38 protein-coding genes and 1 pseudogene (1 of these 39 running past the window's edge) are annotated in these 57,671 nt (G+C 69.1%); 16 read left to right on the plus strand and 23 right to left on the minus strand.

Going from position 1 to position 57,671, the window contains the following annotated elements; genetic code table 11:
- Positions 1–113: 113 nt before the first annotated feature.
- The 3 genes from QSK20_RS06635 to QSK20_RS06645 form a co-directional block, all read right to left on the minus strand.
- Positions 114–1,775, minus strand: coding sequence for a GIY-YIG nuclease family protein (locus QSK20_RS06635; protein WP_285787683.1), 1,662 nt, complete (start codon positions 1,773–1,775; stop codon positions 114–116).
- Positions 1,776–1,947: 172 nt separating this feature from the next.
- Positions 1,948–2,529, minus strand: coding sequence for a hypothetical protein (locus tag QSK20_RS06640; protein ID WP_285787684.1), 582 nt, complete (start codon positions 2,527–2,529; stop codon positions 1,948–1,950).
- A gap of 188 nt (positions 2,530–2,717) precedes the next feature.
- Positions 2,718–2,864, minus strand: a complete 147-nt coding sequence (locus QSK20_RS06645; RefSeq protein WP_285787685.1) for a hypothetical protein — start codon at positions 2,862–2,864, stop codon at positions 2,718–2,720.
- Positions 2,865–2,956: 92 nt separating this feature from the next.
- Between QSK20_RS06645 and QSK20_RS06650 the strand changes: the two genes are divergently transcribed.
- From QSK20_RS06650 to QSK20_RS06660, 3 genes and pseudogenes are all read left to right on the plus strand, one after another.
- Positions 2,957–3,484, plus strand: coding sequence for a helix-turn-helix transcriptional regulator (locus tag QSK20_RS06650; RefSeq protein ID WP_285787686.1), 528 nt, complete (start codon positions 2,957–2,959; stop codon positions 3,482–3,484).
- Positions 3,481–4,758 (plus strand): annotated as a pseudogene (locus tag QSK20_RS06655) (N-6 DNA methylase). Before QSK20_RS06650 ends, QSK20_RS06655 begins: the two are co-directional and overlap by 4 nt.
- Positions 4,683–5,054, plus strand: coding sequence for a restriction endonuclease subunit S domain-containing protein (locus QSK20_RS06660; RefSeq protein ID WP_285788074.1), 372 nt, complete (start codon positions 4,683–4,685; stop codon positions 5,052–5,054). Before QSK20_RS06655 ends, QSK20_RS06660 begins: the two are co-directional and overlap by 76 nt.
- Before the next feature lie 122 nt (positions 5,055–5,176).
- On the opposite strand, the gene QSK20_RS06665 is transcribed toward QSK20_RS06660, so the two are convergent.
- From QSK20_RS06665 to QSK20_RS06720, 12 genes are all read right to left on the minus strand, one after another.
- Complete coding sequence (locus QSK20_RS06665) at positions 5,177–8,902, minus strand: AAA family ATPase (protein WP_285787687.1); 3,726 nt, start codon at positions 8,900–8,902, stop codon at positions 5,177–5,179.
- Between the two features lie 93 nt (positions 8,903–8,995).
- Complete coding sequence (locus QSK20_RS06670) at positions 8,996–10,579, minus strand: serine/threonine-protein kinase (RefSeq protein WP_285787688.1); 1,584 nt, start codon at positions 10,577–10,579, stop codon at positions 8,996–8,998.
- 122 nt (positions 10,580–10,701) lie between these two features.
- Positions 10,702–11,484 carry a DISARM system phospholipase D-like protein DrmC gene (drmC, locus tag QSK20_RS06675; protein ID WP_285787689.1) on the minus strand — a complete coding sequence of 261 codons (783 nt, stop codon included), beginning with the start codon at positions 11,482–11,484 and terminating at the stop codon, positions 10,702–10,704.
- Complete coding sequence (gene drmB, locus QSK20_RS06680) at positions 11,481–13,379, minus strand: MrfA Zn-binding domain-containing protein (RefSeq protein WP_285787690.1); 1,899 nt, start codon at positions 13,377–13,379, stop codon at positions 11,481–11,483. Before drmB ends, drmC begins: the two co-directional genes overlap by 4 nt.
- Positions 13,379–17,209, minus strand: coding sequence for a DISARM system helicase DrmA (gene drmA / locus QSK20_RS06685; protein WP_285787691.1), 3,831 nt, complete (start codon positions 17,207–17,209; stop codon positions 13,379–13,381). Before drmA ends, drmB begins: the two co-directional genes overlap by 1 nt.
- A complete protein-coding gene (locus QSK20_RS06690) occupies positions 17,206–17,895 on the minus strand; it encodes a hypothetical protein (protein ID WP_285787692.1) in 690 nt (229 codons plus the stop codon). Before QSK20_RS06690 ends, drmA begins: the two co-directional genes overlap by 4 nt.
- The gene (locus tag QSK20_RS06695; RefSeq protein ID WP_285787693.1) at positions 17,892–19,076 is read right to left on the minus strand and encodes an AAA family ATPase; all 1,185 of its coding nucleotides are present in this window, start codon (positions 19,074–19,076) and stop codon (positions 17,892–17,894) included. The genes QSK20_RS06690 and QSK20_RS06695 overlap by 4 nt, the downstream gene beginning before the upstream one ends.
- A gap of 25 nt (positions 19,077–19,101) precedes the next feature.
- Positions 19,102–20,688, minus strand: a complete 1,587-nt coding sequence (locus QSK20_RS06700) for a 3'-5' exonuclease (protein WP_285787694.1) — start codon at positions 20,686–20,688, stop codon at positions 19,102–19,104.
- 31 nt (positions 20,689–20,719) lie between these two features.
- Positions 20,720–24,718: an Eco57I restriction-modification methylase domain-containing protein gene (locus QSK20_RS06705; protein WP_285787695.1), complete on the minus strand. Its 3,999-nt coding sequence runs from the start codon at positions 24,716–24,718 to the stop codon at positions 20,720–20,722.
- Positions 24,715–27,855 carry a DISARM system SNF2-like helicase DrmD gene (gene drmD, locus QSK20_RS06710; RefSeq protein WP_285787696.1) on the minus strand — a complete coding sequence of 1,047 codons (3,141 nt, stop codon included), beginning with the start codon at positions 27,853–27,855 and terminating at the stop codon, positions 24,715–24,717. The genes QSK20_RS06705 and drmD overlap by 4 nt, the downstream gene beginning before the upstream one ends.
- Positions 27,856–28,023: 168 nt before the next feature.
- The gene (locus tag QSK20_RS06715; RefSeq protein ID WP_285787697.1) at positions 28,024–28,911 is read right to left on the minus strand and encodes an 8-oxoguanine DNA glycosylase OGG fold protein; all 888 of its coding nucleotides are present in this window, start codon (positions 28,909–28,911) and stop codon (positions 28,024–28,026) included.
- The gene (locus tag QSK20_RS06720; protein WP_285787698.1) at positions 28,908–30,833 is read right to left on the minus strand and encodes an N-6 DNA methylase; all 1,926 of its coding nucleotides are present in this window, start codon (positions 30,831–30,833) and stop codon (positions 28,908–28,910) included. The genes QSK20_RS06715 and QSK20_RS06720 overlap by 4 nt, the downstream gene beginning before the upstream one ends.
- A gap of 98 nt (positions 30,834–30,931) precedes the next feature.
- Between QSK20_RS06720 and QSK20_RS06725 the strand changes: the two genes are divergently transcribed.
- The 6 genes from QSK20_RS06725 (at position 30,932) to QSK20_RS06750 (ending at position 40,019) form a co-directional block, all read left to right on the plus strand.
- Positions 30,932–31,450, plus strand: coding sequence for a DUF4352 domain-containing protein (locus QSK20_RS06725; RefSeq protein WP_285787699.1), 519 nt, complete (start codon positions 30,932–30,934; stop codon positions 31,448–31,450).
- A gap of 84 nt (positions 31,451–31,534) precedes the next feature.
- Entirely contained in the window at positions 31,535–32,092 is a 558-nt protein-coding gene (locus tag QSK20_RS06730; RefSeq protein WP_285787700.1) for a hypothetical protein, read from the plus strand.
- Positions 32,093–32,104: 12 nt separating this feature from the next.
- Entirely contained in the window at positions 32,105–32,923 is an 819-nt protein-coding gene (locus tag QSK20_RS06735) for a ribonuclease HI (protein ID WP_285787701.1), read from the plus strand.
- Between the two features lie 74 nt (positions 32,924–32,997).
- Entirely contained in the window at positions 32,998–34,110 is a 1,113-nt protein-coding gene (locus QSK20_RS06740; protein ID WP_285787702.1) for a pPIWI_RE_Y domain-containing protein, read from the plus strand.
- Positions 34,107–37,451 (plus strand): pPIWI_RE_Z domain-containing protein, encoded by a 3,345-nt coding sequence (locus tag QSK20_RS06745; protein WP_285787703.1) that lies wholly within the window; start codon positions 34,107–34,109, stop codon positions 37,449–37,451. The genes QSK20_RS06740 and QSK20_RS06745 overlap by 4 nt, the downstream gene beginning before the upstream one ends.
- The gene (locus QSK20_RS06750) at positions 37,452–40,019 is read left to right on the plus strand and encodes a pPIWI_RE module domain-containing protein (protein WP_285787704.1); all 2,568 of its coding nucleotides are present in this window, start codon (positions 37,452–37,454) and stop codon (positions 40,017–40,019) included.
- Between the two features lie 69 nt (positions 40,020–40,088).
- Here the strand turns inward: QSK20_RS06750 and QSK20_RS06755 are convergent, their stop codons facing one another.
- From QSK20_RS06755 to QSK20_RS06780, 6 genes are all read right to left on the minus strand, one after another.
- The gene (locus QSK20_RS06755; RefSeq protein ID WP_285787705.1) at positions 40,089–41,564 is read right to left on the minus strand and encodes a tyrosine-type recombinase/integrase; all 1,476 of its coding nucleotides are present in this window, start codon (positions 41,562–41,564) and stop codon (positions 40,089–40,091) included.
- On the minus strand, positions 41,561–41,962 hold the full coding sequence (locus QSK20_RS06760) for a hypothetical protein (protein WP_285787706.1): 402 nt from the start codon (positions 41,960–41,962) through the stop codon (positions 41,561–41,563). Before QSK20_RS06760 ends, QSK20_RS06755 begins: the two co-directional genes overlap by 4 nt.
- Entirely contained in the window at positions 41,959–42,867 is a 909-nt protein-coding gene (locus QSK20_RS06765; RefSeq protein WP_285788059.1) for a DUF2637 domain-containing protein, read from the minus strand. Before QSK20_RS06765 ends, QSK20_RS06760 begins: the two co-directional genes overlap by 4 nt.
- Before the next feature lie 384 nt (positions 42,868–43,251).
- Positions 43,252–44,139 (minus strand): replication-relaxation family protein, encoded by an 888-nt coding sequence (locus QSK20_RS06770; protein ID WP_285787707.1) that lies wholly within the window; start codon positions 44,137–44,139, stop codon positions 43,252–43,254.
- Between the two features lie 1,179 nt (positions 44,140–45,318).
- Positions 45,319–46,278, minus strand: coding sequence for an FAD-dependent oxidoreductase (locus QSK20_RS06775; protein WP_285787708.1), 960 nt, complete (start codon positions 46,276–46,278; stop codon positions 45,319–45,321).
- Positions 46,279–46,293: 15 nt separating this feature from the next.
- Positions 46,294–47,718 carry an NsdA family TPR-like regulatory protein gene (locus QSK20_RS06780; protein ID WP_285787709.1) on the minus strand — a complete coding sequence of 475 codons (1,425 nt, stop codon included), beginning with the start codon at positions 47,716–47,718 and terminating at the stop codon, positions 46,294–46,296.
- Between the two features lie 203 nt (positions 47,719–47,921).
- Here QSK20_RS06780 and QSK20_RS06785 point away from each other — a divergent pair, with 203 nt between their 5' ends.
- The 7 genes from QSK20_RS06785 to QSK20_RS06815 all read left to right on the plus strand — a co-directional run bounded on the left by QSK20_RS06785 (position 47,922) and on the right by QSK20_RS06815 (position 54,478).
- Entirely contained in the window at positions 47,922–48,836 is a 915-nt protein-coding gene (locus QSK20_RS06785; protein ID WP_285787710.1) for a radical SAM protein, read from the plus strand.
- A gap of 16 nt (positions 48,837–48,852) precedes the next feature.
- On the plus strand, positions 48,853–50,103 hold the full coding sequence (locus QSK20_RS06790) for a methionine adenosyltransferase (RefSeq protein ID WP_285787711.1): 1,251 nt from the start codon (positions 48,853–48,855) through the stop codon (positions 50,101–50,103).
- Complete coding sequence (locus QSK20_RS06795) at positions 50,100–50,759, plus strand: class I SAM-dependent methyltransferase (RefSeq protein WP_285787712.1); 660 nt, start codon at positions 50,100–50,102, stop codon at positions 50,757–50,759. The genes QSK20_RS06790 and QSK20_RS06795 overlap by 4 nt, the downstream gene beginning before the upstream one ends.
- Positions 50,756–51,514, plus strand: coding sequence for a phytanoyl-CoA dioxygenase family protein (locus tag QSK20_RS06800; RefSeq protein ID WP_285787713.1), 759 nt, complete (start codon positions 50,756–50,758; stop codon positions 51,512–51,514). Before QSK20_RS06795 ends, QSK20_RS06800 begins: the two co-directional genes overlap by 4 nt.
- A gap of 8 nt (positions 51,515–51,522) precedes the next feature.
- Complete coding sequence (locus QSK20_RS06805) at positions 51,523–52,494, plus strand: NAD-dependent epimerase/dehydratase family protein (RefSeq protein ID WP_352232283.1); 972 nt, start codon at positions 51,523–51,525, stop codon at positions 52,492–52,494.
- The gene (locus tag QSK20_RS06810; protein ID WP_285787715.1) at positions 52,491–53,156 is read left to right on the plus strand and encodes an FkbM family methyltransferase; all 666 of its coding nucleotides are present in this window, start codon (positions 52,491–52,493) and stop codon (positions 53,154–53,156) included. Before QSK20_RS06805 ends, QSK20_RS06810 begins: the two co-directional genes overlap by 4 nt.
- A gap of 323 nt (positions 53,157–53,479) precedes the next feature.
- The gene (locus QSK20_RS06815) at positions 53,480–54,478 is read left to right on the plus strand and encodes a hypothetical protein (RefSeq protein ID WP_285787716.1); all 999 of its coding nucleotides are present in this window, start codon (positions 53,480–53,482) and stop codon (positions 54,476–54,478) included.
- 36 nt (positions 54,479–54,514) lie between these two features.
- On the opposite strand, the gene argS is transcribed toward QSK20_RS06815, so the two are convergent.
- Together argS and gltX are read right to left on the minus strand one after the other, a co-directional pair.
- Entirely contained in the window at positions 54,515–56,233 is a 1,719-nt protein-coding gene (argS, locus tag QSK20_RS06820; RefSeq protein ID WP_285787717.1) for an arginine--tRNA ligase, read from the minus strand.
- A 125-nt stretch (positions 56,234–56,358) separates the two neighbouring features.
- Positions 56,359–57,671, minus strand: the 3' portion of a protein-coding gene (gene gltX, locus QSK20_RS06825; RefSeq protein WP_285787718.1) for a glutamate--tRNA ligase. The gene runs 91 nt beyond the window's last position; only the last 1,313 of its 1,404 coding nucleotides appear in the window; its start codon lies beyond the right edge, outside the window; it ends in the stop codon at positions 56,359–56,361.

A 57,671-nucleotide genomic window follows, 5' to 3' on the forward strand; every position in this document is an offset into this window, starting at 1 on the left:
CTCGATCACCGCCCACTGCCCGTCCGTCAGCGACGACTCGTACGCCGGTTTACAGACACAGCGACACAGACGTGATCTTCGCTGACACAGTCAGCGAAGATCACACCGAGGTATCACAACACTCTCTCAGGCAACCGCCGGGTGAAACCGATCTTGAGCATGTCAGGCATGGCGGGGTTCCGCTGCACGTAAACGAAGCCGCTCCCTGGCTCGGCGGATACCCTGGCCCGGCGCGGCCCCGCCAGCGGCGTCGGCGGATCGGTGGTCTCCAGCACGACCTTTCCGGCGGGTCCCGCCGACATGGCGACCAGCACCTCGCGCTCGGCCGGCCACTGGTCGAGGCGCGTGGCACCGTAAGCAGCCTGCCGCAGCACCTCACCGAGCGCCGAGACCCCATGGCCGTCGACATCCACCTTGGGAGCGCCGGGAAGCTCGGTGAGCGCCTTCGAGGCGATTTCGATCAGCATATGCGCCAGCTCGTCTCCGGCCGTGACCCGCAGCGTGCCCAGGTAGATGTCCTCCTCGATGTCGGACGCCTGGACCATGTCGACGCAGACCTCACCGCGCCTGCCGATGAGCAGGAGTTCGCCAGCGTGGGCCGGATTGGTGAGATCGAACGCGAAGTGGGCGCGCAGGCCAGGCGATCCAGTTCGCGGCCGGCGGCAGATCAGCTCCAACCGACCTGACGAGTCCGGGTCTCGGGTGAGACCGAGGAGTCGGGTCCCCTCCGCCAGGGTGGCGGTGGCCGCCTCTACCTGATCATCGCCGCGCACCCGGATTCGCCACCAGGGCAGCGGACCCCACAGGCCATGCGCCACATCCGGCCTGGCCGTCCAGGATCTGGCGATCGGGGCGTAAGACCATCGGAGCAACTCCGCGAGACATCCGTCCTGGAAGCGTTCCTCGTCAGTGCGACCGCGCAGCAGGTGCCGTTCCAGGGTGCTCAGGCCCTCGACCGCTTCAGCCACCCGCTCCCGCTGCCTCTCGATAATCTCCACGGCGTGGGACGCGATCTTCCTTAGGCCCGCGTCCGGCGCATCCTCAAGACGACGCAGGAACCGCAATGCCTGCCCGGCGTTCACCCGGTCCATTCCGATCATGAGCAGGTGCCGGGCCTTCGAGGTGTTTCCGACGAACGAGTCCACCCAGGTTTCGAGCGCGCGCTTACTCTGGGCGTCGCCGCGTAGCGCGATCGCGGCGCAGTTCCGTACCCGGACGTCCGGCTCGGCCTCGAGCACTTCCCAGATGCTCGTGTACGCCCTCAACGGACTCGGTGAGCGCGACAAGCATGCCTCAATCCATGCCGGGTCCCGAACACCCCAGTACCGGGTGAGCTCCCGCTTACCTCGGTCGCGCGTGACCGATTCGAGGCGCCGCGCCGACCAGAGCTCCAGCAGAAGCCGGTAGATGCTTTCTGGACTCCAGGCCGGCAACCCGCAGCCGAGCAACCAAGCCGATTCCCCCATCCCGACGTGGGCCATCTGCCACCGGACAGTTTCCACCAAACCGCTAAAACGCTCCGGCTCGACCCCCGGCCCAGCGAGAACACCACTGGCGGTCAGGAGCCGTGCGACGTCGGCGGTCGAGCGACCAGCGGAAACAAGAGCCGCAACACGCGCCACGACCAGGGCCTGAATCAGGTCGGGCTCACCTAACCCGGGGACGATCCTCGCCGGATCGAGCGCGGGACTCTCCACCGTCTGCCCGACCAACCCCGCGCAGACGGCCGTGATCCATTGCTCTCGATCCTTGGCGGGGTCATCTCTCATCGGCATGACGAGAGTGTCCATTGTGCTTTGAGGACAGATCGCGCTGGGGCCTGTGGCTCCGGCTCGAGTCTGTTGATCCATGCCGACTCGGGGAGGTCGAGGATCTTGGGTAGGAGTCGGGTCCTGCTGGACATTTCGACTGCACCCACAGCCTGGGCCGTCGAGCCGATCGCCGGGCTTAGCGCGGGGCAGCGGCCTCCGTCGCGGGGTCGGCGGCGTACACCAGGCGTGGATACCTGAGCGGCCGTGGCAGCAGCACCGCCTTCTGTTGCGGGAATCGTGTGCCCCCGTAGTGGAAGATCTGGGCGCAGTTCTGCCCGCGCGTTTCGGTTGCCAGGGCACGACCGGCCAGCCGCGAGTACATGCGGCTGTGTTTCAGCCAGGCAGCCTCTTCGCCGTGCCGGTCGAACCCACAACCGGTTGCTGCGTGTCCGAACACGTCGTGGACGGCGCGAAACATGTCGTTTTCCCCGTCGCTCAGGTACGGATGCGGATTGCCGGTGGCGGCGCTCGCCCAGACCTTCAGCCGGCGCTGCCGCACGTCGTCCATTAGCGAGGCCATGTCCGGGTACGGATCGGTGTCGACGATCCGCACGGATACGCCCAGGCCGCCGTACTCCTGCCGGCCCACCAGGTAGTGGTACTGCCGCACCGTCTCCCGGCAGAACGCGGCGTAGGCGGCGTAGGCCCGCTCGTCCCTTACGGGCGCGGCCATGTAGGCGTCAGCGACCGCCGCGCCGACGACGGGGTCAAGGCGCACTCGCGCGTACGCCAGGGCGGTTGGGCCTTCCATGCAACCGGCGCGGTACCGCTGCGCGCCACGCCAGACGTACTCGATTGGCCGAATCGTGGAGGCCGCAGAAGACAAAGGTACGAGCAAGGGGTTTCATGATCCTCCTTGGATAGTCAGGTTGGGGACGGCTTCGGTCAGCGCACTGACGAGTGCGCCTACAGCGGGGCCAGCGCGTTGGTCCCGGACCTGGCTTCCTGCTCGCTGCGCAGCAGTTCGCCGAGCATTCTGATCTCGGACGCCCGGCGCTCCTGAGCAAGCTTCGCGAACTTCCCGATGGTGGCACTGCGTCCTCGACGCGGCATCGTTCCTCCAGAGGCTGATGGCCCGTAACCGCCAACAAGATAGCGTCTGTGAACCGTGTACACAAGTAATTCGCTCATGCTAGCGTTCACGGGTGGGCATCGAACCAAGCAGGACCCCGAGCGAGGCCACCCTCACCTCCAGCGACATCGCACGACTTGCGAACGTCAGCCGGGCCGCCGTGAGCAACTGGCGTCGGCGGTACGCCGACTTCCCCGCGTCCGTGGGCGGCACCCCGACCAGCCCGGCCTTCGACGCACGTGACGTGGACCAGTGGCTACACCACCACAGTCGAATGCAGCACGTCGACACCGCGCGACAGGCATGGCGGCACATCGAGAGTTACCGCCCCGCAGCACAGATCAGCGACGTGCTCGGCATCGCTGGCGCGTTCCTGCTCGTACGCGCCGATCGGGCCGATCTCCCCACCGAGGGGCTACCCACTCCGGACCAGCTCATCAGCCATCTGTACACACTCGATGCCAGCTGGCCGAGTTGGTCGGTGCAGTGTTCCCGCACCAGTGGACCGCGCAGCTGTCCGCGCTGCTCCGCGCAGTCGACCAGCTCGGCGCAGAACAAAGCGCGGAGACCGCCTTCGAACACCTGCACCGCCAGTACGTGACCTCCGCCCGCTCGGCGCCCGGGCTTGCCGGCCCGCCAGACGTCGTCGCGGAAGTGATGCTGACTCTCGCCGGCTCCGGAGCCCGCACCTTCGACTTCACCACCGGCACCGGATCCCTCCTCCGGATGGCCGCCGACCGGGCCCTGCACAACGGCACCACCACCAGGTGCTACGCCCAGGAGAACAATCCGGGGTACGCGCTGATCACTCTGCTACGCCTGTGGTTCGTGCACCTACGCGCCCGACACGCCGGACACACGTCACCGCCGCCCGTGGTGCACGTCGGTGACAGCCTGCTCGCCGACGCCCTACCCGACCTACGGGCAGACGTCGTCGTCGCGAACTTCCCGTTCGGAATCCATGACTAGGGACACGATCGCCTCGCCGACGACCACCGCTGGACCTATGGTCCACCTCCACGCACCGAACCCGAACTCGCCTGGGTGCAACATGCCCTGGCGCACCTTTCCCCCGACGGTTCCGCCGTCGTGCTCATGCCCCCGGCAGCCGCATCACGCCCCGCAGGACGCCGCATCCGCGCGGAACTGATCCGCCGCGCCGCGCTACGCGCGGTCATCGCCCTCCCCGCCGGCTTGATGCCCCCAGCCGCCATCGGGCTACACCTCTGGGTCCTCACCCAGCCGAACCCGCACCACCCGCACGCCGGTGACGTGCTCATGGTCGACACCACCGCCGCCGTATCCGCCAACCAACCTCTCGTCCAGACCGTTGGGGCCGCGTGGCATGCCTACCGCTCCGGTCACTACGCCGAGGTGCCGGGCGTTCACCGCGCCGTACCCGCCATCGAGCTGCTAGACGACCGGGTCGACCTGACGCCGCAACGGCACCTGCCGAGAGCCGGCACATTCGTCGCCAACCCGGCCGAGATCATCGCTAGGATCAACGACTTCGACCGCCTCGTCGAGCGCGTGCGAAACGGCCTGCCCGTAGTCCGCGACACACCGCTGACGTCGCTCCGCGACGCACCCTGGGCCGAGGTCACCGACCTGATCCGGTCCGGCGCCGTCACCGTCCAACGCGCCCTGTCCCGCAGCCGGTCCGGCAGCACTGATGCCAGCACCGTCGTACTGACCCCAGCCGACGTCCGGTCCGGTGGTCCTGCCACGGGTTGCGTCGCCCGCTCCTTAGCGACGGACTGGGGCCGCAGGTCCACGTCGACGACATCCTTGTTCCGGTCATGGGCCACAGGGTCATTGCCCGGGTCGCGATGCCTGCACAGGTCGGAGCCGAGATCGGATCCGGCACCCAGTTGATCCGAGTCGACACCGGCCGCCTCGATCCCTGGTTCGTGGCCGGTGTTCTCTCCCGCACGGCCCACCTACGACTCACCGGGCACGCCGCCAACAACACCGGCACGCTACGCATCGGCATCCGGCGACTCACAATCCCCGTTCTACCGTTGGATCAGCAGCAGGCGTACGGACAAGCCTTCCGCCAACTCCTCGAGTTTCGCCACCTCCTGGACAGGGCCGCGGCGACCGGAGCCGTCCTGGCCCGCGAGGTCGGCGACGGCCTGACGGAAGGCAGGCTCGGCCCTTCCTCGTCGTAGGCCCGTATCGCCTCCGCGCCCTGTCACGCTAACCCTCGGTAAGCGCCGCGACCTCACATGCGCCAGCCGGGCATCGTTCAGGACCGGGACGGGAGGGTGCGCGCTGCGCACCCTCCCGTGCCTCACCGACCGGAGACCTCCTGTGCGAGCCTCCGCCAGGCAGGGAAGTCCACCCCATCGTGCTCCGCGGTCACGACCAGGGTGGCTTGCGATCCACCGCCCTCCTCGGCCGGAAGGACACCGTTCCTCGCGTACCAGGCCTTCTTCTGCTCCCACTTCCTGGCGTAACGGGGGTCCGACAGCATGCCGAGGTGTTCCCAGATCACCTTCTCTCCGAGATCCGTGTCGATGGTGAAGTCGGGCCGGACGGTCCGACCATCCTTGCCGGTGAACGGCACCTCGTAGTCGTAGGACAGGTCAAGCTCGTGCAACAGGTTGGCGATCAGCAGCTCGCTCTTGCTCCGTACCAACTCACCGCGGTCGGTACGGTGGACCAGCCCTCGATCGACCACGACGTCAGCTACCTGGATCGGATCGGACGGGGTGAAGAGGCTGGTCAGCCGGCGGGCGGTGTCGGAGTAGACGGCCGAGCCCCGGCGGGCGATCTCGTCGAGGTCGGCCTCGTGTAGCAGGATTACCCGGCCCTTCTGCCGGGTCAGGGCAGTGTAGAGGAGCTCCCTGCTCAGCCCGGCACCATCGGCGGGGAGCACGACGACGGTGATGCCGAACTCACTCCCCTGCGCCTTGTGGATCGTGATCGCCCACGCGAGTTCGAGCATCGGCGCGCGGTCGTCGTCGGACCAGTCGTAGAAGTCGTACTTGGCCTTCTCGCGGCCGCTGAACTCGATCTCGGTCTTGTTCGGTGGCCAGGTGACCCACTTGGAGCGGCTTTGCCCCACCACCACACCGAGTTCCCCGTTGGCAACGAACCGCTCGGCGTCCTTCGGGTAGATCCGGGAGAGCTTGAACTGATGGTTGCGGATGTTGATCACCTTGTCACCGACCACGATCCGCTCCGGGCCGATCGCCTTGGCGTGCCAGCGCTTCGGCCCGATCGCCTGCTCAAGCGCACGGGTGCCGAACGTGTCCTTCAACGCCCGGTTGATCTCGATGGTCCCCCAGCCTCGGCTACGGACCGGTGAGAGAATCTGCCAGGCATCGACACGGCCTCCCGAACCTCCTGGGAAGTAGAGATTGCCCTTACCCGACACGGCACCGCCGTAGCTGCGACCGAACGCGACCGCTAGCTCGTCGTCGGTGGCCTCCTTCAGCTCCGTGACTTCCTCCCGCAGGACGGCAACCAGGGTGGTGAACAGGTCAGCCGCTTTGTACCGCACCGCGCGCAGCGTCGCCATCCGCTCGCCCGCCCGCAGTCGTTCCCAGACGAGGTCGGCCGCCGGTGACAGCTCGCCATCAGCGAACCAACTGGCCAACACCAGATCATCGCGCTCTTGGCCGACCTGCCGCCGGGGAATGGTGAGTTCGGCGTACCCGGGTGCGCAGCGGATGGTTCGGGTGGCGATGTCGTCGGGAGCGAGCCGACGCGCGACATCGACGAAGGGTCGACCAGCACCGATCGGCGGCAGCTGTCGGGGGTCACCGACCAGGATCAGTCGCTGCACTCCGGTGACCGCGTCCAGTAGCGCGGCGAGTTGCTCCTCGGTGAGCATGGATGCCTCGTCAACCACCACCGTCTTGAAGTTCTTCGCGCGGGTCTGCACATCTCCCGTCACCAGGTACCGCTCGGTCCGCGGATCGTACCTTCGGGTAGCGATGAGGAACTGGGCCAGCGTGACCGCCTCGGCCCCGACCCGGTGCGCCAACTGCACCCGAGCCTTGCCGGTCGGAGCGACGAGGAGCACTCCCCCGGCGGCCACCGACTCGGTGTGCCGCAACACCCGGAGGAGCGTGGTCTTGCCGGTGCCGGCCGAACCGATGAGGACACTGATCCGCGAGGTGTAGAGGACGTCCAGGGCCGCGACCTTCTCGGCTCGGGCGCGGCTCTCGGCGTCGAGTTCGTCCTGCGGCAGGATGTGGTCCATCGGACCGAACAGCGTGTCGAGCCGACCGGTGAAGTCGGGCCCACCTGCGATCGGCGTCGCCCTCAACCGCCGCTCGACGTGGTCACGGATGACGACACCGACCCGGGCCAGCTCGGTGAGCTGCAGTGCGGGCGCTCCACCGGGCAGGGTGATCCCGGTCAGCGGGGCGTTCGGAGGCAGGGTACTCGCGGACAGCCCGTGCGCGTCGAGCACGTCCCCGGTGACGGGGCAGGGCACGCTGAGGGTGCGCTCGCGGATCCTGCTGACCAGTTCGGCCTGCGGTTGGAGTGTGTGGCCCGCCGCCTTCGCCCGGGTCAGCTCGTCGATGAGGAGTGCACCCACCCGGCGGGCGTCGAGACCGTCGTCCATGGCGCTGGGCCTGGGCAGTGGGAAGACGGCCGCGACCGCCTCGTCTGGGAAGCACCCACGGTCGATGATCGCGAATGGCACGGCGTACGGCTGGTCGCGGTCGGCCTCGTAGAGGCGGTACGGATTGGCGATGATGCCGGCGTCGGTGAGCGCGGGGTCACGCTGTTCGACGACGAAGAACCGCTCGGCCTGTTCCCTGGTCAGGGAGAAGCGGCTCAGCAGATGCAGCAGTTCCCGCCGTTCCGGCTTGAGTGCCTTCCACACGGCTCGGAGACTGGGGGTCAGGTGCCGCTCCGCGGTGATCCCGAGGCGGCCAGGGTCCGCCATCGCCGCTTCCAGCGTCGGCCACGGGTCAGCGCCGGGACCAGCGGCCGCCGCGACCATGTGGGCGAACGTCACATACTGCGGCACACCGAGAGCAGCCATGACGCTGGCCAGGCCGGGACGCGGCCCGCGTAGCTTCCACAGCCGGTTGAGCTGCCCTTCCAGCCAGTCGAGCCCCAACGGCCCCGCATTGTCACCGAGGATCCGTCGGGCAGCCCGTCCCGCAGCGAACAGCGATAGCAGTCCATCGATTGCCAGGTCGTGGCTGACATGTTCGGTGACGTACGAGAAAGCCTCCCAGCCGCCCTCCGGCGCGAAGGCCAGGGCATCGCTGACGTCAACGCCCCGACGGTCCCGGGCCTCGAGCAATGCCTGGTACGGCATGAGGAAGCCCTGCTGCTGGTCGGGACGGAGCGAGTGCCCGATGCTGGTTTCCCACATCTGGGCGGGGAACTGCTCTCCGCCGTTGCTCAGGTAGGCGCCGGTGGGAGTCACGTCGGTGACCAGGGCGACGCCGACCAGCAGGCGACGCGGATCATCGCTGAGTGGACTGTGCTTGGCATAGAAGAAGACGAGGCTATGTTGCGGCTGCACGGTGCTGAAGAAGGCGTCCAGCAGGGCACGCTGATTGTCCCCGTGCATCATCCACGACGAGTTGTCCCAGCCGGTGATGGAGTCGACCTGTTCCTCCAGCTCAGGAAGCAAGCCGATCCGACGCTCCTCGCTGACCGCCTGTGCTCCGACGCGTGACATCCACCGGAAGGGAACGGCCTGCGCGGAGTACGGGGGCATGGTCTGCGCCGTGGGCCGGAAGGTCGCGAACGCCGGTGATTTCTCGACGAAGGGGTGCTTCCGCTCGAACGGGATGACCCGGGGGGACATGAAGGTGGCGCGTTCGGCGACGCACGGTGGTGCCTCGTCCAGCGTCAGATCGGCGATCTCCCGGCCGGCATGGTGTTGCTCGTGCGCGTCACGCCGCCTCTGGCCGATGTTCTTGAGCAGCACACATGTGCCGTTGCCGTGCGGATCGGCGCAGACCGTTCCGCGCCAGCCGCTGTCGTGCCAGGGTACGCGGATCGAGATGTGCTCGATCGGGGTGGCGTTGACACCCATGACGCTCTCCTTAGTCGGCGCCGCCTCCCGGCGGCGGGTCACCTGCTCGGTCGGTGCGGTGGTGCGGTTGCCGATGGTCGGCGGGTTTCGTGGCTATCGGGTGCCGGGGCCGCGCAGCCCGGACAGCAGATCGGCGATCTCCCGGGCGCTGGGGTGGCTGGAGCTGTGCAGCCGGGTCACCTCGGCGAGGAGCCGGCTCAGTGTCTGCTCGGCCGCGCGTCGTTGACCCGCGCCGAGCTGGAGCAGGCCGATCTGACGACGCAGCTCCAGGGTGCGGGGGTCACCGGGGCCGAAGGCCTTTTCCTGATCAAGCACCAGGGCTTCGAGCTGCCGCAGCGCCTCGCTCGTCTCCCCGAACAGGGCCCGGCAGGTGGAACTGCGGAGGCGGCAGCGCAGCGCGAGTTCGGTCTGCGGCCCGTCCTCCCGCGCGATGTCTTCGGCGAGTTCCTCGTACACCGGGGCGGCCTGCCGGTAGTTACCTTCCTCGAACAACGCGTCGGCGAGTTCGAGCCTGACCCGCACCACGTCACCGTCGGTCCTGCCGAGCGCGTCGATCGCCGGCTGGATCGCGGCGGCGAGCAGTTTCGACGCCTGCCCGTACCGAGACGACCCAGCCAGGCGGTTCGCCTCCGCCCGTACGCGCCGCAGCTCTGAGCGGCCGATCTCCGACCGCGCCTCGTTACGCCGGTGCGGCGACGCCGACGGCTTGGGCAGCGGTGCGGATGGCATCGGCGGGCGGGCCGGCCCAGCGGGCGGCGGGCCGCCGAACACCCGTCCGAGCACCGCGCCGTACATGAGGATGGGGCTGATCGTCGATGGCGGGTGAAGGACACCCGGGAGCGGTCCGAGCTCGGTGGCGAAGGGCATCAGCCGGTCGTAGACGACTCGCGCACTCGCGGGCCGGTCCTCGGGCTTCTTCTGCAGCAGGTGCAGCAGCAGATCTTCCAACCCGGCGGGGACGTCGTCGCGTACACCGCGCACCGGCAGTGGTTCGTGACCAACCTGCTTGCTCCACACGTCGTACGACGTAGTACCGGTGAACAGCCGCTTCCCGGTGAGCATCTCGTGCAGGGTGCAGCCCAATGCGTACAGATCGGTGGCGGGGCCGCTCATGTTGGTCTGGATCTGCTCCGGTGCCATGTACTGGGGCGTGCCGGGCGGCAGGCCCGTCATGGTGATCTTCGAAAAGTCGGAGAGGGTCGGTGCCGCGGCGAGCCCGAAGTCGAGAACCTTGACGGCACCGTCCGGCTGGAGCATGAGGTTGCTCGGCTTCAGGTCCCGGTGCACGAGCGAAGCCTGATGTGCGGCGGTGAGCACCGCGCAGACCTGGGCGGCGATCGCCGCCGACCAGCCGACAGGAAGGGCCCCCTGCTCCGCCACCAGGTCAGCGACACTGATTCCGTTGATGCGCTGCATGACGAGGTAGGGACGGCCCTCGTGGGTGCCGACGTCATAGACGGCAGGGACGCCGGGATGTTCCAGCCGGGCGGTGATCCGGGACTCGCGCACGAACCGTCGGATGTAGTCCCGGTCCGGCTCACCGCCCGGTGAGCGGATGAACTTGACCGCTACCGGCCGGTCCAGTTTGGTGTCGTGGCCGAACCACACCTCGCCCATACCACCGCGACCGACCGGCAGCTCATCCAGTTCATACCGGTCGTTGACCAGCGTCCCCACGGCGCCAAACCTTCCATTCTCGATTCACCAGAATCCACGCCATTCCGCACCACCGCACCGGTACATCTGCTCCGGCCACCTCATTGACGGCCGTCGCCGCACCGTCACGAAGCCGGGCATGCTCACCGCCCCTGCTCGGACGTCGGAAGCGGGACCAGTACGCCTCGGCTCTGCAGCTCGGCGATGTGCTCGGCGGCCCGCTGCGGCGCGGTTCCGCCCCGTACCAGCAGTCCGGCTTCGATGTTGCGGTTGACACCCGACTGGGTGAGATTGGCACTGGACAGCAACAGCACCCGGCGATCGGCCACCGCAATCTTCGCGTGCATCCGCGCGTGCGCCTCGGCCCGCCGCTCGACCGGCCAGTGCCACAGCCGGACACCAGGCAGGTCGGCGAAAGCCGCAGCGGGCTCCGCCCCGTTCAACGCCCCCCGCGCACCGGCCAGCGTCTCGACCACGACCGTCACGCTCACCCCCCGGGCGACCGCCGCTGTCAGGGCCGACAGCAGGGGCGGGTAGGGCCTGGCGGAGTACGTCATCAGCAACAGCTCGGCCTGTGCCTCCGCGACCAGCTCGACAAGGACCTGGGCGGTGGCGCGGACCGGCACCGGATGGGTGCTGGGTCCGCTCCACACCGCCTCGATCCCCACCGCACCCGACCGTTGGGCGTGGCCGGCGGCCAGTCCCCGCAGGTAGGCCGCCGCCTCCATACTCGTCACTCCCGTGGCACGCCGCGCGGCGAGCACCGCCCGGGCGGCCTCGGTGAAGCCGGGCACCGGCACGGCGTGTAGCGCGCCCTGCTCCGGCGAGCCATCGCCGAGACGGTCAGCCAGCACCCGCAGGTGCGCCGGGCCGAGCCGGTGCACGGCGGCCTCGGCCGCCGCTTCGAAGGCGGGCTGCCAGGTCACGGCAGCTCGGGGAAAAGCGCCAGGTCCGGCTGGTCGATCGGTACGACGAACCGCCGGTCCAAGAACCGGTTGCCCCGTTCACAGGTCGTCTCGGAGACGAACAGGCAGACGTGGCAGGCGGCGCCGTGCAGGAAGTCCTCCGGGTGGTGCGGAAGCCGCTCGGCGCAGAGCGGATCCGACGAGCAGTGCAGGGCGTCGCTTAGGGCCCGCCGGGTGAGTCGGACCAGCGCGTCGGGTTCCGCGAGCGACACGAGGCCGCCGAGCGTCCCCTCCCCGTCCGGAACGGCGGTGTAGATGAGAATGCCGGCCCGCCGTGGGTCGTCGGGGGTGCTCGTGTAGATCCGCTCGGACAGACTGGCCGAGCTGTAGCCGCATTCCAGCGCGATGGTGCGGATCAGCAGGTGAGACAGGGTGTGCAGGGCGAGGTACCGCTCACCGGGCCAGTTCTTCATCCGCTCGAACCCGCCCCGGACGCGTCCGGAGTAGCGGCCCTCCCGGAACCGCCCGTACGCCTCCCGGTGCGTCTCCATGCACTCCGTGTCGGTGACCCGCCGCTCCCACTCGGTGAGCAAATCCTCGGGAAGACGCAGGAAGATGCCCTCGCCGCGCACCTCGCTGGCCGGAATCCAGTTCTGGGTGGCCTTGAACAGCGGCGCCCGCTGGACCAGGTCCGGGTCGAGCGGGTCGGGGGCGTCGAGGCGGGTGAAGCCGACCAGTGCCCGGACCTCGCGCAGTCGCTCCGCCTGGATCACGTCGGCGTAGATCTCCTTCAGCTCGCCCGGCACGCCGCCCGGGTCCCGACGCAGGGTGAAGTCGTCGGTGGCGGGCGCCAACTCCGCAGCGGAGAAGATCTCCCACTCCGGGGTGTGCAGGTCCGGATAGCCCTTCTCCTCGTCCTCAGCCTTGGCTACGTTGCGCTTCCGTTCGATCGCCGCCCAGACCTGGGGGTCTGACCATCGATCAAACTCCCGCAGTGCCGGCACGACGGTCCGCAGGTAGGGCAGCATGTCCACGCTGGGCATCCCCTTGAGCGCTTCCCAGTACTGCTCCACCTTGGTCTGCAGTTCGCTGGCACCGGTACGGGGTACGGCCAGCGCGGATAGCGTCTGGGCGAACCACTGGTTCGACGCGCCGACGATGAGGAGCTTCAGCTCGCCGCTGCACTCCCCCGGCTCGAAGTCGCCGAGGTGTGCCCGGCGGCCCCGGCAGCGGGGGAGCTTCTCCGCACCCCGTCCCCCGAGGACCTCCTTCATGTTGCGGCGGACACCGCAGGGCACACACCTGATCTCGACGTTGGCGCCGAGGTTGCCGCCCCGGTCGTCCATCCGCAGCTTCGGGTGGCTGGCGTCGGGGCAGCCGCCGCCCTGGTGCACGTACTGTGTGTAGGGGAAGTCGTCCAGATGGCCGGCGGTACAGGCGAGCACGAACCGGGCGGCGACCGCCATCGGCCGCCGGCCGGACTTCTTCCGCCCGCAGACGGTGTGGAAGAACCGGGCCTCGTGTGGTTTCCGGGCCTTGGCGTTCTCGAACCCGAAGACGCCCCCGTCGATCGGTGCCAGCTCGTCACAGGCGGTGCAGCGCAGCCAACCGGGGAACGGCGTGATCGGCACGCCGACCTTCGCGGCCGGACCGTTGGGCTGCTGGTCCACGCCGTCCATCCACGGTGCCGGCCGCAGCTCCTTGATGGACTTGTCCTTGAGCAGCTTTCGTACAGCGGACAGCAGCCGTGGCTCGGTGATCGGTTCCAACTCGGGAACCGGGGTGTAGTTCCAGTCGTCGAGGCCTCGGACCAGCACGGAGAAGTTGGGCAGGTCGACGATGGCGCCGACGCCCGTGGTGAACATCAGGTGGCTGGGACGGACTGACCCGACCCGCCGGAAGTGCTTGCCCGCCATCAGTGTCCCTTCCCCGCGATCGTCGACTCGCCCAGCTCGTCCCCGTCGGGAAGGTCCTCGTCCCGGGCGTCGTCGCTCGGCGGACCGAACGACCAGTCCGGCGCCCCGTACTGCGGGTCGAAGATCTTGTCCCCAGCGGGCAGCACCAGGTTGATCTCGTTCTCGGTCTCCCGCATGGACTGCCCGACGGTCAGGTCGGTCCAGCGCTCGCCGCCAGCGGCGGTGAGCAGGCCGGCGAGCTTCTGCTGCTTGAAGGTGCCGTCGGCGTAGCCGAGCCGCGTCGAGCCGGTCTTGCGCTCGTTCCACCGGTCCCGCAGCCGGTTGATCCGCTCGCCGAGGTAGTCCCGGGCACGGGTGCCACCGATCGTTTCGGCCCGGTCGAGGAAGCGGTCGACAACCCGCCGCACCTCCGGACCCTCGAGCGGCACGTCGTGGGCATCGGTGTTGCGGGAGAAAGCTTCCTCCGTGTTACGCACGGCCGCGACCAGCGTCGCGGTGGTCCCCCGGTCCAGTGCCCGCCGGGTGTACGGGGTGACCGACAGCGCTTCCACCTGTCGGTAGAAGGTGGCGTGGTAGTACTCGAAATCCTCGTAGTGGGCCAGGTCCCGGGGCCGGGTCCAGTTGTAGAGGGTCACCACCAGGCCGGGGCGGCGGGCGTCCCGACCGACCCGGGAGGATGCCTGGATGTACTCGGCGGTGTTCTTCGGTTGCCCGGTCACCACCATCAGACCGAACCGGGACACGTCCACGCCGACCTGGAGCATCGAGGTGGCCAGCACCACGTCGACCGGCAGCCGGCCGTCGTTCTGCCGCCGGTAGTAGCGTTCGGTCACCGGGTGCAGTTTGAGCCGCGGGTTGGAGGCGGTCTTGGCCTTCATGGCCTCCCGCATGTCCTCGAAGATCGCCTTACGCCGGGCGGTCGTGTCGATCTCGGCGTCAAAGCCGATCTCCAGCCGCTTCAGCACGTCGCTGATGTCTCCCGACGAGATCCGGGAGGTCAGCTCCTGGACGTTGAGCATCACGGACCCGGTGAGCCGGTCCGACATGCCCTTACGACGACCGTGGGTGCGTACCCGGGTGGTCACGTCGTCGTCCAGGAGCCGGCGCATGCCGGCCAGCTCGCGGGTAGCGCTGAAGTACCCCACCGTAGTGAGGTACGGGTCGGCGGGTGAGCCGTACCGGTCGAAGAGGGTCTGCCCGGCGAGCAGCAGGATCTCCGCGACCCGGATCTCGGCGGACTTCATCCGTACGCCGTGGGCGCAGACCCCCAGGTAACGACGGCCCGGATGGTCCACGGTGACCGGCACCTGACGGCTGAAGAACGTGTCGGCGATGTCGATGACCGGTGGCGGGAACACCGCCAGGTCCCGCCCGAAGACACCGAGCACCTGAGCTCGGGCCCGCTTGGTGGTGGCCGTCGACGCGACGATCTTCGGCCCGGCCGCGCCGCCGCCGGGCAGCGGCCAGGTGCAGAGCTGGTCGACGGCCGCTTCGAAGAGTCCGACCATGGTGCCGAGCGCACCGGAGATGAGGTGCAGCTCGTCCTGGATGATCAGATCCGGTGGGCGCAGCCGGACCACCGGCTGACTGGTGACCGCTTCCAGGCTGCCCTTCTTGTTGTGCCGGTTGCTGCACCCGGTACGTGCGTCCAGGTCGTCGTGCCGGTATCCGTGCCGGGGACAGCGCTGCCGTACCCGGCCGAAGAGCAGCCCGGCGAAACCCCGCCAGGGCAGTTGGGCGAGCTTGTCGACGGTGGCGATGACCAGGCTCGGCGCGTACCGGTAGATCTCCTCGTCGACGGTGAGGATGGGCAGACCCTCGGCGCTGCGGGTGCGGGAGAACGGGCAGGCGTCCGCCCCTTCCGCCTCCGGGCAGAACAACAGGACCCGCCGGAGGTCCTCCCTGGATTCGAGATCCCGCTCGGCCCGCAGCTTCGACCCGCACCACGGGCAGCTCAGGGTCTGGAGAACGTTGGTGAACTTGCCGTGGCCCGCCTCGCGCGCCTCGGCGATCTGCGCAGCCGCCTCGTCGAACCAGTTCGGCGACACTCCCCCACCGACCCACAGCCCGATCCGGAACGGCTCGCCGCCCCAGGTGCCCTCGTTGCGCCGGCGCAACACCTCGGCGGCGCAGATCAGCGCGGCGGCCCGCTGGAACTGCTGCGCGGTGAGCAGCCGCAGCGTGTACCGCATCAGCACCGACACCCCGGCATCACCGCTGCGCGCGTCGGCACCGGAGCCGACCACGCCCTGGAGACGGCGGATGGCGAAGGTGACCGCGGTCAGGCCGAGGTACGCCTCGGTCTTGCCACCACCAGTCGGGAAGAACAGCAGGTCGACGACGGCGTCCCGGTTCGCGGCCCGCTCCGGGTGCGCCGGGTCGGTCAACGACGGCAGGTTCAGCAGGACGAAGGCGAGCTGGAAGGGGCGCCAGGAGGCAGCCGAGGCGCCACGTGCGTCGACGGCGGCCTTCGCCTCCGCGTACGACAGGCCTTGCGCCTCCCGCAGCCGGGCCACCTCGCTGTGTCGACGCTGCAACGCCATGGCCTCGTTGGCGAACCGGAACGCGGCCAGCGCCTCGCCGTGCCGGTCGGCCGTCGGGTCGGTCAGCAGGGTGATGCCGGTCCGGAGCCGCTTGGCGGCCCGGCGGGCGGTGAAGACGGCGTGCCGCGCGGTGTCCCGGAACGGCTCCGGCAGCTCGGCAATTTTCGCCTCCTCGTCGGCGAGCCAAGCCTCGTAACCGTCGGCGAGGGTCGTCAGCCCGGTCCGCAGCCCGTCGACGTCCGCCGTGGCCAGGGTGTCCATCGATAGTTCCACGCCGGCCAGCCTTGTGCCCCGGCCGGTCGGTGCCACCGTCGCGGGCACGTTGTAGGTGGGCAGCCAGGTGGTGAAGAGCTGGTGGGCGCGGCGTTCCCCGGCGCGTACCCACGGGTGCACGGCGACGTTGCGACCGGAGGCGTACCGGCGCTGCGCCCGGTAGAGCAGCCGCAGATGCGTCTCCTCGTCATCGTCGCCAATCCCCTTCACCCCGTCCAGCGGGTCGTCGATAGGGAGGAAGACCGCCGCGTGTCCGTCCGACGCGGTGACCGTCAGCGCGGACTGGAACAGCCACGCGGTGTCGGCGTTGCTCTCCGGCTCGGCCTGCGCGTTGATCAGCGCGAGCTGCACCACCCGCTGCCCGTCCCGGATCCGGATCTCCACCGACAGGTGCACGCCCGGCGCGTCCGGGTCGGCGACGGTCAGCGGAATCCGGTACGAGGTATCGCCGTCGAGCCGGACCTCCCGGCTGTACGACACCGGCTCGCGGTACCAGACCCGGCGCTTCCTGCCCTTGTCGTCCTCCGACTCGCGCAGGTCGTAGCGGCCCCACTCGGCGGTCACCGAAAGCGTGTCGGTGTCACCGGCCACGGCGAACGACAACCCCATCGAGGACGCCCACATCTTGCCCAGGTTCAGCGGGGTCACCACCTCGGGCAGCTCGGCCTCGCTGCCGTCGCCCTGCACGGCGGCGTCCACGTCCTGCACCTCGGCGCTCTTGTCGGTGCGCGGTCGCTGCTTCGGCCCGAGCATGCCGACCAGGTACCGCTCCCGAGGGCCCATCGCACCGGGCGGGAACTCCTCCCGCTCCCCGTCCCACGGTCCCAGCAGGTCCCGCCCGATCAGCTCCTCCAGCTCGTCGCGCACCTGGTAGGAGCTGGCCGCCGGGAAGACCTGCGACACGTCGAGCGGCGAACGCGGGTCGGCGTCGCTGTCGCCGTCCCCGGACAGGAACAGCGCCTGCTGCTCACCCCGGGGATGCGGGAAGAGTCCGCTCTGGGCATCGACCGTCACTGCGGCCTCCTCGCTCTGGGAATGTGCGACGTGCAGCACTCGGTGGCATCGGCTCGCAGTTGGCTCCACGAGCGGTTACTGCCGACCGGATTGTCGATGCAGTTGAGCGCCACCGCCTTGGCCAGGACACCGGGCGCGTCCGACTCCCGGTAACGCCGCCCCGAGCCGCTGACGTTGCGCATCAGGATCTGCTTCGGGTCAACCAGCGTGCCGGTGTCGCGGTTCCGGTACTGCTGCGGCACTCGCCACGAGGACACGGTGCCGGCCAGCGCGGCAGGGAACATCAGCAGCCAGGCCTCGACCTCCGCCACGGACAGCAGGTAGTGGGCGTTGCCGAACTGGGCGTCGAGCGCGGACTGCACGCGCTGCCGGGCCTCAACGTACTCGTCCCCGTCGGGCCGGTCGAATTCCTCGTGCACGAAGACGCAGGCGAGGTCAGCCCGTTCGAGTTTCGCCTTCGCCCTCGCCTTGCTGGCCAACGTCTTGACCCGGCTGGTCAACTCACCGTGGCTCTTGGCGTGCAGCAGCCGGACCGAGTCCTTGATCTCGACCAGCCGACCGCTCATCGCCGGACACCATGCCTCCAGCAGGACGCGCAGACACTCCCGGTCGTTCCGGTCCTCCCCGGCGAGCACCACGACCGGCCGTTTGGTGGCACGAACGGACGTTCCTCCCCGACGGGTCACAGGTCACCGCCGAGCACGCCCGAAAACCACAGCTCACCGAGCGGCAGGTCCTCACTCTCCGCCACGATCTCCTCGATCCGCTCCGCCGTCAGCGCCGGGATCGCCGACGACCCGTCATCGAGCCGCTCACAAATCACCAGTTCCTCGGGCCGCAGCCGGTCGGCGAGCGCCGGTGAGTGGGTGGCGATGAGGAACTGGGTACGCTCGCTGGCCTCGCGCAGTCGCTCCACCAGCAGTTCCAGCGCTTGAGGATGCAACCCGTGGTCGATCTCCTCGACGCAGGTCAGCGCGGGCGGGTTCGGGTCGTAGAGCAACGCGAGCAAGCCGAGCAGCCGAATCGTGCCGTACGAGGCGTCAGCGAGCTGCGTGGGCCGGCGCAGCCCACGTTCGTGCAGCACGATCACCACCTCGCGGGCCGCTCCGGAGGGGTACTCGAAGTCGATGCCCTCGAGTTGCGGCAACACCCGCATCGCGTCCTCGACCAACTGCTGCCACGCGTCCTCGTCCCGACTGCGCAGGGCGAGCAGGAAGCCGGCCAGGTTGGCGGCTCCGTCATCGAGGACCTCGGTCTTCGCCCGTGGAAAGCGCGATGCCTGCCGGGCTGAATCGACGCGTACGTCGAACACCCGGAACGAGGCGAGGCGCTGGGCGACGGTGGAGACCTCCGACCCCCCCTGGTCGTCAGAGAGCCGGGGAAGCGTCGAGAGGCCGCTGCTGAGCGCGCTGATGCCGATCTCACGCTCACTGCCACCGCGCCCGGTGTCGACGACGTTGACCTTCTGGCCGCTGATGGTGATCCGACGACCTCGGCCCTGGGTGCGCTTGAAGGCGAACTTCTCCCGACGGGAGAGGCCGTGCCGCAGCCGTGAGACACGTAACTGGTACTCGTCCGGCGCGTTCAGGCTGCTGTGGGTCGACCAGGTCGCGGTGAGTTTGATCTGCATGTGCGTCGGCGGCTTCTCGCCGCCACGAAAGACGACCTCGTCGAAGCCGCCCCGGAGGTCGAGTGCTGGCTGAAGGTCGGTGCCGATGACGTCGGCGAGGAACCGGAACACGTCGAGCACGTTCGTCTTGCCGGCACCGTTGGGCCCAACCAGCACGTTCAGCGGGCGCAGCGGCAGGGTGATCTTCCGCAGGCTGCGGAAGTTCTCCACCTCGATCTCGATGAGTCGCTTCTCCATGCCTCACCTCCTCTGTGTCAATCCGTCAGACGATCAACTGTCGGGCCAGCTCGAAGGCACCGCCGACGAGCAGACCACCGACGGCGATCACCGCCGCGCACCCGCTCTTCTTCTCGGCGGTCATGACCGGAGCAGCCGGCACACGTGCGGTTACGGGAACGGTAATCCGGATCGTGGACGTCTCGTCCCAGTCGTCGTGCCGCTCGACGAACCTGGCGTGGTACTCGGCGGGAGTCAGCTCCCGCGACCGCCAGAACTCGTGCCACTCGGGACGGCTGGGACGACTTCCCGCAGCGCGTTCGGCAGCGATCCGGCCGGCGACCTGCGCGCCGCCGCCGTCAGCAAACAGTCCACCCCGGACCTTCGCCGCCTCAGCCTCCATCACTTTGCGCGCCTGATCAGGCGACATGATGTCGATACCGGCGCTGACTGCCTTGGCGAGCCGCGGGTCGTCCTGCCCGGCACCGCCGTCGATGACGAGCCGCACCGTCTTGGTGACGTTCACAGCGACCTTCGCGCCCTGCTCGACCGCGTAGTCGACCACCTCGGTGACGTCGGCCGAGTCGCCGACCGGCAGGATGCGCCAGCCCTTGAGCGGGCCGTTGTTCCTGGCCCGGTTCGCGGCAGCGGCCTCCTCCAGGTCGCTGATCAGGTGCGACGCGGCGAGTTCCTTCGCCGCCCGCTGAAGCTCCTTGAGTTCGACGGACGTAACCACACCGTCGCCCTCCGCGCGGGCCCGTGCCTCGGCCAGGAACTCCACGTGTACCTGACGCGCCGTGCTCTGAGTCAGCCCGGCCCGAGCGGCGGTGACCGCGAGCTGCGCCGCCTCCTCGCCGACGATCCGGCCGTCGGCGAGCGCGTGGGCGAGCAACGCCCGGTAGTCACGCAACCCTTCCGGCCGGGGCGGCGGAGAAGACGCCATGTACGGCAGCCGCGCCGTGAGAGTGGCCAACCACCCCTCGGTGCCCTTGCGCAGCCCGGCGGCGCGCGGGGCGACGATCCCGGTACGCGGCAGACCGGGCAGCGGCACCGGCGGCGGCCCCACCCAGGACAGCGGCTGCGGCGCTTCGGCGATGAGCTTCGCCAGCGTACCGGCGAGCGCGCGGGAATCACCGAGCGCGGAGTGCAACGCCGTCGGCCACTCGCCGGTGATCAGGTTGGCGACGTTGTCCAACTTGTAGCCCCACCGGTCGAGTTGGGTGCGCGCGGCGACGAGCGTGCACATCCCGGGCACACGTTGGAGGGTGACGCCGAGCCGCCCGTACTCGGCGACGAGGAACTTTTCCTCGTAGTCCAGGTGATGACTCACCACGATCGCACCACCCAGGTACGCGAGCACGTCCCCGGCGACGTCCTGGAACGCGGGTGCGTGCCTGACGTCCACGTTGGTGATCCCGTGGTACTCCTCGTTGTTGATCCGCATGCCCGGGTTGACGAGCGTCGAGTACTCGTCCAGCACGACGCCGTCGCCACGCATCCGGACGATGCCCACCTCGCACACCCGGGAACCCTTGTTGGGGTGCAGGCCGGTGGTCTCCAGGTTGAGGAAGGCGAAGGTCAGGCCACGCGGGTCGACGCCGCACTGACGGGTGAGTTGGCCACGAACGAACACGGGAAGGAAGCCTCCGGGAGGGGTACGCGGATCAGAACAGGGTCGCGGAGCCGGGCGGTGCCTTGCGGGCGGACTTCTTCTTGTCGTGCAGGCCCTGCGCCTCTTCCTCGGCGTAGCGCTGGTGGTTCAGCTCCAACAGCCGGTCGAGGATCTCCCGCTGGACGGCCGGACCGACGGTGTAGCGGGTATAGGCACCGGCCTTGTGGAAGCCGTGGTCAAGGCCCTGCTCCACCAGGTCGTCCCAGTCGTACGCCCGACAGGTCGCCACGTCGATGTCCCGGTGGATCCGCCGCAACTCCACGATGTCGTCGTCCTGGCAAGCCGGGTCAAAGACAAGGTTGTACGTCGCCGTCAGCCCCGCCTGCCGGCTGAGCATCACGTCCCGCCGGTACGTGTCGAGCCGGTCACCCAGGGCCCGCAACTCAGCCGTCAGATCCGGCAACGCGAACGTCTCGAACACGTCCGACGGCGAGTAGTTGAGGTCAGCCTTCATTGTCGAACTTCGCCTGACAGCCCACCAGTAGTGAGGTGCACTCGACAACAACGCCAACATTGCCGCGTCATCCGTCGCGAACACGCCGAGCTTGTGCGAGAAAACCTGACCGGTGGGCACCATCACTGGCATAACCGTCTTACTGACGAGCGTGATTACGACAACCCTATCAAGCTTCGCAATTGCAGCGCGCAATCCTGGCGCCAGCTTCTCATATTGCCACCACTTATCGCGAGTGGCCCGCTTAGCGTCGGGAAGCCGGTCACGCAAAGGCTTAACGAGGGTCCGGATTCGCTGCATGCAGGCCGAATAAAGACAGGCACGATCGTACGGCCAGCCCCGAAAGTCAATAATCCACCGACTTGCCGATAGGTCGGATCGGGAGTTGACGTCCTGTCCGTTCAGATATCGGTAAAGCACCTCTTGATTGCGTCCATCAGTAGCGACAAGATCCGCCGCCTCCTTTTCGGACATCGCGAATCCAATGCCATTAACCAGGTTACCTATGTAAGCAACACCAGCGCTGCCAGACAACCGTGCAGCCGGCCCTGAAGCACGGGATGCAGGTTCAAGAAACGTGGTGATTCCGGACACAGAAACTCCGTCGGCTACACAGACAACATCCCGACCAATTGACCGTCGAGTAGTCCAAACAGCGCAATACTCAAGCGCAGCTGAAACCGATGGCCAAGGCTTGCTCTTAACTGATCTTCGGATCGAAGTTCCATTTTCCGCAACTTGGTCCAAGCCGACTTCCCGGGTGTCACCCTGAGCCAGGGTGTTGGTGGCGATCAGCCCAGTCTGACCACCGGGGTTGAGTAGTTCGTGTGCCCGGAGAAGGAAGTAGGCGACCAGGTCGGCGTTTCCCTTCACGCCTCGCCCGAGCACCGCGACGAGATACTCCCGGTACGCCGTGCCCAATGGTCCGCTGATCTTCTTGCCGCCAAGAAATGGCGGGTTGCCGATAATCGCGTCGAAGCCGCCCTGTTCGAAGACCTCGGGGAACTCCAGGGGCCAGTGCAGCGGATCGCGGTCGAATCCGCCGTCCGGCCGGTCGAGGGAGAGCCAAGACCGCGCCTGCTCGATGAGCGGGTCCACCTTGCCGCCCTTGGCCAGTTGCTGGGCCAGCGCGCCGACCCGTGCGGCGATCACGACCGGGTCCTGGCCGCGCTTCACCGACGCGAGCTGCGCGCCCACCACCAGGTCGGCGTACGCGTCGGCGCGCTTTCGCACCGTGCGTACCTCGTCCAGGAGTCGCCGCTTCTCCGCCAGGGTGTCCAGTCGGTCCGGCAGTGCGGCGAGTTTCCGGCGCAGGTCCCGGGCTTCGGAGAGGTCACGCTCGAGCCGCAGGTCACCGGCAGCCTTCCCGGGCAGGGTCGCCGTGTTCCCGAGGCCGAGCAGCGCGTCACCGGCGACCAAACGGTCGTCGAGGAAGGTGAAGGGGCGCTGGGGATCCATGGAGACCAGCCAGAGAGAGAGCTTCGCCATCTCCACGGCCATCGGGTTGATGTCCACTCCGTACAGGCAGTGTTCGATGATCTGCCGGCGGGCCTCGATGACGAGGGGGTCGTCGCCGGCGTCCACCGTGCGGTCGACGTCGCGCTGCTGGTAGGCGAGCGCGAGTTCGTCACCCTCCCGCGCCCAGGCGGAGACGAGGTGACCGGCGAGGTAGCGGGCCGCCGCGACGAGGAACGCCGCCGAGCCCATGGCGATGTCGGCGACCTTGAGGGTGAGGATCTCCTTGCTCGACTTGGGCTTCCACTGCGACTTGTCGGCCGTCTGCAACGGGCCGGGCTCGTAGACCAAAGGTTCCAGCGCGCCTTCGACCACCTCCTCAGCGAGGAAGCGCGGCGTGTAGTGGGTGCCGGTGTTGCGCCGCAGCGCGGACTCGGTGACAAACAGCGCGCCCGGCAGGATGACCACCGGCAGGCCCCGCAGGTCCGCCCGCAGCACACCGAAGAAGGGCAGCAGCCGCTCGGAGAGCGGGTAGTCGCCGCCAGTCACCGCGAGGAGCTTCCTGCGGGCCTCCTCGCGTTCCACCCCGTCGAGGGGCGCGAGCTTCCTGGTGAGCGCCGCGACAGACCCGATCTTTGAGTCCTTGTACTGCTCGGCGAGCGCCCTGGCCAGCTCCGACACATCGGGGTGCCGGTCGCGCAGCGCCTCCAGATCGGCCAGGCTGACCTCGGCCTCCAGCCCTTCCTTGCCGATCAGCCCGACGGTGACGTCCTGGGCGCGGAAGCCCTCGAAGGAGAGCAGGCCCTCGTAGACGTACCCGATCTGCTCGACGTCGAGGGTGCGGAAGCTGACCGTGCGGCGTTCCCGGGACCGGCCGGTGCCGACCTGGACGTACTGCACCGCGCGGAGCATGTGCAACACGGTCCGGTCGTCGATGGCCAGCGGCAGCCAGGCGTACCGCTTGGGGTCGAAGAGCGACCCGTCGTGACCGTGCAGGGTGAGCCGGGGGTGGTCAACGCCGTGGTAGACGGCGGTGAACAAGGCGAGCAGCCGGTGCCAGGCAGCCGAGCTGTGTTCCAGGTCCTCCTCGCTGCCCTCGGTGACCCGCTGTTCCAGCTCGGCGCAGAGCCGCCCGGCGGAGTACGCCGCCGCGTACAGCTCGTTGTCGGCGGGGAGCAGCCGGCGTTCCTCGGCGAAGAGCAGGAAGACTATCCGCATCATCACCGCGACCGCGCCGCGGTAGACCTCGTGGGCCTCGACGTGGGCCAGGCCGTGTCCGCCGGCGTCCCGTTCACGTACGTCGATCCGGCCGATCGCGGCGACGAGCAGCTCGACGGCCTGGCGGACCTGGACGCCGAGGGCCTCGGTGATCTCCTCCTGGCTGCCGAGGCTGTCCCGCAGCAGTGGCACCAGCCGTTCGGCGTCGGGGACACCGAAGAAGCGGTGCCGGGACAGCAGCGAGACGAAGGCCCGGACCACGTCCCGCTCGGCCGCCTCCGGCCAGGAGACGGCGTCGAAGGTGGCGGTGGTGGTGACGCCGCCGCGCGGCGCCCAGACCAGGGTCCACCAGCGTCCGTCGGTGGCCAGGCCCAGTTCGACGTGGTGGTGCCGACAGAGCAGCGCGAGCCGGTCGGCGGGCGTGGCGGCCCAGGTGGAGCCCTTGACCCGGGCGGTGGGTTGTTGGCCGGGCGGACAGACCAGGCCGAGCAGCCGTACGCTGTCCGGCTTCACCGGCTCCCCCGGCTCGACCAGTACGAACGACGGCCGCAGCTCGGTGTCGTGCTCCGCGGCGGTGTGGGCCAGCGCGTCGAGCCCATCGGTGTGCCGGGCGTCGCCCCAGCCGAGCAGTTCGTCCAGCACGTACCCGATCCAGTCGACCTGGCTTGCGGCGGTGTCGGCCTGCCAGGTGGTGTGCTGCTGGCGCAGCCGTTCGCGGTTGCGCTTGTCGAGGGTGTCGAGGGTGGGCCAGGTGCGGCGCAGCACCGGCAGGCTGAGGAACGGGCCGCTGACTTCGACGAGGCTCAGCCAGTTGCGGTGCTGCTCGACCCCGTCGGGGGCGGTGCGCCGGACGGTGCGGCTCATCGGATGGCCTCCCGCCTCGGTACGACGAAGACCACGGCCACCGGGAAGCTGTGGTCCTTCGGGTCGCGGTAGCGGGCGTCAACCGCTTCGAGTTCGCGGTCGCGCTCGGCTTCGAGGGCCAACAGTCGGTCCTCCCAGGATTGGCGGTCCTTGCGGTACTGGGTGAGTTCCTCTTTGCTCTTGCTCGCCTCGGCGCGGCTGATCAGTGCCTGTTCGGTCTCGCTGTCGTCGGCGTCGAGCGCGCCGCGCAGGGTGGCGGCGAACTGGTCGAGGTTGTGGATGATGCGCTGCCGCTCGGCCTCCTGCCGCTGGGCGAGCTTGCGCTCCAGCGACTCCTGCCGGGCCCTGGTCCGCCACTCGATGGCCGACAGCAGGCCGTCCCGGAGGCGGGGCCAGCGCTCGGCGAGCCGCGTCTGCACGACCGGGGAGGCCGGGGTACCGGTGGTCAGGGCCTGGTCGAGGATGCCCTTGAGCGTGCCGAGGTTCTCCAGGCGGCGGAAGCGGCCCTGTTCGGGGGCCCAACCGCCGGCGTGGAGGACCTCCTCGTGCAGCCGGACGCCGTCCGCGCCGACCAGCACGAACCGGGAGTACGCCCCGACCAGCACGTCCTCCAGCGTCGGGTCGTCGCTGACCACTGCGGTGACCCGGTGCAGTCCGATGTCGGGGTTGGAGACGGCGGCGCGCAGCAGCCGGGTCGACATGGCCACGAGGGGGTGGTTGAGGTGGGCGAGGACGATGCCGTCGCGGTCCTTCTTGGCCACCTGCGGGTTGAAGGTGACCGGCAGTTGGCGGGGCGGTTCGTCGGCGTCCATGAGCTTGGCGGTGAGCCCGGCTCCGGCGCGCTGCCAGGAGCCGGTCAGCGGGGGCACCGTGTAGAGGCCGTCGAGCAGGTGTCTGTCGTCGGTGTGCCGCTGGAGTCGCTGCTGGCGGGCCAGTTCCAGGGCGGTGTCCACGACCCGCTTGACCGCCGGCGGGGTGATGCCGAGTTCCTCGACGGTCTTGTCCAGGTCGGCGCGGAGCCGGCGGACCTGCTCCCGCAGGTTGGATTCCGTGGGCAGGGTGCCGGCGGCCCTGTTGCGACCGGCCTTGTCGAGGTCGACGCTGACCTGCTCGCCGAGCATTCGCCGCTGCACCGCGTCGGAGAGGACGGCGTTGACGGAGCCGAGGTCCTCCTCCATGCGGGCGACCTTCGTGGCAACCCGGGACAGGAACTCCAGGTCGGCCTCGAACGCGCCGACGGGTTTGCCGAAGCCGGTGCCGACGAAGTGCTGGATCTCCGGGGCGACCTGCTGCCCGTACCGGTCGATCCGGCCGATCCGCTGCTCCAGCTTGTTGGGGTTGAACGGGATGTCGTAGTTGACCAGCCGGTGGCAGTGGTTCTGCAGGTCGATGCCCTCGCTGGCGGCGTCGGTGGCGAGCAGGATCCGGACCGGACGCTCGGTGGGGTGGGCCTGGAACGCCAGCCGGATCTGCTCCCGTTCGTCGCCGGGGGTGCCACCGTGCAGCAGCGCGAGCCCGTCGCCGCCGAGGCCCTCCTGCCGGAGCAGGTCGGCCAGCCAGGTCTGGGTGTCGCGGTACTCGGTGAAGACGACGACCCGCTCGTTGGTCCAGTGCCGGCCGTCGGGACGGCAGATCGCGGTCAGGTAGGTGATCAGCTCGCGGGCCTTGGCGTCGGGCCGGGCCTCCTTCTGCTCCGCCCAGTTGAGCATCTTCTCCAGCAGGGCCGTCTCGTCGTCGGTGGGGTCCGGCTGCAACGGGCGGACGCGGTTAAGTGCGTCGTCCTCCGCCTCGGCGAGTTGCTCGTCGTCGTAGGTGGCCATGTCCTCCATAAGTTCGTCCATCCACTCCGGGACGTCGTCCCCGGCGGCCAGGCTGGGTGAGCCCTTCCGGTTGGCCAGGGTGTCGAGGTAGACGCGGAGGGTATGGGCGAACGCGGCCGGACTGGAGAAGAGCCGTTTTTTGAGCAGCAGCGTCACCAGGTCGGTGGCCCTGCGACCGCGCTGAGAGTGCAGGCGCTTGCGCCGCAGCTCGGCAAACCGGGTGAGCAGGGCGTGGATCTGCCGCTCGTCCGCCGGGTACGCGACCGGAATCGCGTAGGCCTGTCGTTCGACGAAGCGAGGCTTGCCGTCCTCCTCGATGTCGCGCTTGAGCCGGCGGACGACGGTGTCCTTGACCGCAGCCGGGTCGGGCCTGACCCCACGGGCGAACCGCTGGTTGTCGAGGATCTCCAGGAGCGCGGTGAACGACGCCTGGTAGCCGTTGTGTGGGGTCGCCGAGAGAAAGAGCCGGTGGGTGAAGTGCGGGGCCAGTCGGCGGATCAGCTTGGTTTGCTGCGAGTCGACGGCGTAGATCTGCTTGGGTGCGGCCGGGGCGACGTGGTGGGCCTCGTCGAGGATCAGCAGGTCGAAGGTGCGCGGATAGGTCGGGCCGTCGGCGGGCAGCACCTCGTCGAGGAGGCGCTGCGCCTTCTGCCCGCGCAGCCACGGCAGGCTGACGATGCTCAGCGGGTGGATCTCGAACGGGTTCGCCGCGGAGCCGTGACTGCGGCGCACGGCGGCGCACCGCTCGGAGTCGACGATGGCGAAGTCGAGGCCGAACTTCTCGGCCATCTCGTCCCGCCACTTCAGGGTCAGACCGGCCGGACAGACGATCATGATGCGGCGGGCACGGTGCCGCAGCAGCAGCTCCTGGGCGACCAGGCCGGCCTCGATGGTCTTGCCGAGACCGACGTCGTCGGCGAGCAGCAGGTTGACCCGTGGCGCGTCGACCGCGCGGGCGACAGGTTCGAGCTGGTAGTCCTCGATGGCGACGCCCGAGCGGAACGGCGCCTGCAACGTCTTCACGTCAGCCGAGGTGATGGCCGACCAGCGGACCGCGTCGAGGAAGGCTGCCAGCCGCTGCGGCGAGTCGAAGGTGTCCGCGGCGACCTGGGGCAGCGAGCCGCTGGGCAGCACCTCACGGCCCGGTTCGACCTCCCAGATGACGTCGAGGGTGTGGCCGTAGCGGCCGTCCTCGACGCTCTGCAACGTAACCAGCGTGCACTGCCCGGCCGGCTCGATGTTGCTGACAACCCAGCGCTGGCCCCGCACTGCGACCAGCTTGCTGACCGCCAGTTCGTCGGCTTTGGCCGACGTCATGCTCGGCATGGTGCTCCCATTTCGTATCGCCCCCACGTGAACCCCGCGACCCTACGTCCACCCAAGATGACGGAGGGTCCACTGAAAGGGTTGTTTGCTCGCTTTACGGCCCATCTGAGGGTGACCCGGAGACCACCCTGTTTCGGTCCCGTCAACGGGACCCCGCAGTCAGCTGAACGACAACTCGGCCCCGGTCGCATCGGGATCACTGCGGAAGAGCAGCAGCTCTACCAGCTCGGGTGTCCATTGCTCGCCGTCCGCCGCCAGTTGGACGGCCGCCCGACCGAGGAAGGCGAGATAGACGTGATAGCGGTACGGCGACCACACTGACCCTCGCCAGAGCCGGTACGGGGATTCCCCCTGTACCGCGTACGGCTCGTCGGCGCGACGCAGCCAGAAGCCCCGCATTCGTCGCGCCAGCCGGTCGTCCAGGATCAGCGCCCCGCTCCGGCGCTCGTCGGCCCGGCCGGCGAAGTAGAGGAACTTCGTGAAGAAGGCAGGACCGAGACCGCAGACCTTGCCCTCCTCCGCGAGGTACCGGTAGGCAGACCAGGCGCTTTCGTGGTCGAGGACGTCGACGGCGCGCGCGAGGCGGCGCTCGACCTCTCCTGGCGGAGGCGCCGGCCAACGGGTGTTGCCGTGCAGAATCCAGGTCAGGCGGGTCGGGCCGAAGCCCCGCTGCCCCCAGCCCCAGGCGAAGGAAGCGGCCAGCAACGGCAACCACACCCGGTTGTCCCGACATTGCCGTGCGACGTCTGTGACGTCACGCCGGCTCACCGGCACCCGCCCCGTGCCCGGTTGGACCGGGAGGTGCTGGCCGAGCTGCGTCCAGCGTGTCAGGTCGACGGAAATCCGGTGCTGGTCCGTCAGCTCGGTCACGTCCGCGTACCGGCATCCGGACGCCTGCGCCTGTTCCTGGCGCCGCCGACGGATCCAGTCGCGTTCCCCCGGAGTCAGACCGCCCTCGACCACGCCCCGGTCGAAGGGGGCTGCGTCGTGCGGCAGCGTGACCGACTCACCGTTCTGCCCTCCGCCGACTCGTGCCAGCCCGATCATCGCTGGTCCCGCTCGGGCCGCAGCAGACCGCCGGCCAAGCCGTCGGCAGTAAGTCGAACAAGATCGCCGCCGAGCGCCGCGACCTCTCGCACCGTCAACTCGAACTCGGCCAGCCGGCGATACACCTCGCCGTGGGCGGGCTGCTCCTCCAGGGGAAGACGCCGGACCTGGGCGCGGCGGACGTCAATCCTCGTGCCGGACAGGCTGGTGGCCTGCCGGTCGTTGGCCGTACTGCGCAATTGCCCGGCGAGGAACCACGGATCCAGAGCGACCGGATTGGGACGGAGCAGGAAAAGACCCGGGCCGAGCAGCAGTCCGTCCCTGGTGATGACTCGGGAGGCCAACCGTCGGGCTGCCACCGGCACGACGACATCGCCGGGCCGCAGGTCGATCCGCTCGGCCAGGCTGCCGTTGTCGTGGCCGGACGCCTCGATTCCGCTGACAACGTCCTGTCCGGTGAGCACCGTTGGCGGCCCTTCGCCCGGGGCCGTGCCGTCCCGCTCCGCCGGAGACCCGGTCCGTACCGGTCCGATGATCTGCAGTGCGCCGCTACGCGCCAGTTCAGCGACGGCCATGGTCTCCGGTGCGGGCCTGCTGTCGTCCACGGGTGTCACCCGTGGCATTAGCGCCGGCAGGTTGCCGACGGCGGCGGCCAGACGCTGCTGGACGCCGGCCAGTTGTACGCCCGTGTCCCCGCCGGTGACCGTGGGCTGCCGACGGACGGGGGTGATGTCGACCTCTTCGTCGAGCAGGTCGATCACCGGCACGGCGCGGGCGAATCCCGGCTCCTCGAGTTCAGCATCCGGCGCGGCGACGAACGTCCGCCACACTTCCAGGATCCGCGGATAGGTGACATTCGGCTCACCTGTCGCAGCGTCGACCAGCAGCGCTCGTTGCGGCGGTGGCGCGTCCGGTGTCGCCCGCCGGAGCACCCACAGGTGCAGCGGGACGTTGTGCGGTGCGGCCACGCCGGGCGGAAGTGCGACGACGGCACGTAGATGACCTCGGCGCAGCAGCTCGGCGCGAATCCGCTTACCGGCTCGACGGCCGGCGACGGTGGGTGGCATCAGCAGCACCGCATGCCCGTCGACGCGCAGATGGGCGAGAACGTGTTGGACCCATGCCAGCTCCGGCTCGGTGCGTGGAGTGCTGCCGACGATCCAGCGTGGGTCGTGGCCCAGCTCGTCGTCTCCCCAGTTGGTGACCCCGAAGGGCGGGTGGCAGACGACGGCGTCGAAAGTACGGTCGACGAACGCGTCGGAGCGCAGAGAGTCACCGGTGCTGACCTCCCCGGGTACGTCGCGCAGGGCGAGCCACAGGCCGGCGAGCCGGGCCAGACCCTCGTCAAGCTCCTGCCCGTGGGCGGAGGCGCAGCCGGCGCGGACGGCGGCACGCAGGACGGCACCGGAGCCGGCTGCCGGATCCAGGACGGTGCCAGCGTTGACGTCCGCGAGCGCCACCATCAGGTCGGTCACGTCGTCCGGGGTGGCGAAGGGGCGGCCCGGCCCGGGGGCGGAGAACTGTTGCCACAGCGCGTCGAAGGCACCCTGCGGCCCGAGCTCGTCGACCAGGGCGTCGAGGTCGGGCAGTAGCGGCACCACCTGCGGGTCGGTTGGGCAGCTGCGTTGACCACTATGTCGGGCGAGCAGCAGTTGGCCGACGGCAGCCAAGCCGACGGCCGGTGACGGGCTCGCGGTGGCGAGGTGCCGCCAGAGCCGGTCGACGGTCGCCAGCTCCGGAAGCTTGCCCTGCACGCGAAGCCACTGTTCGACCTGGGTGAGGTCGAACTCGGGGCTGGCCGGGGTGCCGCCCACCGGGGTGGGGAAGTTCGCATGTCGTTTACGCCAGTTGCTGACTGCGGCACGACCAACCCCGGCGATCCGGGCGATCTCCGCTGCCGTGATTGTCGGTGTCTCCTGCACGTTCGCAGTGTGTCACACCTGTCAAGCGTTACCTTCGTTGACAGGATTCACAGAGAGTGCTCTGATTGACGCCGCGACTTTACCGCAGGAGGATTTCGATGCGTAAGACCACTTCTCTCACTCTTATCGCCACCGCTCTCGTCGCCCTCGGATGCGGCGCCGGCAGCACCGACGACAGCACCGACGCCGTTGGCGCCAAGGGAGACGACAAGCCGAAGGCCGCAGCCATCGGCCAACCGGCCCGGGACGGCAAGTTCCAGTTCACCGTCAAGTCGTCGAAGTGCGGCGTCGCCAAGGTCGGCACCGACCTCCTGGGCGCCAAGGCGCAGGGCCAGTTCTGCCTCGTCACGATCAACGTCAAGAACATCGGCAAGGAGGCGCAGATGTTCGACGGCAGCAGCCAGAAGGCGTACGCCGCCGACGGTACCGAGTACTCCGCCGACAACGGTGCCGCGATCTACGCCAACAAGAACGCCGAGACGTTCCTCAACGACATCAACCCCGGCAACCAGGTCACCGGCGTGGTGGTCTTCGACATCCCGAAGAACGTGAAGCTCACCAAGCTCGAGCTGCACGACTCGCCGTTCTCCGGCGGCGTGACGGTCGCGCTCAGCTGATCCGCCGTCCGCACCGAGCTGGTGCGGGCGCCCGCCGCCCGGCCGCACCACCGTTGACCACACCTGCTCATGGAGGAGATCGCCATGACCCAACCCCCCAGCCCGCCACAGCCCATCCCGACCATCACCAAGCCCTCCCGGGGCCGCGCCTTGATTGTCAGCGGCATCGCCCTCGTCATCGCCCTCAGCCTCGGTGGTCTCGGAGTCACCGCGGTGGGCAATGACTCGACCGATGCCACCGCCGGTACCGGTCCGGCGGCGGCCGCTACTCCGGCCAGCAGCGCGCCGCCTGCGGCGGTGCCGACCACCGCTTCGGCGACGACAGCACCCACGCTCCCCAAGTACGCCACGCCGACCAAGAGGGACTTCACGCTCAAGGTGAAGATCCTGCGCAAGCAGTGCTTCGGCACCGCGGGCTGCAATCTCACCTATCGAATCGACGTGGCCTACCGCGGCGCTGGCGACCTGGATCCGGACCGGACCTACGAGGTGACTTACCAGGTCAAAGGTGCCGAAGACCCGATCATCAACACCTTCGAGGTGACCGGTGACTCCGCCTCGGTGCAACAGGAGGAAATGGCCAGCACCGAGCGCTCCGGCGACACCCTGACCGCCGTCGTCACCGACGTCGCCGAGTTCTGAGGGGAGGTCGTCGTGCGTCCCGATGAGTTCCACCGCGCCCTGCGCCTGCTCCCCGATCCCCTACACGCCCGCGCCCTGTCGCTGCGTGGATACGTCCTCCGCAACGCCTGCCCCGACTGTCAGGCCATCGCCGACGCGGTGGTCCTCGCCCTCACCGCAGTCCACTACGACGAGCTCGGCTCAGCCGAGCAACTCCTCGACAACGCCGAGCGGCTCGCTGCCGCGCACGGCACACCCTGCCAGCCGCATCCGGACCCGCAGCAGGGCCGCAGCCGGGTCGGACGCTGGGTGGCGGTGTCCGCGCCGGTAGTCGCCGCGACCGACGCCAGCTGGAAGGACCGCGCCGGCGGCATCGCGTATGTGGTCAGCGACGGCCACTACGGTCTGCGCGGCCGGGGCACCGGCTGGCAGGACCCGACCGGGGTATCGCAGGTGTTGGTCAACGAGCTGCGGGCGGTCGACTTCCTGCTCTCGGCGTACGCGGAACCGCCTGCGGGGATGACGGTGCTGGTGGACAGCGCCATCGCCCTGCGCTGGTTGCACCGCTGGCAGAAGGGCGAGGTGTTCGCGATGCCGGCCGGTTACGACCTGCGGCAGCGCCGGTCGGCCGAGCAGCCGACGCTGGTCCGGCTCGCCGAGGCGGTTAGCCGTCGGCCGGACCTGTCTTTCCAGCACGTCAAGGGGCACAGCGGGCACGCCCTGAACGAGGCCGCCGACGGCTTGTCCCAGATGGCTCGCCGTCGTGTCGGCGAGAGTTTCGACGTACGCCCTAGGGCACACGCCCTGGTCGACGCGTTCCTGTCGGACTGGCACGCCAGCCTCGCCCGCTGACTTAACCCGCAGCAGCCAAGTCGGATCAGCGCAGATGCCTGGACCCAGGTCTTCCTCCGAACAGAAGGTGATGCATGACCGGTTCGCCCGCCGCACCATCATGGTTGCCCGACCCGCAGATCGCGGTTGCGCAGCTCGCCAGCGGGATCCTCGAGTACGCCCAGCAGACCGCGTCGGGTGACGCGTTCCGGCTGCCATACCCGGCGAACCTGCAGCTCGCATTGGACCGACTGACCCTGCTCGCCTGGCATCAGGACGCGACCGCCCCGGCCAGCGTGATGGAACTCCTCCAGCTTGCGCAGGAGCCGTTCGGCGACTGGAAGATCGACCTCACCGGCGCGGACGCCGACCCGGACGAGTCGCTGCTGATCTATGGCCGCCCGACGGCGGCCTGCGAGGAACTTGGCAGCCTTCGTGGGGATGTCGAAGGTGAGATCCGTGAGAACGCGCTGTTGCGGGCGGTGATGGACAAGGCCCGGGCCGCCCAGGCACCACACTCCTACGTCGCGTTCCGTGAGCTCCTGATCCGGCAGCCGGCGATCGCGGCGATCGAGCTCGACGCGCGGCTGGCGGATCCTGACCTGGCGCTGCTGGCGAACGAGGTACGGCAGGCGTACGTGGAGGCGCCACCGGAGGCGATGGCGGACGGAGTGATCCGGACCTGTCGCGGATGCGGCGGTCTCCGATTACCAATGGATGACGATCGGACCTGGTTCTGCGAGGACGAGACCTGCCCGGCACCCGGCACGGCTGGGGCGGACCACCCGGCCAGCGAGGGCGTGTGGTGGTTGCGGCGTGAGCTGCGCACCTTCATCACCGCACCGGGTCGTGCGGAACTGCGTATCGCCGACGCGATCGGGAAGCTCGGCGTGCCGGTCGCGTTGTGGCCGGACTTCGACGCGTGCGACATCTCAGTCTTCGAGGAACGGCCTTGGGTCGCCGACGTCAAGGCCTGGCGCAGTCCGGTACGGCTGGCCCGGCGACTGCGGGAGCGGCTGTTCACCGTGCCGTCGGAGGCAGAAAGGGCATACGTCGTCATCGGTCGAGAGCAGGTCACGGCGCATCCGCGGTACGTGGCACGACTGCGAAAGGCGTGCCCCCAGGTGCGGCCTGGCCAGCGAATCGTGGCGGTATCCGAGGCGGAGTTCATTACTGCCGTGAAGCGGCGGGTGGAGGCCGAGGCATGAGACAAATCAACACCATCCGCAACCGCTTCACCCGCGCCCTCCGCGGCCATTACAACCCGACCGGCGATCAGCCTTCGCCCTCGCGGCTCCTGGACACCGAACTGTGCCTGTACCTCCTGGAAACAGTCGCCGCCGATCAAGCCGCCAGCGGAGTACCCGCGCTGCTCGACGGCTACCGGGCGCTGTGGGAAGCGGTGCCGCACCCGCCAGGCGACGCAGCGGTCCGACTCGCCAACGCGCGAGCCCTGCTGTGGCCCAGCCAGCGCCCCTACGGGTGGGACGAGTTGCTGCGGGCCTACCTGTCCGCCGCTGAGACGGTGCGGGGCTACCGCTTGGACCCGCTCGGCCGACCGGTACGCCGGCAGTGCAGTGTGGCGGCCGACAGGTGGGGCTGGTACGAGCAGCTACTCACCGAGCCCCTGCCCTTTGCCACCACCGGCGTACGGTTCGCGGCACCCGGCCGATACCGCATGAGCTCCACGGCACGTGGTCAAGGCGTGACGGTACCGGATAACCTTCCGCCCGCGCCGGCTCCGGCCCTGCATGACCTGACCGTCCGGACACGGGCACCGATCGAAGTCACCTGGTATGAGTTGGTGGAGACCGCCCGGGCTATGGACGCCGTCGACCTGCAGGCCGGACGTTCCCCTCATCGATGGAAGGAGCGCCTGCAGGACGTCACGCTGCAGATCCGGTTGGCCGACGATACCTTCGGCGACGCCACGACCCTTCGCATCGACCGGATCCTGCACATGGTCGGCATGGTCAGTGTCGGCAAGAGCACACTCGTGACGATCCTGACGACCTGGGCGGCGCAACACGGCCTCCGGGTGACGATCGTGGTCGGCGACAACTCAGCCGCACTACGTACGGCACACGAGCTGTCCTGTTACGACGGCGTGGTGGCGGCACCGGTCATGGGGCAGAACCGAACCCGACATGCGGAGCGACTGCATCGGCTCCAGCCGCCGGCGCCTGGCCGGCTCCTACCCCCCGAGCCTTACGGATTCGACCTGGTCAGCACGGCCTGCCCGCTCGATGCCGTCCGAGGCGCATCCAAACCGCTCGAGGTACGCGAAGCGCCCTGCCAACACCTGATCGAGACCGACCCGGATGCCCCGGTTGATGGTTGGCGGGAAGGAGCCCGGCGCACCTGCCCGCTGTGGTACCGATGCCAGCGGCACGAGGCCGCCCGCCGGCTGGTCACAGCGAACGTGTGGATCGCGACGCCGTGGAGCCTTGTGCACACCCCTGTGCCCGGACCGTTGAGCCACGAGCAGATGCGGTACCTGGAAGCGGCGTGGCGGCGCAGCGACCTGATCCTGTTCGACGAGGCCGACCAAGTGCAGGCAAACCTCGATGAGATGTTCGCCAGCGCACAGGTGCTGCTCGGCCCGAGCCAAGAAGCGTGGATCGACGAGATCGGGGCACGGGTGGCGGAGAAGCTGCGTGCCACGGGCCGCGCGCCGGTCAGCTCCCGGCAGATCCGCCGGTTCACCACGGCACTGAACCAGGCCCGCTCCGCAGCCGACATCATCTACCAGTTACTGCAGCGGGACCGGGTTCGCGCCGGCAAGCCGGTGCTGAACTGGCTCGACCCCGACTACTTCACGGCTTGGACTCTGTTCAATAGCCTTGCCAAGGACTGGGCCGGCTACACCGCCGCAAAGGGCCGCAAACCGGATCCCGGGTGGGACAACGACGAGCTCTACACGTTGCTGCGCGAGCAGTTCAACGCGTTCATCGACGACCCGACGGGAGCATCCGGTGAGGTAGCCGGGGGTCTGGCCACCCTGGCCGAGGCGCAACTGTCCGACACCGAGGAGGAGAGACGAGAGGACGCCGTCCGGCATTGGCTTACTGACCTCAGCGATCGAGAGCTGGTCGAGGGTAGGAAGATCACACCTGCGGAACTCGACCGCAACGTGTGGCGACTGGAGCTGGCGGTCGCCGTCGCCGTGATGGCGCACCGGCTCAACCTGATGCTCGCCATCTGGCCAGAAGTCGCAGCCGAGCTGGACATGTTCGACACGCTTCCGGCAGAGGTACGCCGACCGCCCAGCGACCTCGCCGTCGCGGTGCCCGAATCCCCGATGGGTAACGTGCTGGGCTTCCAGTACGTCGAAGACGACCCCACCCGCCGCGACGGCCAGCTGGGCGAGTTCCGGTTCTTCCGCTACACCGGCGTAGGGCGCGCCCTGCTGGTCGGCCTGCCAGACCTGTTTCCCGCCGAAGGGCGGGGCCCGAACGTGCTGCTGTTGTCCGGGACAAGCTGGGCCGGCACCTCGCCTCGCTACCACATCGACGTACCGGTCGAGGCGATCCTGCGCCCGTCACCGCAGAAACTCGCTGCCATCTCCGAGACCACGTTCACCTTGGACATCCAGCACCAAGGCGAGCGGAGCACCCCGATCTGGGTGTCCGGCCGGTACGGGGCAGAACGCGCAAGCGCCCTGCGACAGATGGTCGCGGCCCTGACCCAGCCAGGCGCGGGACCCGGTCAGCCCAACCGCCTGGAGCGGGAGCGAGCCACCCTGCCGCCGGGCCGGCAGAAGATCATGCTGTTGGTCGGCAGTTACGCCGAGGCCCGCACCGTCACCAACGAGCTGCTCCGACGCAAGTCCTCCTGGCAGGGGCAGGTGCACTGCCTCATCGGCGACGACGAACTGGAGACCGGTTGGGACGACGGTCATCTGCTGCGCCGCAGCGATGTCGCGGACTTCGGCACCGACGAGGCGCGGCTGCTGGTCGCCCCCATCCTGGCCGTCGAGCGGGGGCACAACATCCTCAACAACGAGGGCGTAGCCGCCATCGGTGCCGCGTTCTTCCTGGTACGCCCGCACCCACGACCGAAGGACCTCAGCTACGTCACCCAGCGGATCAACCAATACGCCCTCGAACAACTACGCCCCTACCCGCTCGACGACGACTCTTTGGCACACGAACGACTCGCGAGCGCCGGCAACCGGCGACGCCGAGCCGCGCAGCGTCAGTGGCGGCGGTTGCTGCACGCCCTGGTCGCCTACAGCCAACTCGGCACGGACGAACGTGGACGCGTTGCCTGGACCCAACTCGTCACCATCTGGCAGGTCGTGGGCCGACTCCTGCGTGGCGGCCAAGCCGCGAAGGTCTACTTCTGCGATGCCGCCTTCGCACCGGTCACTGCCCGCAGGAGCGACACCGACACCGACCTCGACGATGCCAGCACCAGCCTGCTGCACGGCATGCGCGAGGTGCTCACCCCGTACTTCGAATCCACCGGCGTCCACACCGATCGGCACCTGGTCCAGGCGCTCTACCAGCCCCTGTACCGCGCACTCACCAACATGGGAGACCGCTGAATGGCACCCCGCTACGACAACCTTGCTGTCACCGTCCTGCGTCTCGATCCCGCAGCCCCGATCGAACGCACCTACCACCTCATGCGGTTTCCTGGCCGCTGGAAGGAGCCGCTGCGCCGCCTCGCCCAGGCACAGCGGGGCGGCGAGGTCGCCAGCATCCCGATCGCCTCGCTCAACGACGCGATCACCGCCCTCGTCCTCGACTGCGTCGTCACGCTTCCGTACGCCGGACGTGGCGACGACGACCAGGACTGGCTGCTCGCATACCGCGAGGTCAACCCGGCAGCCATCTTCAACCTGGTCGCGGCGTGGGTGCGCGCGCAGAAGGGCACGCCGGAGCAGATCGCCCTGGCCCTGTCGCAGCTGCACGCGAGGGACCTCAGCTGGTCGCCGGTTCACCTCAACCTGACCGCACCCGACGAACGGCAGCGAGCCATGCGCCTGCTCCCAATGGAGATCGCGGCGACGTTGTCCCGCCCGGACACGACCTGCCCGCATAACGAGTTGCGGTTCCTGCGCTGCCCAAGCGCCGAAGGCGCGGAAGTCATGTCCTGGCCTCCGGAGCGGATCGAGGACCAAACCCCGTTCTCGGTCAAGATCGGCATTACCGCGCAGACCCTGCCCACCAGTGACGAGCTACTCGTCTATCTGTCGTACGGCGTACGGCGCTGGATGCCTGTACGGGGCAAGCTCGCTCTCGACCATGGCCACTCGGTGTATCTGGCCCCGACCGTGCCGTACCTGGCCGGCCTAGAGAACTCTCGTCACTTCGGCACGGCGCGGATCAAGCGAGTCAAGGTGACGGAGAAGGACGGCTCGAACGGTTTTGGGCCACGCTGGGACGACGCCCTAGCGAGCGTGTTGAAGGAAGTCGGCTGTCTCGACCGGCTGCCCGACCCGCAGCAGCTGGTCGACAAGCCACTGGACTACCTGCAGCGTCACGGCGACGCAGCTGCGCTCGTGTACAGCACCGGTATGCTATCGGCGGAGAAGGTCAGCGCCGGGCTGTCGGTGGCCGACCGCCAGCCGCTGATGGACTGGGTCGTCAGCGAGCTCAGCCCGCATCTCCGTCCGGCCGCGCCGCTACCCCGCGAGAAGTGCACCGTATACAAGGGGCTTGGTGGCATCAGCGAGAGTCCGGTTTCGGCCACCTGTCTCAGTGAGATCGTCGGGCCGCGCCTGGACATCGAGCTGCTCACCGACGACGACCAAGCCATGCAGTACGCCCTTGACCGACTCACCACCCGTCTCGGTGTCCCGATGCCTCGTGCTGAACAGCTTGACGAGACGGAGACGCTCATCGACCTGGGCGGGGCGACCGTCGGGGTCCGTCGGCTGGCGGCACCGACGATCCGCGCCGACCTTGACCGGGTCGGACGACGCCCTCAGGCCGCGGTGGAGGCCCGGATCGTGCACATCGCCGACGCGCTCGGTCAGGCGGCCCACCCGACAGTCGCCCTGGTCGAGATCGCCGGTCCCGACGCCTATGAGGGCCGGCGGCGCGGCGACGACCCCAAGTTCGCGATCCGGCACGGCCTGTTGCGGACGGGACGACTCAGCCAGTTCGTCACCCCGGTCGCCGAGCCCAAGCGCCCCCCACGCAAGGAGTCGTCCGACCCGAACCGAGAACGGTTCGCCGCAGCCGTCGATGAACTGTTCCGGCAGCTCGGTGTACGTCCTGAGCCGCTTCCTGAGCCCGCGCGGAACACGCTTCTCCGGCAGCCTGCCCTCCTGGCCATCTGGATGATTCGCCAGAACAAGGGGCGCGTCTGGGGGCTCGGGCGACAGGTACCCGTCGCCGTGCTCATCGATCCCACCGGTCAGCATGTACAGGTCCGTGCGCCCAAGGTGCCCTGGCAGCCTCTACACACCGGGCTCCTGGAAATCGGTAAACGGTACGTCAACGTGGACCTCAAATGCGGTCCCGACGACGTGGTCCGGTTTGCCAAGGACGTCATCGACGAGGCCACCGGCGCATTCCCCGACACGCTGCTGCTCACCCATGCGCAGAACCTGCGCGGCGTCTGGAACACCCTCACCAACGGCCGCATCCAGCTCGACAACCTCGGCTTCGGTGCCGGCGACCCCCAGCCGGTCAGCAAGCTACCGGGCTTGCGCCATGTGCGCGTTCGCACCGTTGAAGGCGGCGAGACGCCGGAGTGCTACGGCATCACCGATGACGAGACAGGCCAGCCCAAGGGTTTGTGGCGCTTCCTGGTCGATCGGGTGTACGGCAGCACCACGGGCAAGCCCAGCACGCACTCAGGGGCGTTGAAAGGCGTGTCGAAGCTGATCCCCGGCGAGCACAAGGGCAAGCTCACAGCCCCGAAGGCGAAGGCCCAGGTGTGGAACCCACAGTTCATCGAACTGCTTGTGGCGGGAATACAGGACGGCGACCAGCCCGAGCACTGGGCGGCGCTGGCGCACGACCTGCGGGACGCCGCACCGTACGTGCGGAACACCACTATCCTGCCGTGGCCACTTCACCTCGCGGAGCAAATCGAGCAGTACCTTCTGCCGACCAAGATCACTGACCTCGATGCGCAGGAGGTTCTCGGGGACGAGTAGGCGGCGTGGCCTCCCTGGCCCTCTGGGTGGGGAGGCCACGCCGGAGCATTTGCCGCTCGACCCGGCCTGCTATGCCGACCGCGCTCCGCCACCCCGCTGTCGCGGTACCACAGCCGCTGTTGCCTCTGCGGCAGCGTGGGATAGCTCGGGCAGGACGTCGCCGTAGAACTTGGCGGTGAAGTGGGGGCTGGAGTGGCGGAGTCGGTTGGAGATGACTTTCATCTGGACGCCGGCGGCGAGTCCCATCGTGGCGGCGCCGTGGCGGAGGTCGTGCAGGCGGATGGGTGGTAGTCCGGCTTGCGTGGCGAGGTGGTGGAAGTGGTCGGTGACGTCGGCGGGGTGTAGCCGACCGCCGGTGGGCGTAGTGAAGACAAGGCCTGTCCTGGTCCAGGCGGTGCCGGCGGTGAGGCGTTCGCGGTGGTGGCGGGCCCGGTGGGCGCGGAGAACGGCGACGGTTTCGGCGTCGAGGGCGACGGTGGCTTCGCTGTCGCTGGTTTTGGGGGTGTCGATGGCGGTGGCCCAGCCTTGTTGGACGAGTTGCCAGCGGACGGTCAGGGTGGCTGCGTCGAGGTCGAGGTCGTCCCAGTGCAGGCCGCAGGCTTCGCCTCGGCGGAGGCCGGTGAAGGTGATGAGGTGGTAGAGGGCGTAGAGGCGGTCGCCGGCGTCGTGGGTGTGGTCGAGGAATCGGCCGGTGTGTTCGGGGGTCCAGATCATGACCGGGCTGGGGGTCTTGCCGGTGTCGCGCCAGGTGCGGACGCGTTGGTCGGTCCAGACGGTGGGCTTGGGCGGTCGGGCGCGGGGTAGCTCGACCAGGAGGGCGGGGTTGAGGTCGAGGTAGCGGTGGCGGCGCATCGCGTCGTTGAGGGCCTTGCGCAGGGTGGCGTGGATGACGTGCATCGTCCTCGGGCCGACGACCCGCTGGTTCTTGACCTGGTCGCGTGTCGCCTGGTCCCGGCTGGCGCGCAGGATGGCGATGGCGGTGTTGCGCTCCCCGATGGCCTCGTACATGGCGTCGATGTGACCCGGCCGGAGCCGGTCGATGCGCAGGTGCCCGAGGTGCGGGATCAGGTACAGGCGGATGTGTCCCTCGTAGGAGCGCAGGGTGCCCTTCTTGATGTTCTTGCGTCCGGCGAGCCAGTCGGTGAGGTACTCGGCCATGGTGGGGAGTTCGGTGGGGGTGATGTCCAGGTGCAGGGTCCGGCGGACCTGGTCGGGGGTGGGGACGGGTGCGCCGGTCTTGACGGCGGTCTCGATGAGGTCGCCGGTCTTGACCATGACGTGTGGGTCGCTGGCGTCGGGGACGGCCAGGGCGGCGCGGATGCGGTCCAGGGCGGTGTCGGCATCGGTCTGGGTGGGGTAGGGGCCGTGGCGTAGCGGCCGGCGGGTGCCGTCGGCGCGGGCGGGTAGTTCGATCTGCCAGTGCCATTGGCCGTGGTTACGGGACCAACCACCGCCGGGCCGGCGCAGATCAGGACAGGAACGTCCGAGGCGGCGGCCCGTGGTGGTGTCGCGGCAGCCGCAGCGTTTGAACGTGGAGCCTTTCACTTGTCGTCTCCTGGGTGCTCGACGTGGTACCGCCAGCGGCGGTGGGTGTAGTCCGCTGGTGGCGGGGTCGTTGCATCCACGCTCGACACCACGGCGGGATCAAGTCGCCGGCCCTCGTGGTCGCGAGTCGGAGTGGGCTGGTCGAGGAGAAGAACTCGGAGGAGGCCGGCGACCGGGACGATGATGCGGGTGCCGGCCCGGATCAGTGGTGTGGGGAAGGTATCGGTGGCGGCGAGGCGGTAGGCCTGGGACCGGCTGATTCCAAGTACGGCTGCGGCGGTGGGCAGGGTGGTGGCGGCACCGAGCGCGCGGATCCGCTCGGCGGTCCACAGCGCCCCGGTAGACGGGTGTGGGCTGGTCGGCCGGGTGTCGCTGGTGGGAGTGGTGTCGGCGTTCATGGTGTGAGGTCTCCTGAGTGCGATGCGAGCGGCTGCGGGATAGACGAGCTGGTGGTCGTGGCTGTGGAAAGGTCCGGTGTTGCCGGTGGCGTCCTGCCGTCGGCCAGATCAGGTGGCTGCCGGGCTGCGGTTGAGGACGTCGGATGCCGTTCGGCTTTGAGGATCCTCAGCAACTGGGAAGCTCTCTTGTTGGACACGGTGTGCCCGGCAGCGCGTAGTCCTGCGGCCAGGGCGGTCCGGGTCAACGGCTGCCCCTGCGCGGCGAGACGCTCCTGAGCGCGCCGCGCGGCGGGAAGCAACTCTTCGGCGTCGTGGAGGTGGGTAGACGGTCCGCGCCGCGACGACCGGCCTCGGCGGACCGGTCCACCGGAGCGGGGACGCGGACCGTCCGGTCCGTTGTCGGGGTGGGGGTCGCTGGTGTCGGGGACGGTCCGCGCTGGGAGAGACGGGTCTGCGGATGGTGGGGTGGACGGGGCGTCGCTGTCCCCGCCGGACCGGGCGGGGTCGATGGTGGTGGACTGGTCCGCCGACTGGTCCGTGGGCGCGGCGGGTCCGGAGTGGGTGGGGTTGGGTGTGGTGTCGGTGTATCCGAGGGCGATCTTGACCATGACCAGGAACCCGAGCGCGGGCACGGCCGCGGCGATCCAGCCGATCGGTGACGGCTCGGCCTCCACAACCTGCGCGGCAAGCGAGAGCGTCACCGCGCAGGCCAACACCGTCGCCGGGAACACCACCGAGACGCCGGCTCGTTTGCGGCGGCGTAGTTCCAGGCCGGAGGCGATGGACATCAGCTCCAGCACGATCGCGTCCGCCCACGCCGACCAGCCCGGCTGACCGTGAGCGGCGGCCACGTTGTGGACGTGGGTGAAGCTGGCCGCACCAGCCGCCCCACCAATCGCGAGCATGATCACGACCTGGAGGAACCCCTCGGCCCGGTTACGTCCCGGACCCGTGTCCGGGTCACGTGGTGGTGTCGTGGCGGACCACCTCCCCGGACCGGACCGCACGCACACCCGGTCCACCCACATTCCGCGCGGACCGGACGAACGGACGCGCGATCCCCACACGCCGGTCCAGGACCATGAGCGGACCGGCCCACACCAGGACTGCGGACCGGCCGCACGGCGGACGGGACGGTACCTCGGCGTCGTCGCTGTCAGGGCTGTCTGGTTCTGTCACCGGTCTGTCAGCCGCCCCTGGTGAGACGCTGACAGACCGGTGACAGGACCGCTGGAGGTCGGTCTCGTACGCGGACCGCGTGGGGACGGCGTCCGGCGATCTGTCGTCGATCACGCGGCCTCCCCCAGCGGGTCGCGATCGTCGACGACCCACGCCGCCAGGTCGGCGAGCGTCTGCCGTTCCCTGTCCCCGCCGGCCAAGGCCCACACCGCCTCAGCCGGGCACAGGCCCGCCGTGGCGGCATGGTCGCGGGCACCGGTGGCGACCGGCATCAACGGCGGCGTCTCGGCCAACACGAGGCGCAGGTTCCGTTCACGGGCCGCGGAGTGCAGCCAGAACAGCACCGGCCACACCCGCCCCACCGTGCCGAACCACTCCCGGTAGCCGACCAGCTTGCGGACCAGCACCGACAGCGGCTCACCACCGGTGTCGTACTCCAGGAAGAACGGCACCCCTACTCCCCGGACGATCCACAGGCCGTAGCCGTCCGGACGTACCCGAGGCTGATACGCGCGCACCAGAGCCGGATCCCCCGGCCTGGTGAACACCCCCAACCGCTGACACGCCGTCTCCGACAACCACTCCCCCAGCCGGGCATCCGGGTGGGTGCGGGCGTAGCCGGCGAGGTCGGTGAAGAAGCCGTTCACCCCGAGCCGATGCTCCAGCGTGCGGCTCGACGTCCAACGACGCCGCTCGACACGGGCGTGATCACGCCTCGGCGGACGCTCGTCCCGGCCGGCGGCGACGACCTCGGCGCCGAGCTGGTCGATGACGTAGTGATACGGGTAGGAGCCGCCATCGGCCCGCTGCGACCGGAACCGCGCCACCAACCGCAACCGGTACAGCGTCCGCAGCCGGCGCTGACAGAAATCGAGAGACGGGAACAGGGCGTGCGCGATCTGGAACGACGTAAACACCCCGTGGTCGTAGAGCCAGCCCAGCAGCACGCGGTCGCGGCCGGTCAGCTGGGACTGGACCCGAAGGACCGGATCATCCACCGGCTACCACCTCCTCTCCGCGCGGAATGCCAGCCCCAGGGGGAGAGACCCGAGACCAGGCAGGGTCTGTCGCAGGACAAGCCGACAGCGTCGACAGCCGGTCTGACCTGCGGTGTGAGACGGAACAGGGGGTCCGTTCCGGCGTCCGGTTGAAGACCGACCTCAACACTGACGCCAACCCGGACCCCGTAACGGGGACTGAGACGGGGATCTGTCACCGCTACCGGCACCACCCGGAGCGCAGGGACGAGATGCATGAGGAACACCGCAACTCCTTGATCGAAGAAGATGAGAAACATGGAACGTCGGGACGTCGTAGGTGTGAGCCGCAGGCACCGAAGGACCGCGAACATGTGCACTGTGGAGTTGCCAACGAACACGCCGACCGGCGCACCGGCCGACCCGAGGACGGATGAGGGCAGCAACGACCGACACGACCACCAGAAAGGCGGTCGCGGCAGCGGGGACAGCGGTAACAGGTGCGGCGAGCAGGGCGGCATAGCGCGCCGGTGGTGGGATCGTCTCAGCCTGGGACAGATACTCCGGAAGCCGTCGAGATCACGACGGTCCGGTAGGGCGTCGACTCAACCCGCCGGAGATACATCCTCCATGGCGAACCCCCTGTCACTCAGAGCCATCGATGGCCCGGCCACTCCCGAGCCTCGAACAACCGGCGACGCCCCCGAAGGAGCGTCACCACACCGATCGATCGAACCCGGCGGGCAGACCGCCACTCGGTCGTCTACGTACCAGTACGCCTCCACCGGCAGCACCATGTCAACCAGCATCACCAGCAGTCGATCATGACGTTTCCGGACCCAACCGGTCGCAGTAGCACCCGCTGACCCGCACTTGGCTCCAGTGGGACGGATTCCCGGCCGAAACAGGCAGAAGAATCTTGGCCAGCCGGTCCAGATATCTCACATTACGAGACGACGCTCTCGCTGACAGACCAGCCAAGGGCCACGTCGCCGTTTCCCAGCCGCCGGAATCGCATGCCGGGATCACCAGCGACAGCGAGGGTTGACCGCCGACGAGGTCAGCCCAGACGGCGTCCCCCTACAGCGCAAGGTTTGCTCACCGACACGCCTCCGCCAGATGGAGACCTTCGCCAACGAGTGGGCCGGCAGGCAGCCTCGGAGGACTGGCAAGCACTACAGGATCGCGAGGCGGGCTGTATCAGACGATCAGATTTGAACGTGCGATCTCAAAGGCACAGCCCCAGGAGAGAGTGAGGCCAGCCCCGCCATGGCCGTAGTTGTGGACTACCTTCACGTCACCAAGCTGCTCTTCCTCGACCCGAACGTACGGCCGGGTGGGGCGTAATCCCACCCGATGCTCGACGACCCGGGCGTTACGCAGGCGAGGCTCGACGTCGGCACAGCGGGCGACGATCGCTGCGGCCGTCTCCGGATCGGGTTCCCGGTTCCACTCACCGGGCTGGGCGGTGCCGCCGAGAACGAGGGTTTCGCCCTGAGGGTAGAAGTGCAGCAGGTCCGGTGAAAGCCCGGTGTCTTCGGAGAAGAACTCGGTGATGCCGGGGTTCTCGACCACAACGAGCTGCCCGCGGACCGGGGCCAGTTCGGGGTCGGGTACGAGGTCACGGGCACCCATCCCGGAGCAGTTGACGATCACTGGGGCCACACCAACGGCCTCACCAAGCGAGTGAATCCGGCGGATCGCGATCCCACCGCCGGCCGCCTCCAGCCGCCGGCGCAGGTAGCCGAGGTATACCGGCATGTCGACCAGCGGGGCGGTGTACCGCCACCCGGTGGCGAAGCCGTCCGGCAGTTCACTCGGCTCGCAGATCCGGAACCCGTCGAGCTGGCTGCCCCACTCGGGCGGTTCGACAGGCGTGCGGGACGCCTCGATCCCGGAGACGAGCCGCACCCCGGTCGCCGGGTCGGTGGCGAGGTGCCGCAGCACGTCCAGCGTCTGAGCGCTCCACACCCGCACCCGGTCGACGGGCTCGACAAGGTACGGACCCCACATCGCCCCGGCGGCGTACGAGGTGGTCCGCTCGGATGGCTCGGCTGCCCAGATCTTCACCCGCAGTCCGGCTTCGGCGAGGCATACTGCGGTGGTGAGACCGGATACACCGGCGCCGATGACCAGGGCGTCAAGATCGGTACGGCTCATCGGTCGACCGTAGTGTCAGGCCGGTTGGCGCGCGAGCGCGTTCTCAAGGTCGGGGAGCAGGTCGGCGACGCTCTGGTTCCGCTTCCGTCGCCGGAGTTCCTGGGCGAGCGCGCTCAGCAGGGCGGTACTGCGAGGCGATCGGACCTGCTCGAGCCGCGGCAGTGCCATTCGGGTCACCTCACAGGCGTCGTCGAGTTTGCCGTGGGCGGTGTAGCCGAGCGCGAGCCAGGCACCTTCGTAGAGGGCACGGCGTTGGTAGGGGACGTCCGGTCGGCGGGCGTAGGCCCCGGTGCGCAGGAGTGCCTCGCCTTTGCGGAGCAGGGCCCGCCCGTCGGTGCCCCTGCCGTTGGCCACCACCTGGCGGCCGGCGAGGATCATCGCGTAGCCGGCCTGGCAGTCGAGGTGGTTCGGGGTCAGGTAGTACATCCACTCCGGGTCGCGGTCGGGATGCCGCTTCGCAAGCTGGTCGCGGGACTCTGCCCAGGTTCGTTCGCACTGCTCGACGTGTCCGGCGGCGGCGTGGGCGTACGCGAGGCGGGACAGCACGGAGGCCTGGACGCTCGCGGCGGACCGGTCGGCGACCCGGCGGGCGGCGCTGCCGAGGCGCAGGCCGTTGTCGGCGTCACCGAGTGAGGCGGCCTGGAAGGACAGGTCGGCCAGGATGTGCGCTTCCATGGCCCGGTATCCGGCGTCATGGGCGGCGCGCAGGCCGGTGAAGAAGTAGCGCTGGGCGAGACCCTGTTGTCCGGCGTCGAACGCCTTCCAGCCGGCGAGTTGGGCGAGGTCGGCGAGGGCGACCAGAAGTCGGCGGGTGGTGGCGTCGGTGTGGCCGCCGTCGCGGAGTACGAGCAGGACGGCGCGGACCTGGGCGCCGACGTAGCCGAGGCCGGACGCGCCACCGCGCTCGTCGTCGAGCAGTTGCAGGCGCGGCACGCTGGCTTCGATCTGGTCGACGAGGGGGTCGTCGGGTGTCGCGGTCGGGAGCGCGGCCCCGTCCGTCGGTAGGTGTACGCCGAGGTAGATGTTCACGGCCTGGGTGAGGGCGACCCCGGAAACGGAGAGGAACGTTCTCCGGTCCACCAGTCCTCCCAACAGCCAGTCCTCGGCGACCAGCATGGTGCTCGCGAGTGTCCACGGCCCGTCCATGCCGGTGCTGGCCGCCATGACCAGCGTGCCATCCGCGCTGTCGGGCTGCCCAAGCCAGAGGTCCCCTGCGGTCACGATGCGACCGAGGCGACGGGAGATGACGTACGCGGTCAGCGCCGGAAGCGGCGGGCGGGGGATGCCGCCCGCGTCGCGCCAGTGGTAGGGCGCGGTTTCGGCGAGCGTGCCAGCCCCGAAGAGGCGGTTGATCTCCCGCGCGAGGGTGCGCGGGGTGAGGCCCGCTTCGGTCATGTGCGCGGCGAGGGTCTGGTTGGTGCGGTCGGGTGGCAATCCCATCGGCTCCTCCGCAGGGGCAACCGACAGTACCGCGACAGTACCGGATCGTGTTGACCGCTTCGGTCCACGGAATTGACGCTCTTGACGGTTCCATCCCCTGCCCGAGGGGTGCCGGTTCGCGGTCTGCTGAATGCGTCCCCGCCGGCGCACCGCCAGGAGGGCTGCGCCGGCGGGTGAATCCCCGACGGGCGAGCGGAGGACTGATGCGTACTTCGGCGATGACCCAGACCAAACCGCCATGGGACTGGGAGTTCGACTGGCACCTCACGAACCGCTGCAACTTCTTCTGCGAGTACTGCCACCCGCAGATCCGCCACGTGCTCAACCGCAAGCACCTCGACGAGCCGACCCCTGAGCTGGTGGTCCGGCGCTTCGACGAGCTGGGCAAGGTCTGCCTGGTGCACATGTCCGGTGGCGAACCGTTCATGTTCCCCGGCTTCGTCGAGCTGTGCCGGGGCCTGGCCGCCAACCACTTCATCAGCATCAACACCAACCTCGCCTCGGACGACGTGGCGGAGTTCGCCGAGCGTGTCCCGGCCGGCCGGGTGGCGAAGATCGTCGCCGCGATCCATCAGCCCGAGCGCGAGCTCCGTGGGCTGGAACTCGACGCCTACGCCCGCAACTACCTGATCCTGCGGCGCGGCGGGTTCGACGTGACCGCCCTGTACGTGCTCTACCCGCCGCTGCTCGGTCGGTTCGCCGCCGACCTGGACCGGCTGCGCGAGTTGGGTGTGGACCACGTCCGGGCCAAGGTGTTCAAGGGCGTGTACGAGGGCGTCCGCTACCCGGAGGGCTACACGGACGAGCAGAAGGCCCTGGTGTTGGCGAACTCCGGTGAGTACGTCTTCAACCGGCCCTACCTCGACGGGATGCTCTCCTTCCGGGGCCAGGCGTGCACCGCCGGTGTCACCTCGTTCAAAGTCACGGTCACCGGTGACGTACGCCGGTGCGCCTCCGTACCCACCGGCTACGGAAACCTCTACGACGGCACCTTCCAGCCCGCGGACGTGAACGAGCCGTGTCCCGCCAAGCGGGTGCTGGTCCTGTCGCAGTGCCTGTCCTACCTCGTCGATCCTCCGGTCCGCCCCGAACAGGGCGTCGACCCGGACGACCTCTGACCCGAAGGGCATCCCCATGCAGATCTCGATCCGTCACGCCTGCGTCGACCCGGACGACCAGCCGTTCGACGTCGCCGAGCGTAAGGGAGTCGGCCATCCGGACAGCCTCGCCGACCTGGTCGCCGACGCCTTCTCCCAGCGCTACTCGTCCTGGTGCCTGCGCGAGTTCGGTGCCATCCCCAACCACTGGGTCGACAAGGTGAACCTCGTCGGTGCCGCCGCCGACGTGCGCTTCGGTGGCTTCGACATCCTCAAGCCCGCCGACTGCTACCTCTTCGGGAAGATCACCGACCAGGTCGGTGCCACCCAGGTGCCGATCGAGGAGATCTTCCGAGCGGTCGTTCTCCAGATCCTCCCGGCCGCGCTCGGTGATCGCCGCATCCTCGAACACCTCCGCCTGCACATCAACAACACGCGCGGCACCGCCGTCGACCACGACCGGAGGTTCTACCGCCCGGACGCGGCACTGGACATCAACACCGTGCTCGCGACCGAATCCGTCGCCAACGACACCGTCGTCTGCGTCGGTACCAGCCGGCGCAGCCTCGCCGCCGATCTCGCGATGCGACTGGAACGCCGGCTCACCGCCGAAGCGTTCCGGCAGGCCGTGCCGGCTGCCGGGACCGACGTGAAGGTCATGGTGGTCCGGATCGGCTCGGCGCTGGAGGTCACGGCCGCCGTACCGTTCCATCCCGAGATGGTCGGCTCCTGGCCGGCGTACCGGGCCTCGCTCGCCGAGGCGCAGAGCGCCGTCTCCGCCGAACTGAAGTCGCTGCTCGATCAGGAGCCCCGAGCCCGGCACGTCACCGGCCTGTCGCTGCATCTCAACACCAAGGACGTCCCCGGTCGCGGCTACCTGGCACCGTTCGGTACCTCGCTCGGTAAGGGTGACTGTGGCGCGGTCGGGCGCGGCAACCGGTACAGCGGCGTCATCGAGCCGCTCCGCCCGGCGAGCGGTGAAGCCCCGGCCGGCAAGAACCCGGTGCACCACGCCGGCAAGATCTACACCGCGCTCGCCGCCGAGACCGCCGAGCGGGTGCTGGCCGAAACCTCGGTGTACACCGAGGTCACGATCGCCGCCCGCAACGGCGGCCAGCTCGACGCTCCCGCCCACGTCCTGGTCTCGGTGGACCGCGATGTCGACGCGCTCACCGTGGCCGAGATCGAAGAGGTGGTGCGACGCGTCGTCGCCGGTGCCCCGACCTTCGCCGCCCGGTTCATCGCCACCGAGCCGCTGGCCCGGTTCCGGGACGGGGTGCCGCTGTGACGCGCAAGGTCCTGTCCACGGTGCACCAACGACACATCGACGCCCTCCTCGACCAGCCCGCGGTCATCGACGCGGAGGGTCTACGTATCGGCTCGCAGTACGTGATGTTCTTCGCCGAAGCCGACCTGATGAGCGAGCACGTAGCCCACCTCACCGAGGGTTTCAGCCGTCCCGACGTGTTGGAGGTGGGACTCGGCCTGGGTGTGTTCGCCGCGCAGCTGTCAAAGCGTGAGATCGGCTCGTACACCGCGATCGAACCGCACCCGGCCGTGGCCCTGGCCGCTCGCACGCGGCTGGTCGAAGCCTTCGACACACCCATGCGGGTGCACGTCGACCCGTGGCAGCTCGTGGGGCTACCAACCAGGGCCTTCGACGCGATCATGTACGACACCTGGCCACCGGACGGACACGCCGACCTGGACTTCGCCGAATTCGTCGCCAACGTCGCGATTCCCTGCCTGCGCCCCGGTGGCCGGTTCAGCTTCTTCCACAGCGGCACCGCGATCAGCCCGGCCCGCCGCGCGGTCCTCGACCGGCACTTCGCGGAATGGACCGCCCACCCGCACACCATGCCGGTCGAGCAGACCCCACCGCACTGGACCAAACCCAGCCGCGACTTCCTGATCCCGATCGCCACGAAAGGTGGTGCCCGATGACTCCACCGATCGCGCCGGCGGTCACCGCGCAGCAGATCGACCGGTTCGCCTCGCACGGGTACCTCGTCCTGCCGGACCTGATTCCGCCCGCCACCATCCAGGACCTCCGCGTCGAGGCCGACGAGATTCTCGGTGGTCGACTCGCCCAAATGGTGGCCTCCAGGACACTCGACCCGCGCGTCACCTGGTGGCGCCTCGCCAGCGGCAAGCCGTACGTCTTCAAGGTCAAGCCTGTGGTCGACCTGTCCCCGACCGCCACGACGGTGGCCGACGACCACGCGCTGCGCGCAGTCGTCGCCGACCTGCTCGGTGCGCCCCCGGCGCTGATGGACAACAAGCTGATGTACAAGCAGACCGTCGACATCTCCGCAGGCTGGGCGACGCTGCCGGTGCTCGGTGAGGAGGTTCGCAAGCACACCGACGCCGCCTACTACGCGACACGCGGCTACCCACGGGTGCTCACCGTCGCCGTCTGCCTCGACCCCTGCACCGAGAAGGCCGGCGCGCTGCGGGTATGGCCCGGCAGCCACCGGCGCACCATCGGGATGATCCCGACGGACAACCAGGGGCCCGTCGTACCGGATGCCGCCGCGCCCGACACGGCTGCCGTACCACTGGTCGCCGCGGCCGGCACGGTACTGGTCTGGGACGCCGCCCTGGTCCACGCCAGCGGACCCAACACCTCCGGCCACCCACGCCGGCTGCTCGTGCTCGGGTACAGCCCCGCTCGGCCGGAACGCGGGGCACCGCGATGAATATCCTCATGCTCGGTGGCACCCGGTTCGTGGGCCGGCACATCGTGGAGGAATGCCTCCGGCGCGGAGACGACGTCACCGTGCTCTACCGGGGCCGGTCACCGTCACCCTTCGCCGGGATCAGCCGCCACGTCCTCACCGACCGGCGCGCACCAACCGTCGAAGCAGCCGCCGTCCTCGCCGAACCCTGGGACGCGGTCATCGACACCAGCGCCCGCGACGTCGACGACCTGCGCTCGGTCCTGCCCCTGTTCGGTGGCGTCGGCCGGTACCTGTTCGTCTCCAGTTGCGGGGTCTACCGCAGGACACTCGGCCGGCACGGCCTGACCGAGCGGGCACCCACCATCGCGGCTGACGTCTCCCACCCGGTACGTGCCTCCGCCACCCGCAAGCTCCGCTGCGAGCGGTACCTCCGGCGTCGTCTCGACCGGACCGACGTACCGCTGCTCATCGCCCGCCTCGGCCTGGTCATCGGCCGGTACGACGACAGCGAACGCCTCGCCTATTGGCTCGAACGCGCCCTGCGCGGCGGCGACGTTCTCGTCCCGATGGACGACCGCCAGGCCATCCAACTCATCGACGCCGTCGATGTCGCCCGGTTCCTGCGCGACGCCATCGACCAGCGGCGTACCGGCGTCGTCAACGTCGCCGGTGCCCGGACCACCGCCCGAACCCTGGTGGACACGGTCCTGACCAGCGCCGGCCGGGCCGTTGCCCCATGTCGCGTCGGCGAGGAGTTCGCCCTCGCCCATCGCCTCCAACCGTGGACCGAGATTCCGCTGTGGTTGCCCGCCAGCAGCCCCGAACTGGCTCTCATGTCGGTCAGCAACAGTCGCGCCATCGACGCCGGCCTCACCCTCCGCCCCCTTGCCGACAGCATCACCGACGCCCTCGGTTGGCAGGCGCTGCGGCGCAGTTGGTCACAGCGGTGGCTCGATCATGCCCGTGAGCAGGACCTGATCAAGCGGTGGAGGGGATGACGGCGATGCTGCCCTACACCCAACCCGCGCCGTACCACTCCCAGTGGGGCGAGGACCGCTGGCTCGCTGAGAACTACCACCTCCCGGCGCACGGAGTGTTCGTCGACGTCGGCGCTGGCGACGGCGTACGCGGCAGCAACAGCCTCTACTTCGAGAACCGGGGCTGGCGCGGACTCTGCGTGGACGCCGACCCCCGCAACCACCAACGCCTCCGGGACCGCTGCTGCGCCGTGGACACCTGCGCCGTGTCCGCCACCCCCGGACTCTGGCCGTTCGGCATGTACGCCCACAAGCCCTCGTGGTCCGGCCTGCAGCGACGCGGCACCGACTACCAGGAGATCCTCGTCGCCTGCCGACCCCTGGAAGACCTCCTCGGGCAGTGCGACCTGCTCAGCATCGACGTCGAAGGCACCGAACTCGACGTCTGGGACTCCTTCGACCACACCCGGCACCGGCCGACCATCGTCATCGTCGAGTTCGACGACGAGCACCCCGACCGGCACCGCCACACGATCCACCGCCACCTCGGCCCGGACACCTACGAACTCGTCCACGAGACACCAGCGAACCTGATCCTGCACCGGACAGACCGACCCTGGCGGCGACGCCGACGAACAACCCCGGCCTGTCGATCACCCAACTGCTACCCGACGGCAAACTGATCGTCCTCTGCGGACGCGCCGACGACGCGTCAGCCTGGCAGGACCTGCTCGGCCCGGCCCGGTGCCTCGCCATCGCCCTGGACGACGCACCCTCCGAGGTCCGACCCCGGACACTGCGCGGCGCGTCCGACCACCTCGCGTGGCAACACCACGCGATCGGCGGGCTCGACAGCTCCGGCTGGCTCGCCGAACCGGCGGACGCCTTCGACCCCGACCACACCGCCACACTCGTGCTGCCCGACCCGCTCGATCCGCCGAGGGCCGGGACCCGGCGACGGTTCGGCGTCAGGCAGCCCGCGTGGCGGCTGTTCGAGGACAAGACCGTGGTCGACACGCTGTGGGACGCCGCCGGGGTGCCACGCGCACCGTCGATCGTCGGTGACGGCACCGCTGACCTCGCCCTGCTGGGTGCCTTCGTGGACCAGGGCACCGGAGTCGTCTGCTCCTGCCAGCCCAGGGGCGCCGGTCCGTCCGCCGGCGGTGACGGCATCTGGTGGTGGCGCGACGGCCCACCACCGACGACCATCCCCACCGCCGGATCCGGAACCTGGCGGGTCCGGCTGATGCCGCTCCTCGAAGGGATCCCGGTACGCCTGCACGGGTTGGCGCTCACCACCAGGATCATCCCGTTCCCGCCCATGGAACTCGTGACGCTTCCCCGCCCTGAGCAGGGGACGTTCCTCTGTGCTGGTGCCGTTCCCCTGCTCGACGGTGCCGCCGATCTCGTCACCCACACCGAGCGGATCGGGGCTGGGCTACGCGAACGCCTCGGCTACCGCGGCGGCTTCTCCGTCGACGGCATCCTCACCCCCAGCGGGTTCCAGCCCACCGACTTCAACGCTCGGCTCACGTCGGCCATGGAAGCGGCACCATCCGACTGTCGGGTCCTGCTGCACGCGGTCAACCTGCTCGCCCGGGAAGGAAACGAGCCCGACGCCAGCGCAGTCGAGCAACTCGCGGAGGAGGTCTTCTCCATTGGCACCAGCTGCACGATCTTCGGTGCGGCAACGCACGCCGACGAAAGGGCCTCCCGGACGGCGTCGGTCCGCTGGGATGGTGACCGACTGGTCCCCGCCCCCAACTGCGCGGCAGACGGAAGGCTCGTCATCACCCCGTCGCCGCGCGGCTGGCTGCTCACCGCGACCCTTGCCACCGCCCGACTCCCGGGCGGTGGCCGGGTCGGCCCCCAGGCACCCGAGATCTTCCGGGTCAGCGACGAGGTCCTCGGCACCAACTTCGGCCACCTCGTACCGCCGTTCGACACCCGGCCCAGCACCTGTCCGCCGGATGGACGGCTCAGCCCCGAGCCAGCGGACAGGTAGCCGGGCCGTGCACGGGAGTGGTCGAGAGACGATTCGCTACATGCGGTCCGGGGTGGCGATGCCGAGTAGGTACAGGCCTTGGTGCAGGACCCGGGCGGTGAGGTCGCACAGGGCCAGCCGGCTGTCGCGTACCTCGCCGGCGGCGCGCAGGACCGGGCAGTGCTCGTAGAAGCCGCTGAAGGTGGCGGCGAGGGTGTGCAGGTATCCGGCGAGCCGGTGGAACTCCAGGGTGTGCTCGACGCCGGTGACGACGGTGCCGAAGTTGACCAGTTCGAGGGCGAGGGCGTGCTCTGCCGGGTGACCGATCGAGATCGGTCCTGCGGTGAACTGCTCGATGCCGGCGCGGCGGAAGATGGACCGGATCCGGGCGTGGGCGTACTGGAGGTACGGGGCGGTGTTGCCGTCGAGGGAGAGCATCCGCTGCCAGTCGAAGACGTAGTCCTTGATCCGGTCGGTGGACAGGTCGGCGTACTTGATGGCACCGATGCCGACCGCGCGGGCGACGTCGGCGACGGCCGCCTCGGGGAGGTCGGGGTTCTTTTGCCGGGCCAGTTCGGCGGCCCTGGTCACGGCCTCGTCGAGCAGCCCGACGAGCTTGATCGAGGCACCGGCCCGGCTGCGCAGCATCTTGCCGTCCGAGCCGAGGATCGAGCCGAAGCCGATGTGCTCGGCCCGCGCGGGCGGACTCAGCCAACCGGCCTGCCGGGCGACCGCGTACACCATCTCGAAGTGTTGACGTTGCGGCAGCCCCACCACGTAGAGCAGCCGGGTGGCGCCGAGGTCCCGGGTCCGGTGCCGGATCGCCGCGAGGTCGGTGGCACCGTAGCCGTACCCGCCGTCGCGCTTGCGCACGATGATCGGCAACGGCTGCCCGTCGCGCCCGGTGAACCCCTCCGAAAAGACGCAGGCGGCGTCACCGCTGTCCCGCAGCAACCCGAGCCGGTCCAGTTCGTCGGTCACCGGGGCGAGCATGTCGTTGTAGTAGCTCTCACCGTGGAAGTCCTTCTCGGTGAGCAGGACGCCGAGCTGGTCGTAGACGGTGAGGAAGTACTTCTCCGACTCGGCGACCAGCAGCCGCCACAACCGCAGGGTCAGCTCGTCGCCGCCCTGTAGGGCGACCACCCGCCGCCGGGCCCGCTCCTTGAGCGTGTCGTCGGCGTCGAACTTCGCCCTGGCGGCCTTGTAGAACGTGTCCAGGTCGCCGACGGACAGCTCGTGGGCGGCCTCCGCCTCGCCCAGGTCGAGCAGGTGCTCGATGAGCATCCCGAAGGGTGTGCCCCAGTCGCCCAGGTGGTTGGCCTTGATCACCCGGTGCCCGAGCCACTCCAGCAGCCGTACGGCGGCGTCGCCGATGACGGTGGACCGGAGGTGCCCGACGTGCATCTCCTTGGCCACGTTCGGCGCCGAGTAGTCGACGACCACCGTCTCGGAAGCGGCGCTCACCGCGACGCCGAGGCGGGCGTCGGCGGCCATCCTCGACAGTAGGGTGCCAAGAGCCGGGTCGGCGACCGTCAGGTTGATGAAACCCGGACCGGACACCTCCACAGCCGCACAGAGGTCCGCCAGCTCCGTCCGGCCGAGGACCTCGGTGGCGATGTCGCGGGGCGGGCGGCCGAGCCGACGTGCCAGGGACAGGGCGGCGTCAGACTGGTAGTCGGCGTGCTGCGACCGCCGTACGACCGGGTCGACGGGCTCGCCGGCCACGGCCGAGAACGCCTGCGCCAGCCGGCCGGCCAACAGCTTTTCAAGATTCATGAAGTGCGCCAATCTCGCTCCGATCCGCCTCGCTGCGCGAGGCGGATCTGCCGGGGGAATGCTCGGGGAGCGGATCAATCGACGACCATGTTGACCGGCGGATCGATCCGCCGGTCGCGAAGAGGTCAGCTCAGGCGGTCGAGTGCGGCTCGCAGACGAGCCACGGTTCGCTCACGTCCGAGGATCTCGATCGACTCGAACAGCGGCAGCCCGACGGTACGGCCGGTCACCGCGACCCGTACCGGAGCCTGGGCCTTGCCAAGCTTGAGCCCGCGCTCCGCGCCGATCGCCTCCAGCGTCGACTTGAGCACCTCGGTCCGCCACTCGCACGTCTCGTACGCCTCGATTACTGCGGCCAGCAGCGCCGGGGCCTCGGCCTTCATGGCCTTCGCCCACGCCGCCTCATCGGTGACCGGCTCGTCGAGGAACAGAAAGTCGACCATCGGCACGATCTCGGAGAGCACCGCGATCCGGGTCTGCGCCAGTTCGGCGACCGCAGCGAACGCGTCGGCGTCGTACGCCTCCGGCCGCCACGGCGCGGCCTCCGCACTCAACCAGGGCTGACACGCCTCGATGAACGCCTCCACCGACAGCGCCCGGATGTAGTCACCGTTGAAGGCCCGCAGCTTCTTCACGTCGAAGAACGCCGGAGAGGGGTTGACGTCCTCCAGGCGGAACTCCGCCACGATGTCGTCCCAGGGCAGGATCTCGCGGTCACCGGACGGTGCCCACCCGAGCAGCATCAGGTAGTTCCGCATCGCCCCGGCGAGGTACCCCTCGGCGCGGAAGTCCTCCAAGGCCACCCGGTCCCGACGCTTGGACAGCTTCTGCCGCTTCTCGTTGACCAGGATCGGCGCGTGCACCCACACCGGGGGCTCAGCGCCCAGCGCCTCCCACAGCAGTTGCTGCTTGGGTGCGTTCGGCAGGTGCTCCTCAGCCCGGATCACGTGGGTGATGCCCATGACCATGTCGTCGACGACATTCGCAAGCAGGAACACCGGCGACCCGTCGCCACGGGCGATCACGAAGTCCTCGATTAACTTGTTGTCGAAGGTCGGCTTTCCGCGTACCAGGTCGACGATCACCGTCGAGCCATCGTCCGGCGTACGGAAGCGCAGCGCACGACCTTCGCCGGCGCTCTGAGCACGGTCCCGACAGAAACCGTCGTAGCCCTTGTGCTCGCTGCCCGTACGCGCAATGACCTGGTCCCGGGTGCAGTCGCAGTAGTAGGCGCCACCGGCGGCGAGAAGCCGGTCGATGGCCTCGCGGTGCTGCGGGGCATAGTCGGACTGGAACAGGGGACCCTCGTACTCGCTCGGGCCGATACCGAGCCACTCCATCGCGTCGAGGATGCCCTGCACCCACTCCGGGCGGTTCCGCGCCGCGTCCGTGTCCTCGATCCGCAGCACCATCGTTCCGCCCGACTGTCGGGCCAGCA

The organism is Micromonospora sp. NBRC 101691 (genome assembly GCF_030269285.1).
GTDB lineage: Bacteria > Actinomycetota > Actinomycetes > Mycobacteriales > Micromonosporaceae > Micromonospora > Micromonospora echinospora.

Coding starts and splice junctions, on each gene's coding strand:
- QSK20_RS06725 (WP_285787699.1), top strand. CDS start 30,932: ATGCGTAAGACCACTTCTCTCACTCTTATCGCCACCGCTCTCGTCGCC.
- QSK20_RS06805 (WP_352232283.1), top strand. CDS start 51,523: ATGCTCGGTGGCACCCGGTTCGTGGGCCGGCACATCGTGGAGGAATGC.
- QSK20_RS06660 (WP_285788074.1), top strand. CDS start 4,683: ATGGGCCACAGGGTCATTGCCCGGGTCGCGATGCCTGCACAGGTCGGA.
- QSK20_RS06715 (WP_285787697.1), bottom strand. CDS start 28,911: ATGATCGGGCTGGCACGAGTCGGCGGAGGGCAGAACGGTGAGTCGGTC.
- QSK20_RS06760 (WP_285787706.1), bottom strand. CDS start 41,962: ATGAACGCCGACACCACTCCCACCAGCGACACCCGGCCGACCAGCCCA.
- QSK20_RS06785 (WP_285787710.1), top strand. CDS start 47,922: ATGCGTACTTCGGCGATGACCCAGACCAAACCGCCATGGGACTGGGAG.
- QSK20_RS06705 (WP_285787695.1), bottom strand. CDS start 24,718: ATGAGCCGCACCGTCCGGCGCACCGCCCCCGACGGGGTCGAGCAGCAC.
- argS (WP_285787717.1), bottom strand. CDS start 56,233: ATGAATCTTGAAAAGCTGTTGGCCGGCCGGCTGGCGCAGGCGTTCTCG.
- QSK20_RS06800 (WP_285787713.1), top strand. CDS start 50,756: ATGACTCCACCGATCGCGCCGGCGGTCACCGCGCAGCAGATCGACCGG.
- QSK20_RS06775 (WP_285787708.1), bottom strand. CDS start 46,278: ATGAGCCGTACCGATCTTGACGCCCTGGTCATCGGCGCCGGTGTATCC.
- QSK20_RS06645 (WP_285787685.1), bottom strand. CDS start 2,864: ATGCCGCGTCGAGGACGCAGTGCCACCATCGGGAAGTTCGCGAAGCTT.
- QSK20_RS06780 (WP_285787709.1), bottom strand. CDS start 47,718: ATGGGATTGCCACCCGACCGCACCAACCAGACCCTCGCCGCGCACATG.
- QSK20_RS06665 (WP_285787687.1), bottom strand. CDS start 8,902: ATGGGTGTCAACGCCACCCCGATCGAGCACATCTCGATCCGCGTACCC.
- drmD (WP_285787696.1), bottom strand. CDS start 27,855: ATGACGTCGGCCAAAGCCGACGAACTGGCGGTCAGCAAGCTGGTCGCA.
- QSK20_RS06635 (WP_285787683.1), bottom strand. CDS start 1,775: ATGCCGATGAGAGATGACCCCGCCAAGGATCGAGAGCAATGGATCACG.
- QSK20_RS06730 (WP_285787700.1), top strand. CDS start 31,535: ATGACCCAACCCCCCAGCCCGCCACAGCCCATCCCGACCATCACCAAG.
- QSK20_RS06750 (WP_285787704.1), top strand. CDS start 37,452: ATGGCACCCCGCTACGACAACCTTGCTGTCACCGTCCTGCGTCTCGAT.
- QSK20_RS06740 (WP_285787702.1), top strand. CDS start 32,998: ATGACCGGTTCGCCCGCCGCACCATCATGGTTGCCCGACCCGCAGATC.
- QSK20_RS06765 (WP_285788059.1), bottom strand. CDS start 42,867: ATGCTCGCGATTGGTGGGGCGGCTGGTGCGGCCAGCTTCACCCACGTC.
- drmB (WP_285787690.1), bottom strand. CDS start 13,379: ATGGCGGGCAAGCACTTCCGGCGGGTCGGGTCAGTCCGTCCCAGCCAC.
- QSK20_RS06790 (WP_285787711.1), top strand. CDS start 48,853: ATGCAGATCTCGATCCGTCACGCCTGCGTCGACCCGGACGACCAGCCG.
- QSK20_RS06745 (WP_285787703.1), top strand. CDS start 34,107: ATGAGACAAATCAACACCATCCGCAACCGCTTCACCCGCGCCCTCCGC.
- QSK20_RS06810 (WP_285787715.1), top strand. CDS start 52,491: ATGACGGCGATGCTGCCCTACACCCAACCCGCGCCGTACCACTCCCAG.
- QSK20_RS06695 (WP_285787693.1), bottom strand. CDS start 19,076: ATGGAGAAGCGACTCATCGAGATCGAGGTGGAGAACTTCCGCAGCCTG.